Raw genomic sequence first — 45,709 nt, forward strand, 5'->3', positions numbered from 1 at the left:
CGCGCACCTGCCGCCGCGGGCCGACCGCCGCGCCGCCGACCGGGCAGGCCTGCCTCGGGCTCACGGCCCTCAGGCGGCCGTCCGCGGCGGCAGCGGGGTACGGCCGGGCCGACGCGTACCGCACGCCCCCCGCGCGTCGTGCGGCCCACGCGGGGGTCGGCACCGTCCCCCGGCCAAATCTGGTTCGCGTCTGTTCCGTTCGACGACGTGGCCGAGGCCAAGGACCGCCCGTGCCTCGTGGTCGGCACCGGCCCGCGCGGTGTCGACATCCTGAAGATCACCAGCCAGGACAAGTCGGGCCGCCCGGGGTACATCCGCATGCCGGTCGCGGGCTGGGACAAGTCGGCGACCCACGACAGCTGGCTCGAACTGGACCGTCCCCGCCGGATAGCCCGCTCGGCGTTCCGCCGCCCCCTCGGCATCTGCGACGAGGCCGTCTGGCGCCAGGTAAGCCGCCACCACAACGACCGCTAGCCGCCAGGCGTACGGCAGGATGGCAGGCGTGATCGTGAAGTATCCCTGTGTGTGCTGCGGCCGGTTGACGATGCACGAACAGCCCGGGTCGCACGAGATCTGTCCGGTCTGCTTCTGGGAGGACGACGCGGTGCAACTGCGCTGGCCCAACCGCGCGGCGGGCGCGAACCGAACCGCACTGACCCAAGCCCAGCGGAACTTCCAGAACGTCGTCGGACTGCCCGTCCCTGTCAGGGTTTCGCGGCGGCTAGGGCTATGAGGTCCTGGGTGAGGTCGGCGTCTTGGTCCTCCAGGTCCCATTTGCCTTCCCGGATGGCGGTGTTGGTGGCCCAGAAGACCATCGTGTGGTCGGACGGGCGGATCGCGAATCGGGCGAAGGACCAGTCGTTGCCGCCGTCGTGAGTGATCAGCGGGCCCTTGTCGGTCGGGAACACGGTCAATCCGTAGCCGTACGAGCTGGGCAGGCCGTCGCCCTCGGGGACGTGCGGGGTGAACATCTTGGCCTTGGCCGCCCCGTTCAAAATCGTGTCCCCCTCCAGGGCGCGGTACCAGCGGAACATGTCACTCGCGGTCGACAGCAGGCCGCCGTTGCCGCGCAGGTTCCAGTACGGGCCGTCCGGCGCCCACGGATGCTCGAACGGCCGCCCCTGGGAAGCACCTTGCTCGTCGTACTCGACGGCGACGTCGCCGCGGCCCGGATCGGGCAGCACGTAGCCGGTGCGGGTCATGCCCGCGGGGCCGAAGAGGTTGCGGGCGAGGAAGTCGCCGTACGACATCCCGGACACCTTCTCGACGACGGCGGCAAGCACCGAATATCCGGTGTTGGAGTACGCGAACTCCTCGCCCGGTGCGGCCTCGAGCGGTGTGGCGAGGGCACGGCCCAGCATCGCGTCCCTGGACAAAGGCTCGTAGTCCTCGCCGATGCCTTCCGGGAGCCCCGAGGTGTGGGTGAGGAGCTGATGGATGGTGATCGCGCGCTTGTCGGCCGGAACCGCGCCCAGGTGGACGCCGATGCTGTCGGTGACCCGCAGCGCTCCGTTCATCTCCAGCTTCAGAACCGCCGCGGCGGTGAAGGACTTCGTGATCGAGCCGATGTCGTAGACGGTGTCGCAGCCCGCCGCCCGGCCCGCGGCCTCGTCGGAGCGGCCCAGTCCTTGGCAGCTCACCAACTCGCCGTTCCGCGCGGTGACCACGGAGCCACCGGCCCCCTCCGGCCAGTTCTCGCCAAGGAACTTCGCGACCGCATCGGCCTGTTCGGAGGACGGGAGAGGCATCGGGAGGGATGTGGTCCCGCCCGGCGACGGCGGTTGCGAGCCGCCGGACGCCGCAACCGAGGGCGCCCCCGTCGGAGTTCCGGTCGGAGTACCTGACGGCGAATCGGCGGTCTTGTCGTCCGTGCCGGAGCAGGCGGACAGTGCGACCGTCAGCGAAGCCACCGTGATTGCCACGTACTTGAGCGCACGCTGACGCGCTTCGTTCTTCATGTTCGGCATGGGATCCCCGAGTTGCCGACGCGGCCTCTCCGCGTCCCCTCCGAAACGCTATGAAGATCGGACGCCGGGGTCGTCACGCATGCGAGCGAACCGCCCCCTCCCCGGTACGGGGGAGCCTCGCCCGGGCGACTCCCTGGCAAGGGGCACCGGCAGCACCCGGCCAGGGGATGCGGAAGCCCGTCCGGGACAAACCACGGGGTCTCCAGGCGGCACGCGGCAAGGTGCCCGGACATGGTGAAGGCCCGCCTCGTGTGCGAGTGTTCCGAGGCGGGCCCGACACCGTCACCAAGGGCGCAGATTCCTTGGAGATGATGTCTGTGACTCTATGCGGCCGCACTGACAACGCGGCCGCACTGACAACACGGCTCGGCGGCGGGCTACTTGCCGCTGTCCTCGGCGAGGGTGTGGGCCACGAGGGCGTTGGCGTGACCGTGGCCGAGGCCGTGCTCGCTCTTGAGCCAGCCCACCAACTCCATGTGCTTGGTCAGCGGCGACGAGCGGATCAGGCCCTGCCACTCCGAAATGGGTCGGCCGTACTTCTTCTCGATCGAGGGAAAGTACGACGCGGGGCCCTTCACCGTCTCAGCCATGTCCGTGGTCCTCTCGGGTGCGGGTGCGGTCCGTCGCGCCCCGCCCTGTGCGGTGCGCCTGTCCCCTTATGACCGTCGTCGCCGTCGAAACTCATCGCTCACGCGAACGTGATCCGCACCACCCGGCACCTCCCCCGCCCCCACGGCGTCCGTCATGCCACGCCGGCCGCGCGGAGGATGTCGGCGTCGGTCAGCGTCGCGGGGGCGAGGCGGTGGCGGGCGTGGTGGTTGGCGAGGCGCTGCACCGCGGCGTTCACCGGGGTCGGCACGCCGTGGAGGCGGCCGAGGCGGGCGATCTCGCCGTTGAGGTAGTCGGCCTCGATGCCGCCGGTGCCGCGCAGCAGGCTCTGGTACGACGAGCCGCCGGCACGGTCGGCGCCGCGTACCGGGAGGTCGACGATGAAGCCGCGGCGCGGGGAGTCGCCCGGTTCGAGGAGGGGTTCGATGCCCGCGGCGGCGTAACAGGCGTCCGTCTCGCCGCGCAGATGGGTGGCGACGGGGCCGACGCGGACGCTCGGACCGCAGAGCGCCTCGGCGGCGTTGGCCAGGTTGTAGAGGAGCTTGCCGTACTTCCACCGCATGATGTCGTCGCGGGCTTCGGAGGGGAACGTGGCCGACGAGAGCGCCGCCGCGATCTTGCGCGCGGTGTCGTCGGAGCCGCTCGGGTAGCGGCCGAGGTCGAGCGTGCCGGCGACCGGGGTGGAGTGCAGCTGCACGATCCCGGGCTCGGTGTACAGGGCCGGGCACATGACGTTCATGCCGTACACGTTGTCGAACGACCGCAGGGCCATGTCCTCGTTGGCGACGCCGTTCTGCGCGCAGACCACCGGGGTCGACGCCGGAGCCGCCTCGGCGAGGTCGCGGAGCGCGGCGGGGGTGTCCTGCGTCTTCACGCTCAGGAGCACGACGTCTTCCGGCGCGAACGTGATCTCCTGCGGGTGCTCGGCCACCGGTACGTTCACCACCTGCTCGCCCTCGGGGTCCAGGATGCGGAGCCCCTTCCCGCGGATCGCCGCGGCGTGCGCCGACCGCGCGATGAGCACCACGTCGTGGCCCGCCGCCGCCAGCCTGCCCCCGACCGCTCCGCCGATCGCCCCCGCGCCCAACACGATGAACCGCATCAACTGCCTCCCGCCGACCGAAGATCGCTTGCCGTCAGCGGCCCACGATAGAAGTTGACGGTCGTCGAGTGGGTCAAGGCCCGTGCCAGGGGCCCGGCGTCAGTGCGCGGGCGAGACGTGTACGGGGAATCCGTTCAGCACCGCCGTGCCCGACAGGGGGTCGAGCCGTGAGCCGTCCAGCAGCTGGTTCACGTTGACCCCGGGGCGTTCCGCGGCGACCGAGAGCCGGGTGCCGGGGCGGTCGTGCCCCCACCCGTGCGGCAGGCTCACAACACCTGGGCGCATTCCCTCGGTGATCTCGACCTCGGCCTCCAACTCGCCGCCCTCCCCCTTGATCCGGGCCGCCGCGCCGCCGACGAGGCCGAGCCGTGCCGCGTCGTCCGGGTGGACCTGGAGGGTGCAGCGGTTGGAACCGCCGGTCAGCGCCGGGATGTTGTGCATCCAGCTGTTGTTGGAGCGCAGGTGGCGGCGGCCGACCAGCTGGAGTGTGTCGGCGGCCGGAACGGCGTCGAGCGCGGCGCGCAACCGGGGCATGTCGGCTTCGACGGGCGCGGGGAACAGCTCGATGCGCCCGCTGCGCGTCTTGAGGACGCCGGGCAGCCGCGGCTCCAGCGGGCCGAGGTCGATGCCGTGCGGAGCGGCGCGCAGGGCGTCCAGCGTGAGCCCGTACGAACCGAGGCGCAGCATCATGTCCAGGCGGCGTTCGGGCCCGGTGTCGCCGATCAGCTCGGCGGTCACCTCCTTCGGGTCCCGTCCGTGTACGGGCGACTGCTCGTCCGCCACGGCCTTCGCGAGGGTCGTGGCGACGGCGAGGTCGTCGACCGCCGAGGGCGGGGCGCCGTGCATGCCGGAGACGGCCAGGATCAGCCGGGCGTGGATCTCGCACTCGTCCATGCGGCCCGGACCGAGCGGGAGGACGGCCGGCGAGTACCGGGCCTGGTTCCGCACCGCGAACTGGTTGAACACGAAGTCGAAGTGCGGGCTCTGGGACGGCGGAGGCGGCGGCAGCACGACGTCCGCATGGCGGGTGGTCTCGTTGAGGTACGGGTCGACCGACACCATGAAGTCGAGCGTGTCGAGCGCCGCGTCGAGGCGCCGTCCGTCGGGTGCGGACAGGACGGGGTTCGCGGCGATGGTGACGACCGCGCGGACGCGTCCTTCGCCCGGGGTCTCGATCTCCTCGGCGAGGGCGGTGAGCGGCAGTTCCCCCTTGGCCTCGGGGTGGCCGGACACCCGGCTGGCCCAGCGTCCGAGCGCAAACCCCTTGCCGGGTCCGGCCTTTCGAGGTGCCGGTGCGGTCGCCCCGTGCGGGAAGAGCGCGCCGCCGGGCCGGTCGAGGTTCCCGGTGAGCACGTTGAGGACGTCGACGAGCCAGTTCCCGAGCGTGCCGTATTCGACGGTCGAGGAGCCGACCCGCCCGTACACGGCCGCGGTGGGCGCGGCGGCCAGCTCGCGGGCCGTGGCGCGGATGACGTCGGCGTCCAGGTCGCAGGCGACGGCAACCGTGTCGGGGGTGAACTCCTTGACGGCCTCCCGCAGTTCGGATACGCCGTCGACGTGCTCGGCAAGGTCTCCGAGCCTGACGAGGTCCTCGGCGAACAGGGTGTGCACGAGTGCCGCGAGGAACAGCGCGTCGGCGCCCGGCCGGATGGCGAGGTGCCGGTCGGCCAGGCGGGCGGTGCGGGTACGGCGGGGGTCGACGACGGTGAACGTTCCACCCCGCGCCTGCAGTGCCTTGAGCTTGCCCGGGAAATCGGGGGCCGTGCACAGGCTGCCGTTGGAGTCGAGTGGATTGGCCCCGAGCATCAGCAGGTGGTCGGTCCGGTCGAGGTCGGGCACCGGGATGGCGAACGGGTCGCCGAAGAGCAGCCCGCTGGACACGTGCTTCGGCATCTGGTCGACCGTGGACGCCGAGTAGTAGTTGCGCGTGCCGAGGGCGCGCAGCAGCAACGGCGGGTAGAGCGCCCCGGCGACGGTGTGCACGTTGGGGTTGCCGAGGATCAGGGCCACGGCGTTCTTCCCGTGTTCCTCGACCAGCGGCCGGACCCGGGCGGCGATGAGGTCGAAAGCCTCGTCCCAGGTCGCTTCGCGCAGAGCCCCGTTCTCGCGTACGAGGGGCCCGGTGAGCCGGTCCGGATCGCCGTCGACCTCGGGGAACGCGGCGCCCTTGGGGCAGATGAAGCCCCGGCTGAAGATGTCGTCCCGGTCGCCGCGGGCGGCCGTGACCCGTCCTGCGTCGATCGTGAGCGTCAGCCCGCAGGTTGCTTCGCACAACGGGCAGATGCGCAGGGCCTTCGACATGGCGATCTCCCAGGGGCGGGGCAATGGCGGTGGCTCACGGGCACCCGCGAGCATACCGACGGGTAGCCGGGCCTGACAGCTTTCGGTCCGCCGCCTGTGGCCCGTCACATCGGTGGAGTCACGGGGTCGGTGCGCCAGCCGCGTTCGACGGACCGGCCGCACTGCGCGGGGTCGTCGCCGGCCGCGACGTACAGACCGGTCAGCATGGGGATCGCGTACGTCAGGGCGCCCTCCGGCAGCGGTCCGGCGGTGGCGAGCGAGGCGAGTCCGTGGCCGATCACCCAGCTCTGGGTTGCCAGTTCGAGCGGATCGACGTCGCCGCGGAACCGGCCGGAGTCTTTCGCCCGGCCGACGTTGCGTACGAGACTGTCCAGCGTGTCGTCGGCCGCCTGAGGGTCCTCGAGTTCGAAGTCCGCGTCGAACATGACGCGGTAGAGGTCGGGCGCGTCCAACGCATTGGCCACGTACGCGGCCCCCTGCGCCGCCAGGTCCCGCACCGGATCCGCACTCGGTGCGACGGCGGCGAGCCGGGCCGCCAGGAGGGTGAACCCCTCCTGGCGCAGCGCGCTCCAGAGTCCGTCCATGCCGCCGAAGTAGGTGTAGACCGCCATCGTCGAGACGCCGGTGCCGGCCACGAGGGAACGGAGCGTCACCGGTTCGCGTGCCCGCAGCATCTGCGCCGCTCGCCGCAGGAGCAGGGCGCGTACCGCCGGGTCCTTGGTTCTTGCCACGGCACCACAATACATAGCACTGCTATGTTATTCCGAAGCACACCGACAGCCAGGAGGACCGACATGGCCGTGCAGCTCATGAACCCGGACGGTCTGCCCAAGCCCGAGGTCTACCGCCAGCTCTCCGTCGCGACCGGGTCCCGCCTCGTCTTCCTCGCCGGGCAGGTCGCCCGCGACGCCGACGGCGGGAAGGTGGGCGAGGGCGACCTCGCCGCGCAGGTGGAGCAGGTGTACCTCAACATCGCCACCGCCCTCGCGGCCGTGGGCGGGTCGTTCGACGACGTGGCCAAGCTGGCCGCGTACGTCGTCGACTGGACTCCCGACAAGATGCCGCAGCTCGGCGAGGGCGTCGGGCGCGCGGCCGCCAAACTCGGCGTCGACCCGACCAAGCCCGTCACGCTCATCGGCGTCGCCGCCCTGGCGGAACCGGACCTGCTGGTGGAGATCGAGGCCACCGCCGTCCTGGACTGACGACTCGCGCTCGGGGCCGGCACCCGGCCCCTGACGCCCGACCCTGACGCCTTGAGGCGCCGGGGCGCGGCCCGGAGGGGCGGGGCTGTCGGTCGCATCACCTGCGAGGTAGCTTCGCGGGGTGTTGCTTCACGAGATCTTGCGGGCCGCGGCGGACCGTGCGGCGGATGACATCGCGCTCATCTGCCCCGAGGACGGCGTCGAGCTGACATTCGGTCAGCTCGACGCGCAGTGTGAGTCGTTGGCGGCGGCGGTGGCCGAGCGCGTCTCCCCCGGCGGCCGGGTGGCGATAGTCGCGCACAACCGGGCCGAGTACGTGGTGGCCTGCTACGCCGTACCGCGTGCGGGACGCGTCCTCGTGCCGCTGAACCCGCGCCTCCACCGCAACGAGTGGGTCGACCTGCTGAACCGCTCGGGTACGGAGCTGGTGCTCGCGGACCCTGCGCTCGCGCCCGAGCTCGCCGGCCGGGAGCGCCCGGTCGTGACCTTCGACGAGTGGGACGCCCTCCTGGCGGAGGGTCGCGCTGCCGCGGCCTCGGCGCCGACCGCCCCGACCGGCCCGAGCGACGATCGGGCGCTCGCGTGGCTGCTGTTCACCTCCGGCTCGACCGGCCGCCCCAAGGGCGTACGCCTGACGCATCGCAGCCTCACCGCCGGCATGCGCACGACACTCGCGCGGCGCCCGGTGCTCGCCGACACGGTGTTCCTCACGCCGTTCCCGTTGTGCCACGTGGCCGGCGCGTACCAGGTGCCCATGCACCACATGCGCGCTCGCCCCGTCGTGTTGGTGCGCAAGTACGACCCCGCGGCGCTGCCCGTCCTCGTGGCGCGGCACGGCGTCACCAACATGTCGCTCGCGCCGACGATGATCGACGCGCTGTTGGCGCAGGACGGCGTCGCGCGGTTGCGCGGCCGCCTGCGCGGCATCGGGTACGGCGCCTCGCCCATCTCCCCCGAACTGCTCCGCCGTACCGCCGATGTCCTCGGCTGCGACCTCGGACAGGGCTACGGCTCCACCGAACTGTCCGGCAACGCGGTGTTCCTGACACCGGAGGAACACCGCCCGGAGCTGCTGTCGGCGGCCGGTCGGCCCGGTCCCGGCGTGGAGCTGCGCATCATCGACGACGCGTGGGCGGACGTGCCGACCGGGCAGGTCGGCGAGATCGCCGTCCGCGCCGAGCAGGTGTGCGACGGGTACTGGGAGGATCCGGAGGCCACCGACGAGGCGTTCCGGGACGCGTGGTTCCGCACCGGCGACCTCGGGCGCCTCGACGACGCCGGCTATCTCTACGTCGCGGACCGCAAGAAGGACATCGTCATCTCCGGCGGAGAGAACGTCAGCGCGCGCGAGGTGGAAAGTGTCCTGCGCACCCATCCGGGGGTACGCGACGTCGCGGTCATCGGCATTCCGGACGCCCGGTGGGGTGAACGCGTATGCGCGGTGGTCGTACCTGCCGACGCACGACCGTCCGAAGCCGAGCTGGAAGACGAGCTGGTGGCGCTGTGCCGTGCACGCCTCGCGGGCTTCAAGATCCCGCGTGTGGTCCACTTCGTCGACGAGCTGCCCGCGACCGGGACGGGGAAGGTCAGCAAGCCCGCCCTGCGGCGGCGCTTCGCGACGGCAGCGGGCTGACCGCGCCCACCCCGGCCCGGCGCCGCCGGCCTCGCACCCTCATGTCGCAGCCCTGTGACAGCGTGCCTGTCATGATCGCCCCCACCTCGCTCCCGGCCCTCGACCGCGCCTTCCGCACCGCATGGGCGGCGGACACGTGCTCGCCCGACGACGCCGCGCGCGAGCCGTGGCGCCCGGACAATCCGGCGTGGGGGCACTGCGACATCACCGCCCTGGTGGTGCACGACCTCTTCGGCGGCGACCTGATGCTCGCGGGCGTCGAACTGGACGGCGCCGATGTCGGCTACCACTGGTGGAACCGGCTGCCCAGCGGCCTGGCGCTCGACCTGACGTACGAGCAGTTCCGGCTGGGACAACAAATCCTCGATCCGCGCACGGTCGTACGGCCGACCGGCCCTCTCAGGCGCCGCGCGCCCGAGTACCACCTGCTGCGCGAGCGCTTTGCCACGGCTCTGGGCCGGGAACTGCCGCCGGCCGGCAACTGAGCGTCGCCGATGACTGGCCGCGCGTCGGGCGAGAGGCCGAGGCCTTGTAGGTGTGCGGCCGCGTCCCAGCGGACAAATGCCCATATGACGCGAAGATCAAGTTCGCACGGAGGAGCGCACGCGGCGCGGCACACACGCCGAGGGCGCACACACAGCAGACCGTAGGGAGCCCCGGGCATGGCCAAGCAGACCGTCGCGGAACAGTACGTCGACCTCCTCGCCCGCGCGGGAGTCCGGCGCGTGTTCGGGGTCGTGGGCGACAGCCTGAACCCGGTCGTGGACGCCATCCGGCGCAACAGCGCCGTCGAATGGGTGCAGGTGCGCCACGAAGAGGCGGCGGCGTTCGCGGCGAGTGCGGAGGCGCAGCTCACCGGCCGTCTCGCGGCGTGCGCCGGGTCGTGCGGGCCGGGCAACCTCCACCTGATCAACGGGCTCTTCGACGCGCATCGTTCGATGGCCCCCGTGCTCGCGCTGGCGTCGCACATCCCGAGCGCGCAGATCGGCCTCGGGTACTTCCAGGAGACGCACCCGGAGCGGCTGTTCGAAGAGTGCAGCCACTACTCCGAGATGATCTCGACGCCGGAGCAGATGCCGCGCGTCGTGCAGACCGCGATCCAGCACGCGGTCGGGCGGCGCGGCGTGTCCGTCGTGACGCTGCCCGGCGACATCGCGAGCCTCGCCGCCCCGGAGGGGTCGGTCGAGTTGGCGATGGCCTCGGAGCGTCCCACGATCCGGCCGGGCGACGGCGAGGTGGACCGACTGGCCCGGCTCGTCGACGAGGCCGACAAGGTGACGCTGTTCTGCGGGCGCGGCGTCGCCGGGGCGCACGCCGAGGTCATGGAACTGGCGGAGAAGGTCAAGTCGCCGGTCGGGCACGCGCTGCGCGGCAAGGAGCACATCCAGTACGACAACCCCTACGACGTCGGAATGTCCGGCCTGCTGGGCTACGGCGCGGCGTACGAGGCGATGCACGAGTGCGACCTGTTGATCCTGCTGGGCACGGACTTCCCATACAGCGACTTCCTGCCGCGCGACGTGCGGACCGTGCAGATCGACATGCAGCCGGAGCGGCTGGGACGGCGTACCTCGCTGGACCTGGCAGTGTGGGGCGACGTACGCGAGACGCTGCGCTGCCTGACGCCGCGCATCCGGGCCAAGTCGTCGCGCGCCTTCCTGGACCGGATGCTGAAGAAGCACCTGGACTCATTGGAGGGCGTCGTCGGGGCGTACACCAAGAACGTCGAGAAGCACGTGCCGATCCACCCGGAGTACGTCGCGTCGATCCTCGACGAAGAGGCCGCCGAGGACGCGGTCTTCACCGTCGACACCGGCATGTGCAACGTGTGGGCGGCGCGGTACCTCACGCCCAACGGGAAGCGCCGCGTGGTGGGTTCCTTCGTGCACGGGTCGATGGCGAACGCGATGCCGCAGGCGATCGGCGCGCAACTGATCGACCGCAAGCGGCAGATCGTGTCCATGTCCGGCGACGGCGGGTTCTCGATGCTGATGGGCGACTTCCTGACGCTCGTGCAGTACGACCTGCCGGTCAAGGTCGTGCTGTTCAACAACTCGTCGCTGGGCATGGTCGACCTGGAGATGATGGTCGACGGGCTGGCGCCGCACGGTACGCGCTACCCGCACACCGACTACGCGGCCATCGCCACCGCCGCGGGCGCGCGCGGCATCCGGGTCGAGAAGCCGCGCAAGGTACGCGCCGCGCTGCGCGAGGCCTTCTCGCACGACGGCCCCGTGCTCGTCGACATCGTCACGGACCCGGACGCGCTGTCCATCCCGCCCAAGATCACCTCGGCGCAGATCAGCGGCTTCGCGCTGTCCGCCAGCCGGATGGTCCTCAACGGCGGTGTGGGCCGGATGGTCCAGATGGCCAGGTCGAACCTGCGGAACATCCCGCGGCCGTAGCGCGCGTTCGGCGCCACGGCCAGGGGTGGGCGGCGTGTCGGGACCGCGACCGGGTCCCGACATGCCGCCCACCACACGGCGTCAACTCGGCAGGCCGCCGATCGGCACCCCGACGGATGCCGAACCCGACCACCGGACCGACCCCGAGCCGACCACCGGACCGACCCCGAGCCGACCACCGAGCCGACCACCGACCCGAGCACCGAACCCGAGCGCCGAATCCGCCCTCCGAAGCCGGATCCCGGGCGTTGCCCCCCGGCTAGCCGTTCACCTCCAGTGCCGCGCGCACCGCGGACTCCAGCGAACCTTCGATCCAGGCGTGCTTGAGCGAGGTGTGCTCACCCGCGAAGTGCACGGGGCCCTCGGGCGTGGTGACGGCCGGATGCAGGGCGGTCCACTGGCCCGGGGTGAACACGGCCGCCTCGCCGCAGGCGTAGCGGTTGCGCAGCCAGCTCTGGGTCGCGCCGTGGCCGGTGAAGAAGACCTCGACGCGCCGGCCGTACACCTCTTGCAAGCCGCGCAGGGCGTACGCGTAGCGCTCGTCGTCGTCGAGCGAGTCCCAGCGCAGCGCGTCGTCGGCCCAGGTGTAGCTGGCCAGGACGACACCGCCGGCGCTGCCGCCCGCGGTCGGGTGCGACGGGTGGTAGATGAACCGGTTGGCGTTGTCGGTGACCGAGCCGCCGCCCACGGCCTGTACGGCGGGCGGCTGGTCCCCGGCGGCGGTCTGCGGCGCCGAGGCGTACCGGGAGCGCAGCCCAGGGGCGATGTCGGCGCGGTTGACGGAGTAGTGCGCGCCCAGCAGTTCGGCGTCCTTGCCGGCGCGGCCGGTCCGGTACAGCTCGTACAGGCCCGGGCGGATCGACTCAAGTTCCTTCCGCCACTGGTCCTCGTCGAACTCCCACCAGCGGCGCGAGAATTCGAGCAGGACCTTGGTGGCCGCGTCGTAGTGCAGCTCGGTGATCGCGCGGCGCTTGGGGTAGGAGAAGGCCGGTTCGACCTGCACGTGGCGCAGGGCCGCGAACGGGATGGTCACGATCGCCACGTCCGCCTCGAAGATCTCCCCGCCGGGCAGTTCGGTGCCGGAGTCCTGGTCGTTGCCGCCCGCCTCCCGCACGGTGTGCACCCACACCGAGCTGCGGCCGGGCTCCGCCAGGTGGGTGGTCCTGGCGGCCGGGTCCGCGGGGTCGCGGTACTCGAGCCGCGTGACGCGGCGGTTCATCACGATGTCGTTCTCGAGCTCGGGCAGCAGCGCGTACGGCAGTTCGGCGGTGCCGCCGGCGATCTCCCAGTAGGTGGCCGACGGGTTGATGTCGGTGTGGCCGAGGAAGCTGTGCAGGAAGGACAGCGGCAGGCGCGAGGTCAGGTTCTCCAGCGTGCCGAGTGCCTCGATGGTCGCGTTGTCGAACCCGGCGACCTCGGACATGAACCGGCGCAGCGAGAACTCGTCGTAGTCGTAGATGAGTTGCGCCCAGCCTTCGATGCGCTGCGGCAGCGGCAGCGGTTCCCGGGTGCCGTCCGGCCGGGTCGTGGTGATCTTCGCGTACGCCGGGGCGAGTGCGTTGGCCCAGCGCTCCCCCATCGTGCCGCCGCCCGCGGGCAGCCCGAAGCCGCCGTGCATGATGTCGGGGGACTTGGCGTATTCGTTCTTGCGCTGCCGCACGCCGTTGGCGCGGATCCAGGTGTTGTTGAGCTTGTCGGGTGCCTTGAAGTCGCTTTGCGCGGGCCCGAAGCGCCATGTCTCGCCGGTGAACGCCTTGTACTCGACCGCGGGCGGCTGCCCTGCCGGGTTGCCGGTGCCGGGAACGATGTCGACGAGGTGGAACGGGCGCCGCTCGAGCCCGAGCTTGTCGATCAGCGCGAGGGTCATCGGGTGGAAGCTGGGCAGCCGCATCGCGCCGGCCTCGGCGGTGGCCTTGGGGTCGGCGAACGGGCGGGCGGAGTCCTGGCCGCCGGGGGCGGAGCGGAAGGTCTTGATGCGGCCGCCGATGCGGTTCGCGTTGGCCTCCAGGATGGTGACGCGGTGCCCGGCGCGCTTGAGCAGGGTGCCGGCGACCAGACCGGCGATGCCCGCTCCGATGATCATGACGTGCTTGGGAGCGGTGGTCTTGGGCAGGCCGTCCTCGATCAGGATCTTGAGGTACTTCAGCTTGAGGTCCTCGTCGCGCTCCCCCACCAGCAGGAGTTGGCGTGCCACCGCCACGCAGGTGTTCCAGCGGGCCGGGTCGACGTCGCGCTGCCGCGGGACGCCGACGGCGGTCCCCGGCGCCAACAGCGCGCCGGCCGCGGGGATCACCGCGGTCGTGCCCGCGGCGGTGAGGAACGCCCGGCGGGACGGGGCCGTTCGGCCGCCACCCTCGCTGGGCGATTCGGGTGACTCGTCACTCTTGGAGTTGCTCTTGAAGGCCATGGAGACAGACTGGTTGCCCGAACGGCCCGCATCCGAATGGCCGCACCGTATCGGGTGAAAGGTTCACCCGAACGCTTGAACATCCAGACACTTGGGGGGTGTTCGGCCGCGACCCGTGATGCGGGCTCAGGCGGCGAGGAGTCCGCCGGTCGCCACCGCGCGAAGGGCACGGCCCACAGCCTCGTCGGCGGAGCGTACGGACGACTCGCCCGCGGCCCAGCGCTCCATGGCGATGCGCACGGCGGTGTTGACGGTCCCGGCGGCCAGTTGCACGTCGAGGTCGTCGGGGGACGCTCCGACGCGCGCGGCGATCGCGGGGCGCAGGCTGTCCTCGGTGTCGCGGTAGACGTTCAGCCACACGGCGCGCAGCGCGGAGTGTCCGCCGACCAGGCGTAGGAGGGCGCGGAGTTGGTCCTCGTCGAGGCCGTCGGGGGTACGCGCGTGGCGCACCGACGCGCGGTACGAGGTCAGGAGCGCGTCGACGAGGCCCAGGGACGCGTCCGCGTCGGCGAGCCGGTCCACCCAGTCGCGCGTACCCGCCGCGAGCAGCGGGGCGATCGTCTCCTCCTTCGCCCGGAAGTAGCGGTAGAAGGTGCGCAGGGCCATGCCCGAGGCGGCGGCGATGTCCTCGACGGTCGTCGCGTCGTAGCCGCGGTCGGTGAACAGCCGGGCGGCGACGCGGGACACCTCGGTGCGGGTGTCCTCCTTGCGCCGCTCGGTCAGCGACGGTCGGCCCGGGCCCCGGCGCGTGCTCGTGGTCATGCACACAGCCTAGCGTCCGCCCGAGGAATTATTGGCATGACATGTATGTTTGACATGACGTGCCAACAACAAGGACCGGTGGGAGGCGAGGGCCGAGCGCCGGACCAGCACCAGACGGAAGGCTCCTCATGAACCGCTTCGACAACCGCCGCATCCTGGTCACCGGCGCCGGCTCCGGCATCGGCCAGGCCACCGCGCTGCGCCTGCTCGCCGAGGGCGGCACCGTCGTCGCCGCCGACGTCGCCGCGGACGGGCTCAAGGCCACCGAGACCCGCGCCGCCGAGGCCGGACTCGACACGTCCCGTCTGCGCACACTGGTCCTGGACATCTCCGACGAGGCGAATGTCGTCGCGGGCGTCGCCACGACCGTCGACGACCTCGGCGGCCTCGACGTGCTGGTGAACGCGGCGGGGATCCTGCGTGCGGCACACACGCACGAGACGTCGCTCGACCTGTGGAACCGCATCATCGGCGTCAACCTGACCGGCACGTTCCTCGTCACGCGCGAGGCGCTGCCCGCCCTCCTGGCGACCGGCCGCGGCGTGGTGGTGAACTTCAGCTCGACCTCCGCCGCGTTCGCGCACCCCTACATGGCGGCGTACGCGGCCAGCAAGGGCGGCGTGCAGTCGTTCACCCACGCGCTCGCGCTCGAGTACGGCAAGCAGGGCCTGCGCGCGGTGAACGTCGCACCCGGCAGCATCAAGTCCGGCATCACCGACGCGACCGGCGGCTACCTCCCCGAGGACACCGACTGGTCGCTGTTCGCGAAGCTGAGCCCGATCCTCGACACCGACGTGGAGTCCGCGAGCGGAGCTCCGATGGCCGGACCCGAGACGGTCGCCGGAGTGATCGCCATGCTGGCGTCGGACGACGGGGCGTTCATCACCGGCACCGAGATCCGCATCGACGGCGGCACGCACGCCTGAGGATCCGGCGCGGCCCGGTCCGACCAGACCCGACCCGCGCGCCCGCGGCACCGCGCTCATAGGGTGATCAGTCCCGTCGTACGACACGGCGGGGCACGATCCTCGGGAGCACACCATGGCCAGGCCGGCACGTATCGCGCTGTTCTCGATCTCGGGACTGCTCTTGGCGGGCATGGTCGGCTCCGCGGGGTTCACCGGCCTGGTCCTGCTGTCCAGCCACGACGTCGCGGCCTCCACGCAGTTCGACCTGCCCGGCGAGACGCTGACGATCGAGAGCGACGACGGCGGCCTCCACCTGGTGCCGGGCGAGCCGGGCCAGGTACGGGTGGACCGCAAGACCACCGAAAGCATCCGCGGCGCCGACCCCGAGTGGTCGCTCAGCGAGGGCACGTTGCGCCTGACGACAAACTGCCCGTCCTTCTTCACGGTCGACTGCGACGGCGACTACACGGTCGCCGTTCCGCCGACCGTGAAGGCCGTCAAGGTACGCAGCGGAGACGGCTCGATCTCGGTCCGCGGCCTGGCCGCCGACATCGACCTGCACAGCGGCGACGGCTCGATGAAGATCCGCGACGTCCGCGCCGGCACCCTCAAGCTGTCCACGTCCGACGGCTCGGTCTCGGTGGCGGGCACCGCGGCGACCGACCTGACCGTCTCCTCCGGCGACGGCGGCGTGGGCCTGACCCTGACCGAGCCGCCGATGCACGTGAAGGCGTCGACGGGCGACGGGAGCCTGCGCCTCACGCTGCCGCGCACCGAGGACGCGTACCGCACATCCGTCAAGGTCGGCGACGGCAGCCAGACCATCCAGATCAAGCAGGACCCCGACTCCCCGCGCACCATCGAACTGAACACAGGAGACGGTTCCGTCACCGCCACCTACCCGCGCTGACCCGCACCCACCGTCAACTCCCCACCCCCGCAGCCGAACTCCACCCCACGTCCCGGACCCGCACAGATGCCCGGGACGCGGCGTCTTCGCACTCCCCCGCACCGTCGGTGATCCCGCACAGCCACGGGCTCCTCGCACGCATTGGACGGCTCAGCCGTTTCTGCCGGCTGTCCGCGGGGTCGGGTTGCCGGGTTTTGGGCGGGGTAGCGGGTAGCTTTCGCATCGGATACCTGGTTCATCCGGATACGTGGGTTCCCTTGACGCGGTCGTGTCGGGTCGCGCGGGGATTCGCGGTTGCGCCGGGGGCGATGTGGATCGGCTGACCCTCCCTCAGGAGCACCGCAGGAGCACGGCATGAGCCACGAGGCACCGGAACCCGGCGAACCGCAGGCGACCGAGACGGCAGGCGGCGCGGACAGCGGCGGCGGGGAGAACCTGCGTACCGTCGTCGTCGCGGTCGCGGCCAACCTGGCCATCGCGATCGCGAAGGCGGTGGCCGCGATGGTCACCGGGTCGGCGTCGCTGTGGGCCGAGACCGCGCACTCGTTCGCCGACACCGGCAACGAGGTGCTGCTGTTCGTCGGTCTGCGGCGCAGCGACCGGCCCGCCGACCGGCGCCACCCCTTCGGGTACGGCCAGGAGCGCTGGTTCTGGGCGTTCCTGGCCGCGATGGGCATCTTCGTCGTCGGCGGTGTGCTGGCGATCCAGGAGGGCATCCGGTCGCTGCTCGACCCCGAGCCGCTGGAATCGGTGTGGGTGGGCGTCGGGGTGCTGCTGGTCTCCGCGGTCCTGGAGGGCGTCTCGTGGCGCCAGGCGCACAAGCAGTTGAAGGCCGAGGCGGCGGCGAACGACCGTACGCTCACCGCGCAGTTGCGGCGTGGCTCGGACCCCACGGCCGCGACGGTGTTCTTGGAGGACTCCGCCGCGCTCGTCGGCCTCGCGCTGGCCCTCGCGGCACTGGGCCTGCACGCGTGGACCGGCTCGGCGTTGTGGGACGCGGCCTCCAGCATCATGATCGGCCTCCTCCTGGTGGCTGTCGCCTGGCAGCTCGCCCGCCGCAACAAGGCGCTGCTCATCGACGAATCCGCGCCCGACAACGTCGTCGACCAGCTGCGCGAACGCGTCACCTCGCGCCCGTGGGTCGCCGAAACCGCCGAGGTGACGGCTGTGTTCGTCGGACCGCGTCAGTTGTTCGTGTCGGTACGCGTGGTTCCGGTGCCGACGGTGGCGGTCGGCCCCGCCGACCGGCTCCTGGCCGAAGTCGCCCGGTTGACGGCGGCGTTGGAGGCGGAGCCGACGATCACGCGGGCCGATGTGGTCGTGGTGGCGGCCGATTCCGCGGCATGAGCGGCCGTGGCCGTGTCTGCGGCGACGGCTACGAGGGCGTGGGCCCGCCGAGCGGGAGGGGGACGGCGTAGCGCCAGAACCCGTCCGGAGCGCGCCGTACGACGTCCGTGGCGGAGCCGCCCCGCCGTGCGTCGCCGCCGGGTGCCCACTCGAGGACGAGGATGCCGATATCGCCCGCCACGTGGTTGTGCCGCAGGCGCACGCTCAACTCCAGGGCCCCCGCCGACAGGTCGAGCCGCGCGACGACCGTCGCGCGAACGGCGTCGAACGCCGCCTCCAGCGCCTCCGCCTGCCCGCCCGCGCCGCGGGTCAGGCCGAGCTCGACCGTGCCGGTCGCCCGGTGCAAGGTCATGCGGACGACCGGGTCCGCGGGCTCGGGCACCATGAGGCGGAAGCCCGTGAGCCCCCAGGAGGGCGCGGAGGATCGGTCCGTCGGCGGCCGGTGCGGCGGCGGGGTCGAGGACGACGCGGGCAGGCTCATGCCGGCTCTCCTGGGTTGCGGCGGACGGTCGGGGCCGTTCGGTCGATCGGTACGCGTCCACTGTCGACCGGGGCGCTGACCGTTCCCTGACCACCGCCTGACCGACCACCCGGCCAACCGCGCAGCCGACCGACTGCCCGACAACCCGCCTACCGCCTACCGCCTACCGCCGCGTGCCTCTTCGTCCCGCACCCACTCCCCTACGCCACCCCGGAATCGGCCCCGGCCCGCACGAAGCCTCGCCCGGCGCACGCCGCTTCGCGCGTACGGACCGTCCCCCTCCTGTGTGGCGTTCAGCCCTCATTCATCCGTCCGAGACCCTTACCTGGTATGCACATCGGGTGACCTCCCCCGATGTGCCCTTCCCAGCCCCCGCACCGTCCGCCCGGCCCGCCGCTCTCGCGCGCCGTCTGGGCACCGGCGACGCCGTGATGGTCGGTCTCGGTTCGATGATCGGCGCGGGGGTCTTCGCCGCCGTCGGCCCTGCCGCCCGCGCGGCGGGGTCGGGCCTGCTGGTGGGCCTCGGCATCGCGGCGGCGGTGGCCTACTGCAACGCCACCTCGTCGGCCCGGCTCGCGGCGCGGCATCCGGAGTCAGGGGGCACGTACGTCTACGGCCGCGAACGCCTCGGCCCCTTCTGGGGGTACCTCGCGGGCTGGGCGTTCGTGGTAGGCAAGACGGCGTCGTGTGCGGCGATGGCAATGACGGCCGGGGCGTACATCTGGCCGGAGTACACACGGGCGACCGGCGTGGGCGCGGTCGCCCTGCTGACGCTGCTGAACCTGCACGGTGTGCAGAAGGCCGTGTGGCTGACGCGCGCGATCGTCGCCATCACGTTGACCGTGCTCGCCTTCGTCGTCGCGGCCTGCCTCACGTCTGCCGACGCCGCGCGCCTCGAACCGTTCCCGGACGCGAGCCTGTATGGCGTCCTCCAGTCCGCCGGACTGCTCTTCTTCGCGTTCGCCGGGTACGCGCGGATCGCGACCCTCGGCGAGGAGGTCCGTGACCCCGCCCGGACGATCCCGCGCGCGATTCCGATCGCCCTCGGCATCGCCCTCGTCGTGTACGTCGCCGTGGCCGTGGCCGCGCTCCTCGCCGTCGGAGCCGACCAACTCGGCTCCGCCACCGCGCCGTTGGACACCGCGGTGGCGGCGACCGACCTCGACGGCGGAACGACGGCGGTACGCGTCGGCGCGGCGGTCGCGGCGCTGGGCGCACTGCTCGGCCTCCTGCTCGGCGTCTCGCGCACCGCCCTCGCGATGGCCCGCGACGGCCACATGCCGCGTGTGCTGGCCGCCGTCGACACGACACACCAGGTCCCCCGCCACGCCGTCATCGCGGTCGGCGCCGCGGTGGTGCTCCTGGTCGGCCTGGTGGATCTGCGCGGCGCGATCGGGTTCTCCTCCTTCGGCGTACTGGCCTACTACGCGGTGGCCAACGCCTCCGCCCTGAAGCTGCGTTCCGACGAAAACCCGCCGCCTCGCGCCCTCCCCGTCCTCGGCCTCCTCGGCTGCGTCGTCCTGGCCGCAACCCTCCCCTGGCGGTCGGTCGCCTGGGGCGCGGCCGTGCTGGCGACGGGCGCGGTCATCTGGTTCGTCCGCACCTCCCGCGGCGCACCGGACCGCGCAGCACCGTGAAAAGCCGCTCGCCCGGCGCGCCGCCCGTCGGCATAGTGCGGGCCATGATCTACCGAATCGAGTCCCACCCCGCCCGGTGAGCCCCCAGCACGAGCGCAACCCGCTCGACGGCACACCTGCCTTGTACGACCTGGCCCGGCACACGCTGCGCGACAGCCGCGAGGCCCTCGCCTCCCGGGCCCGCATCACCACCCGGCTCCCGCCCGCCCCTCACGACGATTCGCCCTCGCCCTGACGAGATCACGCCCAGAATCTCAGTAGGTGCGGGGTACTGCGGCGATGCAGGTGGGGGTGCCGGTGGTGAGGGCTTCGGCCGGGGGTGCGAGGAGGCCGGTGGCCGGGTCGCGGCGCAGGGCGGTGACGGTGTCGGAGCGTTCGCCGGCGATGTAGAGGTGGTCGCCGATCAGTGTCGCGTCGCGGGGCCAGGTGACGCCGGTGTCGATTTCGGCGACGACGCGGGGCGTACCGCCGTCGAGGGCGAGGACGGTGACCGTGTCGGGGCCGCGGTTGGCGACGTAGAGGTGGCGGCCGTCCGGGGAGGCGACGATCGCGGAGGGGTGGTTGCGCGTCGGGCCCGCCGTGGCCAGGCCGGTTGCCGGGCCGTTGGGCAACGCACGGACCGCGGGGACCAGTTCGCCGACGACCCAGGCACGGTCCGGCGCCGTGTGCACGAGGTGGCGCGGGCCGAAGCCGGGCGGGGTGGGAACGGGCGCTTCCGCGACGAGTGTTCCGTCCGGGCGGAGGCGGTACCGCCAGACGCGGTCGGAGCCGAGGTCGCAGACCAGGACCGTGTCGCCGTCGAAGGCCACCTGGTGGGCGTGTGGTCCGGCCTGGCGGTCGCGGTCCGGGCCGTCGCCGTGCAGTTCGACGACGGTGGTGTGCGGGCCGGCGGCGCCGTTCGGGGCGAGGGGGTGGACGGAGACGCGGCCGTCGCCGTAGTTCGCGGTGAGCGCGTACGCACCCGTGGGGTCCACCGCGACGTGGCAGGGCGCGCTTCCGCCGCTGGGGACGCTGCCGAGCGGGGTGAGCGAGCCGTCATCGGCGATGGCGAACGCGCTGAGGGTGCCCTGCGGTTCGAGCTCGTTGACCGCGTAGAGCGTACGTCCGTCGGGGTGCGCGGCGAGGAACGACGGGGACGGGGTCGCGGTCGGCTCGCCCAGCGGCGTCAGCACGCCGGTGGCCGGGTCCTGGGCGCATACCGTGATGCCGGATCCGCGACCGCCGGTGGCGGGGGTGTAGCTGCCGATGCAGACGAGCGGCTGGGCCATGGCGGGGCGTACTCCTGATCCTCGTGCGGTCGGACGGGAACGGGCATTGGTCTGGTCCAATGCCCGTTCCGGTCCGACGGTACGGCAAGCGGGGTCAGCCGCGTGCGCCGACCTCCACCCGCTCCGCGTCGTCCTCGCCTGGTGCGGCGGCCTCCTCCGCGGTGTCGGCCGCGAACTCGGCGACCGGCCGCGTGTCGGTCTTGGCGGTGCGCTTGAAGGTGAGCGCCGCCACCGCGCCGAGCAGCAGCGCCGCGGCCACGAGGTAGAGCGTGCCCTGCTGACCGTCGGCGACGGCGTGCTCCAGTTGGGTGCCGGTCAGTCCGTCGGTGTCGGCGTTGGCGATCGCCACGAAGATCGCGAGGCCGACGGCGGCACCGACCTGGGACGCGGTCGAGGCCATGCCGGAGGCGACTCCCTGCTCGCTCGCGTCGACGCCGGACGCGGCGGCGATCCACATCGCGGTCCACGCGATGCCCTGGCCGACGCCCATGACGACGAGGCCGGGGACGAGCACGCCGTACGAGCCGTCCGCGGTGACGCCCATCGCCAGCACCGCGGTGCCGATCGCGCCGAGCACGAATCCGCTGAGCAGCGCCGGGCGCAGGCCCGCACGGGTGGTCATGCGCTCGCCGATCTGGGTGCCCGCGAAGATCGCCACGGCCGGGACCAGGAACGCGAAGCCGGTCTGCAGCGCGCTGAGGCCCTGGACCTCCTGCCACAGGATGGTCAGGAAGTACGGGATCGCCCCGAAGGTCCCCATGAACACGAAGGTGATCATGGTTGCGGCGGCGAGGCTGCGGTTGCGGAACAGGCGCAGCGGCATCAGCGGGTCGGCGGTGCGGGACTCGATGAAGGCGAAGCCGGCCAGCAGCACGACGGCGAGGGCGGCGGAGACGAGGATCGTCGCAGACGTCCAGCCTGCCGCCGGTGCCTCGACGAGGACGTACACCAGGAGGGTGATGCCGGCGGTCGCGGTGAGCGCGCCGGGCAGGTCGAAGCTGCGGCGCGGGCCGGACATGCGGTCGCGCGGGATGAAGGCGAAGGCTCCGGCGATCACCAGTGCGGCCAGCGGCACGTTGACGAAGAAGACCGAGGCCCAGCCGAACCAGCTGGTCAGCACGCCGCCGAAGAGCGCGCCGAGGGAGAGCCCGCTCGCGCCGGCGCCGCCCCAGACGGCGAGGGCGCGGTTGCGCTCCGGGCCTTCCGCGAACAGCGTGTTGACGAGCGACAGGGTGGCGGGGAACAGGAGTGCGCCGCCTATGCCCTGGACTGCTCGGGCGCCGACCATCATGCCGGGGTTGACCGCGAGCCCGCCGAGGACGGAGGCGCCCGCGTAGAGGCCGAGTGCTGTGATCAGGACCGAGCGACGGCCGAAGAGGTCCGCCGTACGGCCGCCGAGCAGCAGGAAGCCGCCGAAGGCGACCGCGTAGCCGCTGATCACCCATTGCAGGGACTGTTCGGAGAAGCCGAGTTCGGTGCCGATCTCGGGAAGGGCCACGAAGACGATGTTGTAGTCGACGGCGATGATCAGCTGGGCGAACGCCAGGACGGCGAGCGCCCACCCGAGGTGCCGCGGGCGGGCGGCGGGGACGGTTGTGGGCATGGCGGAGAGACCCCTTGCTGGTGGGACTTGGTGCCGGGTGGGCCGTGCGGGGGGACCGTGACACTGTCGAGCGACTGTGGGAATGTACGTGGACTTGCGTACTGAACGACTGTACGAGGATCTTCGTACAGTCTCACGACGGCCGTCAAGCCGACTCCGCAGAATTGTTCGTACGTTCACGAACGGTCGTAATCGCGCTATCGTGGGCCCATGACGCTGTTCCACCCCGCCCCCGAGCAGTTCCAGGTGGAGAACGTGCTGACCGCGCTGGGCAACCCCACCCGGCTGGAGGTCGTACGCAAGCTCGCCCACGACTGCGAGTACGGCCACCCCTGCGGCACCCTCATCACCGGGGTCGCCAAGTCGACGCTCACCCACCACTGGCGCGTGCTGCGCGAGGCGGGCGTCATCCGGCAGGAGCCGGCCGGGCGCGAGCTGCTCATCAAGCTGCGGCGCCAGGAGATGGACAGCCGCTTCCCCGGGCTGCTCGACGCGGTTCTGCTGGCCGCAGCCCAGGCCGCGGACTCGGCAGAGACCGACGCCGACGCCGAGGCCTCAATCGCCTGACGGCTCCGGCGAGCCCGGCCCGCCCGGTGCGTACACGGCCATGACCGCGCGCGCCGTCGCCTCGACGTCCGCGCGCAGCTCCGGCGGCGCCAGCACCTCGACGTCCGACCCGAAGCGCAGCAGTTCCAACGCGCCGAAGCGCATCGTCTCCAGCGGCAGCACCGCCTTGACCCAGCCCTCCGCGTCCGGCGCGCTCTCCGTCTCCGCGACGACGCGCTCGCGCTGCGGCCCGAACAGGCCCGCGACGGCCGCCCTTGCGCGCGGTGACAGGCGTACGACGGCGGGGACCTGGTAGAGATTGCGCTCGAAGTCCTCCGACCACACGGTCCAATAGTCCGCCAGCGAGAAGCCCGGGTCCCTCTCGAACTCCTCGCCAAGCGTGGTCAGTTCGAGGATCCTACCGACCCGGTACGTCCGGTCCTTACGTGACCGCCCGCCCTCCTCGCCCTCGGCCGGCCGCGCCACGAGGTACCAGACGCCCGCCTTGAGCACGAGGCCGTACGGGTCGAGCACCCGCGGCGCGACCGCCCCACCCCACCGGCGGTAGCTGATCCGGATGCGCCGCCCGTGCCAGACGGCGTTCGCCGCCTCGGCCAGGTACGGCGACTTCTCGGCCTCCGCATACCAGCCCACCGTGTCCAGATGGAACCGCTCCCCAGTGCGCGTCGCCCGCTCTCGCAGCTCCGGCGCGAGACCCGCCATCAGCTTCAGCTGCGCGGACGCCACCACGGCGCCGAGCCCCAGCTCGGCGGCGGGCCCGGGCAGTCCGGCCAGCATCAGCGAATCGGCCTCGTCGGCGGTCAGACCGTTGATCTTGGTGCGGAACCCGTCGAGCAGGCGGTAGCCGCCGGCCGGGCCGCGCTCGGCGTACACCGGGATCCCGGCGGCGCTCAGCGACTCGATGTCCCGGTAGACCGTGCGCACCGACACCTCGAGTTCGTCGGCCAACTCCTGCGCGGTGACGTGGCCGCGCGTCTGGAGGGTCAGCAGGACGGACAGCAGTCGACTCGCACGCATGCCCCCAGTCTGCCCTGGATCCTGACAGAGGGTGTCAGGTATGGCAGGCATGATCGTCCGAGCGGACCGCGCTGCAGAATGCACGGCTGCGGAAAATCACTGCGATGCGAGGAGCGACGGCATGACCCGCGAAGTCGGCAAGACCCAGGACGTCGGCTACGAGATCGGCGTCTCCAAGACCCTCCCTTACCCGGCGTCCGTGGTCTGGGAGTTCCTGACCGACGACGACGGCCTCGCGGTGTGGCTGGGCCCCGGCGCCGAACTCGGGCGCGAGAAGGGGACGCCGTACCGCACCGACGACGGCACCGAAGGCGAGTTGCGCAGTTGGCGGGAGATGGACCGGGTGCGGCTCACCTGGCGGCCGGCCGGCTGGGACCACGACACGACCGTGCAGGTGGCGATCCGCGCTTCCGGCGAGAAGACGATGCTGCGCTTTCACCAGGAGTGGCTGGCGGACGGCCGCGAGCGGGAGCGGCAGCGCGAGCACTGGAAGGCCGTCATGGACGCCGTCGTCGCGGCCTTGCGCGAGGAGCCGTCGGACGACTGACCCGCGGCCGGAAATTCATATAACCGGAACGTTGCCTTCCGTGATCAGCGGGTACCAGATGTGCGTTGAGGCTTGACGGCACGAGGAAAGGCGGCGTCATGAGCGGGTTCCTGGACAAGGCGAAGGAAAAGGCCAAGGAAACCATGGCCACCGGCAAGCAGAAGGCCGACGAGTTCCAGGCCAACCGTGCGCAGGGCGACCTCTACAAGCAGCTCGGCGCCGCCTACTACGCCGAGCAACGCCAGGGCGCTTCGCACGACGAGGTGTCGCGGCTGCTTGCGGCCCTCGACGCCCACGAGCGCGAGCACGGACCGTCGACCGGCGACAGCCCCTCTGACGGCCCGGGCCCGGTCGGCCTGGCCTGACAGACCGAGTGGCCCGACGGAACCGAGCGGCACGACAGGGCCGCGTGACCCGACAAGACCTGACCCGGCCGATCGGCGCCCTACCAACCCCTGCCGAGCCCCTGCCGGACGTCCTGAATGCCGGACGTCCCGAACCCCCACCGGACTTCCGGCCCCTCCCCGGGCGCGCCCGCTCGCGCGTCCGGGTGTTCGGCACTCCGGCGCTGTTCTAGGGGTTCGGGCCGTCCGGAACCGTCGAGGCGTCCGCCCCCTGCGTCCCTTCCGCCGTCCCCGGTCCGAACTTCACCACCGTGATCGACGGGCGCCGGTTGCGCACCACCGGGATCAGGTGTGCGTGCGGCGCGACCCGGGTGTAGAAGAATCCCCGCCCGGGGACCAGCGCTAGGTCGCTGATCTCCACGATGTTCGGGTGCGCGCCGTGCAGCTTCCAGCGCTCGGAAGCGTCCATGCCCCAGGGCATCGGCGGCGCGACGTACCCCTCGCGCGTCTTCACCCGGCCCTTGACCGTCTGGGCGCTGAACCAGCGCGGCACCGCGTCCAGGATCAGCGAGCCGTTCGGGAACCGCTCGGCGCAGCGGGCGATGAGCGCGCGTACGTCGGACGGTTGCAGGTACATCAGCAGGCCTTGCGCGGTGACGATCACGCCGCGCGCCGGGTCCACCTGGTCCATCCACGCCTCGTCGAGCGCCGAGCCGGCGATGGGATGCACGCGGGTCTCCTGCGGGAGCAGGCGCGCCCGCAGCTCGACTATTTCGGGGAGGTCGACCGACAGCCAGGTGAGGAGGCCGTTGTCGACGCGCCAGAACTGCGTCTCCAGCCCTTCGCCGAGGGCGACCACCGTGCCGTCCGGGTGTCTGCCGAGGAACTCGCGGATCTGCTCGTCGAAGGTGCGCGCCCGGAGTGCCTGGCCCTGCGCGCTGCCCATGTCGGCCTTGCCGAACCGCCGTTCGAAGGGATAGTCGATACCGTCCAGCAATTCGACGCCCATCGGGTCGTCGAGCACCGCGTCGGGACGCCGCGCCTCCATCGCCCGGTGGTACAGGGTCCACAGCAGCGTCTCCGGAACCCCGTCGAGCGCAACGCGGGTTTTCGGGCCGTTCGTGGTCGCAGTCGCCATGCCGAGACCTCCTCCCGTGCCCCACGCTAGTCCCACGCCCGGGAAAATACCTGGTGACGGGCAAGCGATTCCGCCTACTGTGAGGCACGTGAACAACGCACCTCCCGGTGCGAAGGGTCCGGATACTTCCTTCCACGAAAATCTCCGGTCCCGCTTTTGATCTCGGGAGGACAGGCGTGGGGTGCCCGGTGCGCAGGCATCGGTTACTTCGACTCATAATCGCGAGGTTCCGGGTTCGAGTCCCGGTCGCCGGCGCAAGCTCGGCGGTAGCTCAATTGGTAGAGCACGTGTGCCGAAGCCGCTTCGATCTCGGGCACCCCCTCACGCCTCCTCCTCCCAATCCACGGTCCCACGGGGGGATTTCGGCATGTCCAAGTTCAACAGCCGTACACAGAGCGCCGTCGCGGTCGGTCCGGTCCGCACCACTACGCACACGCCGACCACCACGACGTTCGAGGGCGGCGCCGCATACGTGCGCGAGCCGCGCGGCGAGCTCCTGCTGTTCGCACTCACCAACATGGTCGGCGAGGCCGCGTTCTACGAGTCCGCCGACGCCCGCGACCGCCGGTTCCGCGACCTCGTACACGACGTGGCCGCCGAGGACCCGGCGTGGATGCGCGGCTTCATCGGCTGGCTGCGGGACGCCGCCGGCATGCGCTCGGCATCGCTGGTCGCGGCCGCCGAGGCGGTGTTCGCGCGCCTGACGCTCGGCCTGCACGGCGAGAACCGGGCGATCGTCGACGCGGCGCTGCGGCGCCCGGACGAGCCCGGCGAGATGCTGGCGTACTGGACCGCGACGCACGGCCGTTCGCTGCCGAAGCCGGTCAAGCGCGGCGTCGCGGACGCGGCCGCCCGGCTGTTCACCGAGCGTGCGCTGCTGAAGTACGACACCGCGGGCAAGGGCTTCCGCTTCGCCGACGTGCTGGAGTTGACGCACGCCTCGCCGGCGGCCGACAAGCCGTGGCAGGGCGAGCTGTTCAGGCACGCGATCGACCGGCGCCACGGGCGCGACGAGAACGTTCCGGAGCGTCTGCGCGTCGTCGCGGCGAACCGGGCGCTGCGCGCGGAGGCGGCCGAGGACCCGTCGGTCCTGTTGGCCGCCGACCGCCTGCGGGCGGCCGGGATGACCTGGGAGGACGTACTCTCGCTGGCCGGCTCGCGGCTCGACAAGGCGCGGCTGTGGGAGGCGATCGTGCCGTCGATGGGCGTCATGGCGCTGATCCGCAACCTGCGCAACTTCGACGAGGCGGGGCTGTCGGACGAGGTCGCGCAGGAGGTGGCGCGGCGGATCGCGGACCCGGCGACCATCGCGTCGTCGCGGCTGTTCCCCTACCGGTTCCTGTCGGCGTACCGTGCGGCGCCGTCGCTGCGGTGGGGGCACGCGCTGGACCAGGCGCTGGCCGCGTCGACGGCGAACGTGCCCGCCCTGCCCGGCCGTACGCTCGTGCTCGTCGACACCTCGGGCAGCATGTCGTCGTACGTCTCGGCGAAGTCGAAGGTCACGCACGCGGACATCGGTGCGCTGTTCGGCGTCGCGCTGGCCCACCGCGGGGCCGAGGTGGACCTCGTCGGTTTCGCGGACCGGCACTTCACGCACCGGATCACGCGCGGCGGTTCGGCGCTGCGCGACATCGAGGCGTTCTGCGGGCGGAACGGTGAGGTCGGCCACGGCACCGAGACCGTCGCGGCGCTGAAGGCGACGTACAAGGGGCACGACCGCGTCGTGCTGGTGTCGGACATGCAGGCGTTCCGGTACGCGGGCTCGGGTGCGGCCGGTGTGTCGGTGTCCGACGCGATCCCGGCGAACGTACCGATGTTCGGCGTCAACACGACCGGCTACGCACCCGCGGTGATCGCGAGCGGCACGCGCAACCGGTACGAGATCGGCGGCTTCAGCGACAAGCTCTTCACGCTGATGGAGGTCCTGAGCAAGGGCGGCGACGCCGGTTGGCCGTGGGAGTGAGCGGCCCGGGACGGCCCGCGATCACGCGTGCCGTCCCGGTTCGCGGGCCCTCGTTGGCTCTCGGGCCGTCACGTCCCGCCGGGTCCCGGACGGGGTGGACGACCCGGTCCCGGGCTCAGCGCGTGATCCCGAGCGCGCCCGCGATGAGGTCGCTCAGCCCGGTCCGGGTCCCGGCGAGGAAACCGCCGTCGACGGCGATGGCCTGCCCGGTCACGAACGACGCGTCGTCGGACGCCAGGAACAGCGCCGCCGCGGCGATCTCGTCGGGGCGGCCGAAGCGGCCGAGCATGTGCAGTTCGCGGTACTCCTCGCGGTACCGCGTCATGTTGCCCGACCCCATCACGGCCTGGAACATCGGTGTGTCGATGAACCCCGGGCAGATCGCGTTGACCCGGATGCCCGCACGGCCGTAGTCGATGGCCATGTTGCGGGTCAGGGTCACCACGCCGCCCTTCGAGGCGTTGTAGGCGCTGCCGCCCTCGGTGCCCTGGAGTCCCTCGACGCTGGCGATGTTGATGATGCTGCCGGACTGCTGCCCGATCATCAGGCGCAGCGCGTGCTTGGCGACCAGGAACGTGCCCTTGAGGTTGACGTCGACGATGCGGTCCCACTCGGCCGCGTCCAGGGCGTGCACCACTCCCCCGCCGGAGACCCCGGCCGAGTTGACGAGGATGTCCAGACGCCCGTGCTCGGCCTCGACCGCGGCGACGGCCGCGGCGACCGCCTCCTCGTCGCGTACGTCCGCCGCCACCAGGCCGCCCTTGCCCGGGAATTCCCCGTCGGGCGTGCCGAGGTCGAGGCCGACCACCGTGGCACCCTCGGCGGTGAACCGCTCGACGCAGGCCAGGCCGAGACCGGACGCGCCGCCGGTCACCAGCGCGACCCTGCCGTGCAGCCTGCCGACCTGCCCGCTGTTGGTGCTCATCGAGGCCTCCCGTACGCGTGGAATCGTGGCACCGGCCGATGAGTCCGGCCGGTGGATCCGGCCGAGGGAACCTAGACCAACCGGGTACGCGCGGCAAGCGAAACGCCTGTGCAGTTCCCGCGCGCTGTCCGGGTGCGGGCGTAGCGTGGATGGCCACGGAGAGGTCGGTCGTGGCGGAAGGACGAGGATCGCGGCATGGCGCGTTGGGCCGATGTGGTCGAGAACGAGGCGGAGTTCGCGGACGAGGTCCGCAAGGCGTTCGACGCCTACACGCACAAGACGCTCGCGACGCTGCGCAAGGACGGTTCGCCGCGCATCAGCGGCAGCGAGGCCGGGTTCGTCGACGGCGACCTGTGGTTCGGCAGCATGCCCGGCGCGCTGAAGGCGCTCGACCTGCTGCGTGACCCGCGGTTCGCGTTGCACGCGGGCACCGGGGACGCCGACAGCGACTCCTGGCGCGGCGACGCGAAGCTGTCCGGGCGGGCCGTGGAGGTCACCGACCCCGAGGCAGTCGCGGCGGTCTACCGGGCGTGGACCGGCGAAGCGCCGGAAGGGCCGTCGCACCTGTTCCGGGCCGAGCTGACGGACGTGGTCCTGACGACGCTGAACCAGGCCCGCGACGGCCTGGCCATCCGTCTGTGGACCCCGGACGGCGGGTTGCGGACGTTCGCCCGCAAGTGAGCGCCGGCGCGCGGTGCGGGCCGTAAGCAGGGCGACCTCGACCGCCGGTTCCTCAGTCGGCGGTCGGCCCGGTGAAAGGGTCCGCGAGTGCCTGCGTCTCGGCGTAGCTCGGCACCCCCGCGGCGGCCCGCCCCGCGTCGTACGTGTCCTCGGCGATGGACCACGCCAGCTCCACCGCGCTGTGCAGCGCCGTGCGGAACAGCAGCGACCCGCAACTGATGCGGGCGACGCCGAGGTCTGCGAGGCGACCGTACGTATGGCGGGCCGGGTTGAAAAGCACGTTCACAGGCGCGGCGACCTCGCCCACCACCGCGCTGATCACCGCGTCGTCCTCCAGGCCCGGGACGAACACCCCGTCCGCGCCTGCCTCGACGTACGCGGCGCACCGGCGCAGGGTCTCGTCGAGCGGCTTGCCGTCCGGCGTGCCGAGCCAGAACGCGTCGGTACGCGCGTTGACAAACATGTCGGGCACGGCCGCCTTGACCGCGCTGATCGCCGCACGCTGGAAGCCGAGGTCGGCAAGGGTGCCGTCCGACCGGCCGTCCTCCAGGTTCATGCCGACCACGCCGGCGGCCGCGAGTTCGGCGGCGAGCGCGGCCACCTCGTCGGGGTCGTCGCTGAAGCCGCCTTCCGCATCGACGGTGACCAGAGCGGCCAATCGGGTGATCCGGCGGGCCAGCGCGACGGTGTCGTCCCGCATGCCACCGCCCTGGCCGTCGGGCTTGCCGAGGGCGGAGGCCACGCCGAGGCTGGTGGTGGCGATGGCGGTGAATCCCCGGGCGACGAGTGCCGACGCCGACGCGTGGTCCCACGCGTTGGGCAGCAGCAGCGGCCGTGAGCCGCGGTGCAGGGCACGGAACGCCTCGTAGCGGTCGCCGCGTTCGGTGGTCTCGGGGGTCGGCATCGCGTGATCCTGTCTCTCGTGGGTGACGTTCTGCGCTGGGGCGGACGGCTCAGCGGGGCTCGACGAACAGACTCGCCGGAATCCGCAGCACCGGGTGGGCTTCGTACGCGACCGGCGTGTCGACCCGGCGCCTGCCGTCGGCCGACAGCGCTTCGAGGACGCCGCAGGCGATGGCCAGGGCATGATCGCGGCCCGGACACGCGTGCAGGCCGTGGCCGAAGGTGAGGTGCGCGGTGTGGCCGCGCGCCGGGTCGAAGGTGTCGGGGTCGGGGAAAACGTCCGGGTCGCGGTTCGCTCCCGCGAAGTCGAGGAAGACCGAGGCCCCTTCCGGCAGGCCGAGTTCCGGCACGGGTGCGGTGGTGCGGCGCCGGGTGCCGCGTACCGGCGGGTCGAGGCGCAGGGTCTCGTGCACGAGCGCGGCGACCGGGATGCCCGGGTACCCGGGGTGCTCCGGGCGTTCGGCGCTCTTCGCGCCCTCCGTGCTCTTCGCGTCGGCAACCCGCGGCCCGGCGGGCAGCGCCGCGACGGCCGTGTTCCCGATGAGGCCGGCGGTCGCGTCGCAGGTCTGCACGAGGATGGCGACGAGGTTGGCAGTGCGCTCGTCGTCGCCGGTGCCATTGCGTGTGCCTGGGCCTGGGCGCAGGATCGCGGCCACCCGGGCGACGCCTTCGTCGGCGCGGCGCACCGCATGGTCCGGCGCGCCCGGCTGGTAGGCGGGGGCGATGCTCAGAATCGCGGCCACCAAGCTGTCCAGGTCGGATTCCCCGGCGCCCAGCGCCGCACCGACCACGCGCACCGGAACGCGGCGGGCGAGTTCGGCCATGACGTCGACGGGTTCGGCGCGTCGCCCGAGGATCGCCGCGGTGGTCGTACGGGCAGCGGCACCCAGGGCGTCCGGCGCGACGCCGGCCAGGCAGTTGGCCACCAACGCGCGGCGGCGGGTGTGGGGCTCGCCGTCGGCGAAGCGGGCGGCCTCGGCACGCAGCCATGCGGTCGTGCGGTGCTCTCGGTCGGCGGCGGTGGCGGGTCCGACGGGTGGCACCGCGAGGCGTGGGTCGGCGAGGGCGGCGCGTACCGCGGCGTGGCCGGTGACCAGGGTGTCTCCGATTGCGGCTGCCTGAGTACTCGTCATGCCGCCGACGCTAGGCGCGGATCGTTTCGGCGCACGCCGAACTTTGCCTGCGGCATGCTGGGGGCCATGACCCGCACAGATCATTCCGCGTCACGGCTCTCCGCCCTGACGGCGCTGCTCGCGGACGAGACGCGCGCGACGATGTGCCTCGCGTTGCTCGACGGGCGGGCCTGGACCGGCGGCGAACTGGCCCGGCACGCGGGTGTGGCCCCGTCGACCGCCAGCGAGCACCTGTCGCAGCTGGTCGCGGGCGGGTTGCTCGCCGAGGAGCGGCAGGGGCGCCACCGGTACCTGCGGATCGCGGACCCCGCGACCGCGCAACTGATCGAGGACCTGGCGGCCTTCGCGGGGCCGCCGGCCGGCACCGCGTCGTCGCTGCGGGCCCGCTCCGCGAGCACCGCCCTCGCGCGGGCGCGCACGTGCTACGACCATCTCGCGGGACGCCTCGGCATCGCCATCACGGACGCGCTGACCAAGCGCGGGCTGCTCGCCCAGGAGACCGGGTTCGCGCTCACCGACCAGGGGCTGCGGTGGTTCGCCGAGCTGGGCGTGGACCTCGCGGGTGCGCCGCGCGGTCGCCGCCCGCTGGCCCGGCCGTGCCTCGACTGGACCGAACGCAGGCCGCACCTGTCCGGCATCTCCGGCGCGGCGTTGTGCGCGCACGCGTTCCAGGCGGGCTGGTGCACGCGCATCGGGACGCAGCGCGCACTCGCGGTGACGGACCTCGGGCTGCGGGAGCTGCGTGCGCGGCTGGGGATCGAGCCGGACGCCTTGTCCGTCTGAAGTCGCGGTCTGAGCCGAAAACCGACCGGGGGCGCGCGCCGTGGCGCCGCCCCCGGATCACCGGTCCTCGCGAAGGTCCGCGTCAGAAGTCCGGGTCAGGAATCCTCGTCACAAATCCTCGTCACAAATCCTTGTCAGCAATCCTCGTCAGAAGTCCTCGTCGAAGGAGACCGTGCCGGTGACGGCGACCTGGTACGCGGACACGCGCCGCTCGAAGAAGTTCGCCAGCTCCTGCACGTCCTGGAGTTCCATGAACGCGAACGGGTTCGCGGCGCCGTACATCGGCTCCATCCCGAGCTGCGCGAGCCTGCGGTCCGCGACGTGCCGGAGGTACGTGCGCATGTCCGCGACCGTCATGCCCGCGACTCCCCCGCCCAGCAGGTCCTCCGCGAACGCCGTCTCCGCCTCGACCGCCTCGGCGAGCATCCGGCGTACGTCGTCGGCGAGTTCGTCGTCGAACAGGTCCGGTTCCTCGTCGCGGACGGTCTCGACCACCTGGAACGCGAAGTCCATGTGCGCGGACTCGTCGCGGAAGACCCAGTTGGTGCCCGAGGCAAGGCCGTTGAGCAGGCCGCGCGAGCGCAGGAAGTAGACGTACGCGAAGGCGCCGTAGAAGAACAGTCCCTCGATGCACGCCGCGAAGCAGATCAGGTTGAGCAGGAACTGCCGGCGCTCGTCGCGGTTCGTCAGCCGTTGGAGCCCCATCGCGGAGTCGATCCAGCGGAAGCAGAACTCCGCCTTCCGGCGGATCGACGGGATGTGTTCGACGGCCGCGAACGCCTTGGCCCGCTCGTCCGGATCGGGCAGGTACGTGTCCAGCAGCGTCAGGTAGAACTGGACGTGCACGGCCTCCTCGAACAGCTGGCGCGACAGGTACAGCCGCGCCTCGGGGGCGTTGATGTGCCGGTACAGGTTGAGCACCAGGTTGTTCGCCACGATCGTGTCGCCGGTGGCGAAGAAGGCCACGAGGCGCTGGACGAGGTGGCGTTCGGCCGGTCCCAGCTTGGCCAGGTCGGCCAGGTCGGAGTGGAGGTCGACCTCCTCGACGGTCCAGGTGTTGCGGATCGCCGCCCGGTACTTCTCGTAGAAGTCCGGGTAGCGCATCGGCCGCAGGGTGAGGCTCATACCGGCGTCGAGCAGCCGCGCCCGGTCGGGGGCGGGCCCCGCCTGCGCGGCGTGCGCGCCCAAGGCGGGCGAGGCGGTCGGCGCAGCCGGGGCGGGCAGGTCGGCCGACGCCGCTCGCGCGGCCTCGGGCTCGTGGACGGTCGTCACTGGCATGCCTCGCAAGCCTCGGGGTTCTCCAGGGAGCAGGCGATGACCTCTTCGTCCGCGACGGCGGGGGCGGCGGTCGCGACGGTCGCCTGCTGGATGCGCGTCGCGGGGCGCGAGCGCAGGTAGTACGTCGTCTTCAGGCCGGTCGACCAGGCGTACCGGTACATCGACGAGAGCTTGCCGATGGTCGGGTCGGCCATGAACAGGTTCAGCGACTGCGACTGGTCGATGTACGGCGAGCGCGCCGCCGCCAGGTCGATCAGCGCGCGCTGCGGCAGCTCCCACGAGGTGCGGTACAGCAGGCGTACGTCGTCCGGGAGTTCCGTCAGGTCCTGGACCGACCCCTCGGCGCGCTTGATGCGCTCGCGGATGGCCGCGGTCCACAGCCCGCGGCGCTTGAGCTCTCGCACCAGGTAGGTGTTGACCTGGAGGAACTCGCCCGACAGCGTCTCGCGCTTGAAGAGGTTGGAGACCTGGGGCTCGATGCACTCGTACGCGCCGGCGATCGAGGCAATGGTGGCGGTCGGCGCGATCGCGATCAGGAGGGAGTTGCGCAGGCCGTGGGACGCGACGCGGTCGCGCAAAGTGTCCCAGCGCTTGGTCTGCGTCGGGGTGACGCCGTCCCACAGGTCGGGCTGCAGGCGGCCGCGAGCCGCGTGCGTCTCCTGGTAGGCGGGGTGCGGTCCGGCCTCCTCGGCCAGGTCGCAGGAGGCTTCCAGGGCCGTCAGGTAGATCTCTTCGGCGATCCGGGTGGACAGTTCGCGGGCCTCGGCCGAGTCGAAGGGCAGGCGCAGCGTGAAGAAGACGTCCTGGAGCCCCATGACGCCCAGGCCGACGGGACGCCAGCGCGGGTTCGAGGCGGCGGCCTGGCCGGTCGGGTAGTAGTTGATGTCGATGACGCGGTCGAGGAAGGTGACGGCGGTGCGCACGGTGGCCCGCAACTTGTCCCAGTCGATGCCGGCGTCGGTCACGTGCGCGCCGAGCTGCACGGAGCCGAGGTTGCAGACCGCGGTCTCGCCGTCGCTGGTGACCTCGAGGATCTCGGTGCACAGGTTGGAGAGGTGGACGACGTTTCCGGGCTCGGCGGCCTGGTTGCAGGTGCGGTTGGACGCGTCCTTGAAGGTCATCCAGCCGTTGCCGGTCTGCGCGAGGGTGCGCATCATGCGGGCGTACAGCTCGCGGGCCGGCATCTGGCGTACGAACCGCCCGTCGCGTTCGGCCTGTTCGTAGGCCGCGTCGAACTCCGCGCCCCACAGGTCGGGCAGCTCGGGCACCTCGTCGGGGTCGAACAGCGACCACACCCCGTCGGCATCGACGCGCCGCATGAACAGGTCGGGGATCCAGTTCGCGAGGTTGAGGTTGTGCGTGCGCCGCGCGTCCTCGCCGGTGTTGTCGCGCAGTTCCAGGAACTCCAGGACGTCCGGGTGCCACGGCTCCAGGTACACACACGCCGCGCCGCGGCGCTTGCCGCCCTGGTTGACCGCCTGGACGGAGGCGTCGAGCGTGTTGAGCCACGGGACGATGCCGTTGGAGTGGCCGTTGGTGCCGCGGATGAGGGCGCCGCGCGAGCGTACGCGCGACCAGGCGACGCCGATGCCCCCGGCGAACTTGGAGAGGCGGGCGATACGGCCGTACATGTCGTAGATGGACTCGATGTTGTCCTGCGGCGAGTCGAGCAGGTAGCAGGAGGACATCTGGGTGTGCCGCGTACCGGAGTTGAAGAGCGTCGGCGAGCTGGGCAGGTACGCGAGGGAGGACATGAGGCGGTAGAAGCCGACGGCCTCGGGCGCGGTCTTGGAAAGGCCGCAGGCGACGCGCAGCAGGAAGTGCTGGGGTGTTTCGACGACCGCGCGGTTGACCGGGTGACGGAGCAAGTAGCGGTCGTAGACGGTGCGCAGGCCGAAGTACTCGAACCGCCGGTCGGCGGCGGGGTTGACCGCGGCGTCGAGTTCGGCGGCGTGCGCGGCGACGAATGCGGCCGTCTCGTCGCCGACGAGGCCTTCCGCGTGGCCGAGTGCGATGCCGGAGCTGAAGCCGGTGATCCCGTGGGTGCCGACCTCGGTGTCGATGGTGCGGGCCAGCAGGCGGGCGGCGAGCCGGGAGTACTCGGGCTCCTCCGCGATGAGTTCGGCGGCGGTGCGCACCACGAGCGCGTCGCGTTCGATGTCCGTGGCGCCGGCGTGGAGTCCGGCGAGGGCCCGGGTGGCGACGCGTTCGGGGTCGACGTCGGGGAGGTCGTCGGCGAGGGCCCGGATGACGGCGGCGATCGCCTCGGGGCTGTCGGCCGCGGTGTTCGCAGGGGTCCCCGCGGACGTATCCGCCGGGTTTCCTGCGGAAATGCCCGCGGGAGTGCCCTCGACGGTGTTGGCCTCAGATGGGGACATACCGGCGGAAACCGGCTTGTTATGGGCGCGCGAAATCGCGCTGTCCATGACGGTCACGGGCTCTCTCCTCGCGAGCTCGAAATGCGGTGACCACCGTGCGCCGCCTGACAGGGGGGCGGACACGGGCAACCGGCAGGTCTTCGGACTCGCGGGCATGCCGGGCACCGGCACGCTGGGGCGTGCCGGACCGCGGAGTTCCTAGTGGCCGTCGCTTCCCCCGGCCGGAGGCCGGAGTGCTTGGTGACGGCGGTCGTTCCCGCTCACCGCTGCGGGGGCAGTCCCGGCTCGACGTACACGCGCCGCGACATGTCGCGGGTGCGCGCACCCGGGTTCCCTCTTCAAAGGACCAATGCCACCTGACGGGACATCAGCACCTTTTCGCCACTTGCTCCGACAGCGCGGAGCAGGTGAACCAGCTGCGATCAGGAGCATATATCTAGTGGGTACCCCCGACGCGAACCACCAGTGGTTGTGTTCGGCGTGTCGCACGGCACGTGTCGTGACACGGGGGGTTCCGTCCCCCTCGCTCTCCGGGTATGTTACCCCCGGTAACACCTTCTGCCCGGGCCCTCCGTCCGGCGGATCGCGCGCTTCGCGCTCCGTTCCCGCACGGTTCACCTCTCCGAAAGGCGGTCGGCATGGCGACCCCGCTTACGGACGCATCCACCGGATCGACCGATGTGACCGGAGTAGCTGATATGCCTGATATAGCCGACAAGTTCGGTTTGCCGGGGGCATCCGGCGAAGTCGGCGCGGCCGGCCTGACCGGTGCGGACCTCGACGGCTTCCGCGCGGCGCAACGCCTGGCCTACGACTGCGCCGAGGCCGTCGCGGCGCACCTGCGCCCCGGCACGACCGAGCGCGAGGCCACGGCGATGATGCGGCAGTGGCTCGTGGCGCGCGGCGTACGCGACTGGCTGCACCTGCCGTTCGCCTGGTTCGGCGACCGCACCGCGTTCACCGGCTTCAAGGTGCCGCACCAGTTCTTCGCGACCGACCGCAGGCTGACCGAGGGCATGCCGTTCATCCTCGACGTCGCCCCGGTGTACGACGGGTACACCGCCGACATCGGCTACACGACCTCGCTCGGGCCGAACCGCGTCGTGGACCGTTTGCTCGACGACCTCGCGGCGCACCGCGCGTTCATTCTGGAGGCCGTGCAGGCCGGTCGGACGCTGCGTCAGATCTACCTGGACGTCGATGCCTTGATGGCCCGTCAGGGATACGAGAACCGGCATCGCGCGTATCCGTTCGGGGTGATCGCGCACCGCGTCGACAAAGTGGCCGACGCCCGGCTGCGGCCGCACGCGTTCGGCTTCGGAATGCGCGCGCTGCGGGGGCTGCTGCACGACGGTCTGCGCGGCCACCGCGAGGGCTGGTCGCCGCTGTGGAGCCACCGCAAGATGTCCGACCACCCGGCGACACCCGGGCTGTGGGCGGTCGAGCCGCACGTCGGATTCCGGGGCGTGGGCGCGAAGTTCGAGGAGCTTCTCGTCGTCGAGGACGACGGGCACGCGTACTGGCTCGACGACGACCTGCCGCACGTGCACCGCTGGGCGGACCGCGGATTGGCGGGGACCGCGGCCACCGGGACCGCGCCGGGGTTTGCCTCGGCCTTCAGTTCGGCCGCGGGGTCGGTGTCGGCCCCGGATTCGGCTCTGGGCCCGGATTCGGCTCTGGGCCCGGCATCGGGCGCGGCATCGAAGGAGTCGGTGTGACCTCGCTGTACGACCTGCCGGGAGCCCGCCGCTTCGAGGTCACGTCGCCGGAGGGCGTACGCCTCGCCGCCGTCGAGGCCGGAGCCGCCGAGGGCCCGACCGTTGTTCTCGTGCACGGGTACCCGGACACCAAAGAGGTGTGGTCCCACGTCGCGGCGCGTCTCGCCGACCGGTACCGGGTGGTGGCGTACGACGTACGCGGGGCCGGCGAGTCCAGCCGCCCCGACGCGACGTCCGCGTACGCACTCCACCATCTCACCGACGACTTCGAGCGCGTCCTCGACGCCGTCGCGCCGGAGGGCCGCGTGCACCTGGTGGGGCACGACTGGGGGTCGGTGCAGAGCTGGGAGTTCGTCACGACGCCGCGCGTCGCGCGTCGCGTCGCCTCGTTCACGACGATCTCCGGGCCGAGCCTCGACCACCTGGGCCTGGTGACCCGGGAGGGGCTGACCCGCCCGACACCCGGGCGGGTTTCGCGGAACATCGAGCAGGGGTTCCGGTCCTGGTACGTGTACGCGCTGCACGTGCCGGTCGCCCCCGACCTCGCGTGGCGTGGTCTGCTGGGCAAGCGCTGGCCCTCGATCATGGCCAGGGCCGAGAAGACGCTCGGCGCCCCCGAGCCGTCGTTGTCCGAGGACGGGGTGTTCGGCGCCAAGCTGTACCGCGCGAACGTCCGGCGGCGCATGGCGAGTCCGCGCCGGGACGCGATCGCCCGGATGCCGGTGCAGTTGGTCGTGCCCGACCGGGAGCGGTACCTCGCAAAGCGGATCTACGACGAACTCGACCGCTTCGCACCGGACCTGACGCGCCGCCAGGTGTCGGGCGGGCACTGGGTCCCGCGTACGAGGCCGGACCTTTTGGCGCGCTGGATCGGGGAGTTCGTGGACGGTGTGGAGCGCGCGGGTGGTGTGACTGACGGCCGGGCCGCGGGGATGACGGAGGCGGGCATGCCGGTTGCCGGAGTGGACTCATCCGCGGCGTCGGCGTCCGGGTCCCGCCCGCGGGGGCGCAGGGCGCGTCGGGCCGAGGACAACCGCCGTCGCTTCGCCGGCCAGCTCGCGGTGATCACGGGCGCGGGGAGCGGCATCGGCCGGGCGACCGCGCTGTCCCTCGCCGAGGCCGGCGCACGGCTGGTGCTCGTCGACCGCGACGGTGCCGCCGTGGCGCGCACCGCCGATCTGGCCGAAGTGCTGGGCGCTGCCGAGGCGATCGCGGAGACCGTGGACGTCTCGGATGCGGCGGCGATGGAGCAGTTGGCGGGCAAGGTCCAGGCCTCGCACGGGGTTCCCGACCTGGTCGTCAACAACGCCGGTATCGGCATCGCGGGTTCGTTCCTGGAGACCACCCCCGAGGACTGGAAGCGCACGCTCGACGTCAATCTGTGGGGCGTCATCCACGGCTGCCGCTTGTTCGGGGCGATGATGGTCGAGCGCGGGCAGGGCGGGCACATCGTGAACACGGCGTCCGCCGCGGCGTTCCAGCCCTCGAAGTCACTGCCCGCGTACTCGACTTCCAAGGCCGCCGTGCTGATGCTCAGCGAGTGCCTGCGGGCGGAGTTCGCCGCGTACGGCATCGGCGTCACCGCGGTCTGCCCGGGGTTCGTGGCGACCGGGATCACGGGGGCCACCCGGTTCGTGGGCACGAGCGCCGAGCAGGAGCGGACACTGCGCGAGAAGACCACGAAGGCGTACAAGCGCCGCGGCTACCCGCCCGAGAAGGTGGCCGACGCGATCCTGCGTGCGGTCGCCGAGAACACCGCCGTACGGCCGGTCACGCCCGAGGCCCGTGCCGCCCGGGCCGCGTCGCGCTTCACACCGCGCGTGCTGCGTGCGCTGGCCCGCATCGACCTGCCCAAATGACCGGCCGACTCGCAAGCGGCAGTGAGGAGCCAGCACAGATGAACACGATTCCTTCGGACGGCCTCAGCGCCTCCCCTCCTCCCGTGGGTCTGGTGGGTCCGGACCGGTCGGCGGGGTCCGTGGGTGCGGCGACGACGGCAATCTCGGCTACTGACACGCCGATTCGGCCGCGCCGGGTGGCGTTCGACTGGGAGCACACGCCGGTGCACTGGATCCCGGGCGATGCGCCGACCACCCACCTGATCAACGTGCTGCACCTGCTTCTGCCCGCGGGCGAGAAGTGGTTCGTCCAGGTCTACAAGGAGGCACTGCCGCTCGTCACGGACGACAAACTCCGGGAGGACGTACGGGGGTTCATGGGCCAGGAGTCGGTGCACTCGTACTCGCACGCGGCCGTCCTGGACCACCTGCGGACGCAGGGCATCGACACGTCCGGCTACACACGGAAGTTGGACTGGTTCTTCTTCGACTTCCTCGGCGACAAGCCGTACATCCCGATGCCCGAGGCCGAGTGGCTGCGCTTCCGTCTGTCGCTCATCGCCGCGATCGAGCACTTCACCGCGCTGCTGGGCAAATGGGTGCTGGAGGCCGAGGAACTCGACCACGTCGGTGCGGACCCGGTGATGCTGGACCTGCTGCGTTGGCACGGGGCCGAAGAGGTCGAACACCGGTCGGTGGCCTTCGACCTGTACCAGCACCTGGGGGGCACATGGGGGCGGTATCCACGGCGCGTGGAAGGGATGCTCTTCACCGCCCCGACCATCTTGTGGCTGTGGCACGTGGGTGCGAGCTATCTGATGCGGCACGACCCGACCATCCCGGACCGCCGCTACCGGCTCCGCGACATGACGCGCGCGGCCCGGCAGGGACGGGCGCCGAGTTTCGTCGACTTGGTGTTCTCGATCCCGCGCTACCTGAAGCCGTCGTACCACCCGGAGGGCGAGGCGTCGACGCAGAAGGCGATCGACTACCTGGCGACGTCGCCCGCCGCGCGGGAGGCCGAGCGGCGGGCCGCGGAACGACGGGCTCGCTTGGCGGGGTGAGGTGTGCGCCCGGCGGTCCGAGGTCCGGGCCCAAGCCTGGCCTGGAGTCCGGACCCCAGGCCAGGCTTGGGGTCCGGGGCTGGGACCGGCTCCGGACGGGCTCTAGACTCCGGCGGATGGACCATGCTTCGGGAAATGTCGTGCGGGTGGGCGGCGCGACGTACGAGTTCCGGGACGAGACGCCGTCGGTGGAGACGTACCGGATGCTCCGGCCGGGCTCCGGGCTGAGCGCCAAGACGCGGGAGGCGTCCGAACTCGGGCTGCCCAACTCGTGGTACGCGGTGACGGTCTTCCACGACGGCGCACCGATCGGCATGGGGCGCGTGATCGGGGACGGCGGGCTCTTCTTCCTCGTCGTGGACATCTGTGTGCTTCCCGACCACCAGGGGCGCGGCCTCGGCAAGCGCATCATGCAGGCGATCAGTGACGAACTGGGCCGCCGCGCACCGCAGTCCGCGCACGTCGCGCTGATCGCGGACGGCGACGCGAAGTACCTCTACGAGAAGTTCGGCTTCGTCGAGACCGCCCCCGGCGGCGTCGGTATGGCCTACGTCGTCGGCGGCACCCGCGACGACATCTGAACCCCGGTCACACCACGGGTTCGTCGGCGAGGTAGGGCGGGGCGGGCTCGTACTGGATGTAGCGGCGTACGGTCCGGGCGTGGTCGCGCCCGTGCAGGCGTCCGATGAGCCACAGCGCCATGTCGATGCCTGCCGACACACCCTGCGAGGTCACCAGGGTGCCGTCGACCACGTAGCGCGCGTCGCGCACCACGGTGATGTCACCGCGGGCCTCAAGGGTGTCCTCGAAGCTCCAGTGCGTGGCGACCCGGCGGCCCTTTGCCGGGCCGGCCTCGTGCAGGAGCAGGGAGCCGGTGCAGACGCCGGTCGTCCATTCGGCCGCGGCGGAGGTCTTGGCGATCCAGTCGAGGAGGGAGCGGTTCTCGACCTCGCGCCGGGTGCCCTGGCCGCCGGGGACGAGCAGGACGTCGAGCGGCGGGTGGTCGGCCGTCGTGGCGTCGGGGAGGATGCGCAGGCCCTTGGCGGCGCGGACCGGGTCGAGGGACTCGGCGACGGCGACGACGCGGTCCTGCGTGGCGGGTTCCTGGTTCGCGCGCAGCATGGCGGAGACCGTGAAGACCTCCCAGGGGCCGACGAAGTCCAGTTCCTCGGCACCTTCGAACAGCAGCAGTCCGTACGTGGTCATGGTCGGCCTTTCGTACTCCGGAATCGGTCGCGGTAGTCGGACGGCGATACGCCGACGCGGCGGTGGAAGGTACGGCGCAGGGTCTCGGCGGTGCCGAAGCCGCAGCGCCGTGCGACGGCGTCGACGGGATCGTCGCCTTCCGCGAGGGCGCGGCGGGCGGCTTCGACGCGGACCTGTTCGACGTACACGGTCGGCGGGACGCCGCACTCGGCGGTGAAGCGCCGTTGGAAGTGGCGGGTGCTGAGCCCGGCGCGCTCGGCGAGTGTGTCGACCGTGTGGCGGGCGGCCGGGTCGGTGGTGACCGCCTCGGTGGCGGCGCGGATGGGGTCGGTGGCGGGGCGCACCGCCCACAGGGGTGCGCTGAACTGCGACTGGCTGCCGGGCCTGCGCAGGTAGAGCACAAGGTGCTGGGCGACGCGGTGGGCGAGTGCCCGGCCGAGGTCGTCCTCGACCAGCGCGAGCGCGAGGTCCATGCCGGATGTGACGCCCGCGGACGTCCAGACGGGCCCGTCGTGGATGAAGATCGGGTCGGGATCGAGTGCGATGTCCGGGTGGTCCTGCCGGAACTGCGCGACGCGGCTCCAGTGCGTCGTGACGGTGCGTCCGGTCAGCACGCCGGCCGCGGCCAGCAGGAAGACGCCGCTGCACACGGATGTGGTCCGTCGCGCGTGCCCGGCGACCTGGCGTACCCACGCCACGAGTTCCGGGTCGCGGCTCGCCGCGTCGACGCCTCCGCCGCCGACCACGACGAGCGTGTCGACGTCGGCCGGGTCGATGTCGTCGATGCCGTACGCCGCGTGGATCGGCAGCCCGCTCTCCGACACGACCGGGCCCGCGTGCCGTGCGGCGACCAGGCAGCGGTACTCCGGGATATGGGCCATCACCTCGAAGGGACCGGCCAGGTCCAGGGACTGGAGGCCGGAGTAGGTCAGGAAGACGACAGTGCGTTGGGCCACGTGCCCAGCTTTGCGCGTGTGCCTGGCGTCGTCCACGTCGCCGACCCCACAGATTGCGCCATCGGGGGTAGCAGGCGGGAGCGCTGATGATCACTCATTGAGAAGGCGGCCCATCCCGCCTACGCTCCGCTGACAGACCGTCAGATTCAGGTGCCGGGGCGCTCGTGGGCCGTTGTGCGTGGGCCCGGGCCACCGTGGGCGAGGAGGAGCGATGGGCGTAAGGCTGTCCGACGACGAGGCGTGGGACGTCCTCGCGTCGTCGCACACGGGGGTGTTCACGTCGCTGCGGGCGGACGGCTTCCCGGTGTCGCTGCCGGTGTGGTTCGTGGTCGACGGGCGCGAGGTGTGGATCGCGGGGGCGGCCTCGACGTACAAGTTCCGCCGGGCGCGGCGCGACGACCGGGTGTCGTTCCTGGTCGAGTCCGGGCTGAAGTGGTCGGAGCTGCGGGCGGTGCAGTTCACCGGGCGGGCGGTCCTGGAGCCGGCGCCGGACTGGGCGCGGGTCGACGCCCTGTTCGACGCGAAGTACCGGGACTTCCGTACGCCGCGCCCCGACATGCCCGAGAGCGCCCGCGCCCGGTACGACGCGGCCCGCGCACTCCTCCGGATCCGCCCCGACGGCGGCCTGCTGAGCTGGGACAACGCACGGCTGGACGGTGGCCGGTGACCGGCACGGGCGGGAGCGACGGCGACCTCCTCCGCACCGATCTCGACGACGGCGTCCTGACCCTCACGATCGCGCGCCCCGAGGCGAAGAACGCGCTCACGCTGGCGATGCGGCAGCAGATCGAACGGGTGTGCGCGCAGGTGGACGCGGACGACGACGTGGCGGTCGTGGTCCTGGCCGCCGTCGACCCCGTCTTCTGCGCCGGGGCGGACATCAAGGAGATCGCGGCTCTCGGTGCCGCACTGCCCCCGACCAACCCGGGCGCCGCCCTGCGGGCCGTCCGCAAGCCGGTGATCGGCGCGGTCAACGGCGCGTGCGTGTCGGGTGGCCTGGAACTGGCGCTCAGCTGCGACTGGATCATCGCGTCAGAGCAGGCGTTCTTCGCCGACACGCACGCCCGGCTCGGCGTGCTGCCGCGTTGGGGGCTGTCGGCGCTGCTGCCGCGCGCGGTGGGCGTACGCCTGGCCAAGGAGATGACCGCGACAGGACGCCGCGTCCCGGCCGCCGAGGCACTGCGTGCGGGCCTGGTCACCCACGTCGTCCCGCACACCGAACTCGCGGACCGGGTAAGGCAGTCCGCCCGCGCAGCCGCCAACACCGACCGCGCCGCGCTCGCGGCGTCACTCGCCCTCTACGACGCCGGCGACGGCACGGAGGAAGCCCTGCTCCGCGAACGCGAGCGCGCCCTCGCCTGGGCACCTCCACCGACCTTCGGCTGACACGAGAAGCCGCAAGCCCGAACACCCGCCCACTCCCGGGCCAAGACCTGAACGCCAGGGCAGACCGACCACCCCGAGGGTGGCTTCCCCGTTCCGGCAACACCGGCGACGCCGGCAGCACCGGTTCGCACCGCGGCCCCGCCCTCGGCGCGAACCTGTATCGCGAGGAAGTTGGTGACGCCCAGTCAGGCTCCTCACCCGTACGGCTTTCTCCCGTTGCCGATGCCTCGGCGCGCGGTGACCATGGGCCAGGGGGCCGACTCGTTACGGCCTCCGGTCTGGAGGACACAGTGCGCGCGGTTGCCGTCGCGAAGCCCGCGGGCGAGCCCCAGCTCATGCGGCTGCCCGTTCCCGAGCCCGGGCCGGGCGAGGTGCTCATCAAGGTGGTCGCGGCGGGGCTGAACCCGCTCGACTGGAAGCTCGCGGACCGGGCACGGCGCGGCGAGACGGCCGACGAGGCGGTGTATCCGCTGATCTACGGCGTCGACTTCGCCGGCAAGGTCGCGGCGCTCGGGCCGGGGGTGACGCGGTTCGCCGAGGGCGACCCGGTGTTCGGGCAGCCCAAGCGCGTGCCGGTGGGGGCATACGGCACCTACGCCGAGTACGTCATCGCCGCCGAGGACGGTGTGCTGGCGGCCGCGCCCGAATCGCTGCCCCTCCCACTGGCCGCCGCGCTCCCGACCGCCGGACTGACCGCCATGTCCATGCTGGACGCGGCCGGGCTCGTCGCGGGGCAGACTTTGCTCCTGGTCGGCGCGGCCGGCGGGGTCGGGTCGTTCGTGACGCAGCTTGCCGCGGCGCACGACGTACGCGTGGTCGCGGTCACGCGCGGCGTGGGCGAGCACGAGATGGGCGAACTGGGCGCGGCGGACACCGTCGACGCGCGGAGCGGGCTGCCGGTCGACGAACTGCGCGAGGCGTATCCCGAGGGGGTCGACGCACTGATCGACCTGGCGTCCGATCCCGAGCGGTTCGCGGCGTACGCGGAACTCGTGGCCGACGGCGGCGTGGCGGTCAGCACGATCGGTGCGGCCGATCCCGATGCCTTGGCACGGCGCGGGGTCGAGGGGGTCAACTTCGTCGTGTCGCCGTCCGCGGAGTTGTTGGCGCGGCTGGCGGCCGAGGTGGACGCCGGGCGCGCGACCGTACGGCTCGGCGCGCAGGTGCCGCTCGCGGACGCGCCCGACGCGGTGGCGCGCAGCCGGGCGGGCAAGGCGCGGGGCAAAACGGTGATCCTCGTGTGACGAGCGCGCTGGTCGGTCCGGGCCGCCGGGCGGCGGTCGGGGTCCCGTCCGCGGCCGAGGAAGCGGATCGAAGGCGTGTTCCGGCGCGTCCGGTGGCC

General features: G+C 72.0%; 42 protein-coding genes, 1 tRNA gene, 1 pseudogene and 1 riboswitch. Of the genes and pseudogenes, 25 read left to right on the top strand and 19 right to left on the bottom strand.

The window, feature by feature from the left end:
- The first annotated feature begins 138 nt into the window (after positions 1 to 138).
- Together AB0C36_RS25155 and AB0C36_RS25160 are read left to right on the top strand one after the other, a co-directional pair.
- The gene (locus tag AB0C36_RS25155; protein WP_358357722.1) at positions 139 to 474 is read left to right on the top strand and encodes a type II toxin-antitoxin system PemK/MazF family toxin; all 336 of its coding nucleotides are present in this window, start codon (positions 139 to 141) and stop codon (positions 472 to 474) included.
- 19 nt (positions 475 to 493) lie between these two features.
- Positions 494 to 733 (top strand): CPCC family cysteine-rich protein, encoded by a 240-nt coding sequence (locus AB0C36_RS25160; protein ID WP_358357725.1) that lies wholly within the window; start codon positions 494 to 496, stop codon positions 731 to 733.
- On the opposite strand, the gene AB0C36_RS25165 is transcribed toward AB0C36_RS25160, so the two are convergent.
- From AB0C36_RS25165 to AB0C36_RS25185, 5 genes are all read right to left on the bottom strand, one after another.
- Positions 705 to 1,958 carry a serine hydrolase domain-containing protein gene (locus tag AB0C36_RS25165; protein WP_358357727.1) on the bottom strand — a complete coding sequence of 418 codons (1,254 nt, stop codon included), beginning with the start codon at positions 1,956 to 1,958 and terminating at the stop codon, positions 705 to 707. The two genes, AB0C36_RS25160 and AB0C36_RS25165, sit on opposite strands and share 29 nt — an antisense overlap.
- A 386-nt stretch (positions 1,959 to 2,344) precedes the next feature.
- Positions 2,345 to 2,557, bottom strand: coding sequence for a DUF4287 domain-containing protein (locus tag AB0C36_RS25170; RefSeq protein WP_358357730.1), 213 nt, complete (start codon positions 2,555 to 2,557; stop codon positions 2,345 to 2,347).
- A 152-nt stretch (positions 2,558 to 2,709) separates the two neighbouring features.
- The gene (locus AB0C36_RS25175; protein ID WP_358357732.1) at positions 2,710 to 3,678 is read right to left on the bottom strand and encodes a ketopantoate reductase family protein; all 969 of its coding nucleotides are present in this window, start codon (positions 3,676 to 3,678) and stop codon (positions 2,710 to 2,712) included.
- A gap of 99 nt (positions 3,679 to 3,777) precedes the next feature.
- Positions 3,778 to 5,979: a molybdopterin oxidoreductase family protein gene (locus tag AB0C36_RS25180; protein WP_358357734.1), complete on the bottom strand. Its 2,202-nt coding sequence runs from the start codon at positions 5,977 to 5,979 to the stop codon at positions 3,778 to 3,780.
- Positions 5,980 to 6,083: 104 nt separating this feature from the next.
- Positions 6,084 to 6,710: a TetR/AcrR family transcriptional regulator gene (locus AB0C36_RS25185; protein WP_358357736.1), complete on the bottom strand. Its 627-nt coding sequence runs from the start codon at positions 6,708 to 6,710 to the stop codon at positions 6,084 to 6,086.
- A 63-nt stretch (positions 6,711 to 6,773) separates the two neighbouring features.
- On the opposite strand from AB0C36_RS25185, the gene AB0C36_RS25190 reads away from it, so the two are divergent.
- From AB0C36_RS25190 to AB0C36_RS25205, 4 genes are all read left to right on the top strand, one after another.
- Entirely contained in the window at positions 6,774 to 7,181 is a 408-nt protein-coding gene (locus AB0C36_RS25190) for a RidA family protein (protein ID WP_358357739.1), read from the top strand.
- 121 nt (positions 7,182 to 7,302) lie between these two features.
- A complete protein-coding gene (locus tag AB0C36_RS25195; protein WP_358357741.1) occupies positions 7,303 to 8,814 on the top strand; it encodes a class I adenylate-forming enzyme family protein in 1,512 nt (503 codons plus the stop codon).
- 71 nt (positions 8,815 to 8,885) lie between these two features.
- Entirely contained in the window at positions 8,886 to 9,299 is a 414-nt protein-coding gene (locus tag AB0C36_RS25200) for a YunG family protein (protein ID WP_435839110.1), read from the top strand.
- 177 nt (positions 9,300 to 9,476) lie between these two features.
- A complete protein-coding gene (locus AB0C36_RS25205; protein WP_358357744.1) occupies positions 9,477 to 11,219 on the top strand; it encodes a pyruvate dehydrogenase in 1,743 nt (580 codons plus the stop codon).
- A gap of 259 nt (positions 11,220 to 11,478) precedes the next feature.
- Here the strand turns inward: AB0C36_RS25205 and AB0C36_RS25210 are convergent, their stop codons facing one another.
- Positions 11,479 to 13,626: an FAD-dependent oxidoreductase gene (locus tag AB0C36_RS25210; protein WP_358357747.1), complete on the bottom strand. Its 2,148-nt coding sequence runs from the start codon at positions 13,624 to 13,626 to the stop codon at positions 11,479 to 11,481.
- A gap of 126 nt (positions 13,627 to 13,752) precedes the next feature.
- On the bottom strand, positions 13,753 to 14,388 hold the full coding sequence (locus tag AB0C36_RS25215; protein WP_358357750.1) for a TetR family transcriptional regulator: 636 nt from the start codon (positions 14,386 to 14,388) through the stop codon (positions 13,753 to 13,755).
- A gap of 128 nt (positions 14,389 to 14,516) precedes the next feature.
- Between AB0C36_RS25215 and AB0C36_RS25220 the strand changes: the two genes are divergently transcribed.
- The 3 genes from AB0C36_RS25220 (at position 14,517) to AB0C36_RS25230 (ending at position 17,553) form a co-directional block, all read left to right on the top strand.
- Complete coding sequence (locus tag AB0C36_RS25220; protein WP_358357753.1) at positions 14,517 to 15,314, top strand: SDR family NAD(P)-dependent oxidoreductase; 798 nt, start codon at positions 14,517 to 14,519, stop codon at positions 15,312 to 15,314.
- Positions 15,315 to 15,429: 115 nt separating this feature from the next.
- Complete coding sequence (locus tag AB0C36_RS25225; protein WP_358357756.1) at positions 15,430 to 16,206, top strand: DUF4097 family beta strand repeat-containing protein; 777 nt, start codon at positions 15,430 to 15,432, stop codon at positions 16,204 to 16,206.
- A 354-nt stretch (positions 16,207 to 16,560) separates the two neighbouring features.
- Entirely contained in the window at positions 16,561 to 17,553 is a 993-nt protein-coding gene (locus AB0C36_RS25230; RefSeq protein WP_358357759.1) for a cation diffusion facilitator family transporter, read from the top strand.
- A gap of 28 nt (positions 17,554 to 17,581) precedes the next feature.
- On the opposite strand, the gene AB0C36_RS25235 is transcribed toward AB0C36_RS25230, so the two are convergent.
- Entirely contained in the window at positions 17,582 to 18,034 is a 453-nt protein-coding gene (locus AB0C36_RS25235) for a hypothetical protein (protein WP_358357762.1), read from the bottom strand.
- 341 nt (positions 18,035 to 18,375) lie between these two features.
- Here AB0C36_RS25235 and AB0C36_RS25240 point away from each other — a divergent pair, with 341 nt between their 5' ends.
- Both AB0C36_RS25240 and AB0C36_RS25245 read left to right on the top strand, forming a co-directional pair.
- Positions 18,376 to 19,671 (top strand): APC family permease, encoded by a 1,296-nt coding sequence (locus tag AB0C36_RS25240; RefSeq protein ID WP_435839111.1) that lies wholly within the window; start codon positions 18,376 to 18,378, stop codon positions 19,669 to 19,671.
- A 76-nt stretch (positions 19,672 to 19,747) separates the two neighbouring features.
- Positions 19,748 to 19,906, top strand: coding sequence for a hypothetical protein (locus AB0C36_RS25245; protein WP_358357763.1), 159 nt, complete (start codon positions 19,748 to 19,750; stop codon positions 19,904 to 19,906).
- A 19-nt stretch (positions 19,907 to 19,925) separates the two neighbouring features.
- Here AB0C36_RS25245 and AB0C36_RS25250 read toward each other — a convergent pair whose 3' ends face one another.
- Together AB0C36_RS25250 and AB0C36_RS25255 are read right to left on the bottom strand one after the other, a co-directional pair.
- Positions 19,926 to 20,939: a lactonase family protein gene (locus AB0C36_RS25250; protein WP_358357765.1), complete on the bottom strand. Its 1,014-nt coding sequence runs from the start codon at positions 20,937 to 20,939 to the stop codon at positions 19,926 to 19,928.
- 94 nt (positions 20,940 to 21,033) lie between these two features.
- On the bottom strand, positions 21,034 to 22,542 hold the full coding sequence (locus AB0C36_RS25255; protein WP_358357767.1) for an MFS transporter: 1,509 nt from the start codon (positions 22,540 to 22,542) through the stop codon (positions 21,034 to 21,036).
- 210 nt (positions 22,543 to 22,752) lie between these two features.
- Between AB0C36_RS25255 and AB0C36_RS25260 the strand changes: the two genes are divergently transcribed.
- Positions 22,753 to 23,109 carry an ArsR/SmtB family transcription factor gene (locus AB0C36_RS25260; protein ID WP_358357769.1) on the top strand — a complete coding sequence of 119 codons (357 nt, stop codon included), beginning with the start codon at positions 22,753 to 22,755 and terminating at the stop codon, positions 23,107 to 23,109.
- Here the strand turns inward: AB0C36_RS25260 and AB0C36_RS25265 are convergent.
- Positions 23,098 to 24,126, bottom strand: coding sequence for a helix-turn-helix transcriptional regulator (locus AB0C36_RS25265; protein ID WP_358357772.1), 1,029 nt, complete (start codon positions 24,124 to 24,126; stop codon positions 23,098 to 23,100). The genes AB0C36_RS25260 and AB0C36_RS25265 overlap by 12 nt on opposite strands.
- A gap of 121 nt (positions 24,127 to 24,247) precedes the next feature.
- Here AB0C36_RS25265 and AB0C36_RS25270 point away from each other — a divergent pair, with 121 nt between their 5' ends.
- Both AB0C36_RS25270 and AB0C36_RS25275 read left to right on the top strand, forming a co-directional pair.
- On the top strand, positions 24,248 to 24,673 hold the full coding sequence (locus tag AB0C36_RS25270) for an SRPBCC family protein (RefSeq protein WP_358357774.1): 426 nt from the start codon (positions 24,248 to 24,250) through the stop codon (positions 24,671 to 24,673).
- 98 nt (positions 24,674 to 24,771) lie between these two features.
- Positions 24,772 to 25,038: a hypothetical protein gene (locus AB0C36_RS25275; protein WP_358357776.1), complete on the top strand. Its 267-nt coding sequence runs from the start codon at positions 24,772 to 24,774 to the stop codon at positions 25,036 to 25,038.
- A gap of 208 nt (positions 25,039 to 25,246) precedes the next feature.
- On the opposite strand, the gene AB0C36_RS25280 is transcribed toward AB0C36_RS25275, so the two are convergent.
- A complete protein-coding gene (locus AB0C36_RS25280; protein ID WP_358357777.1) occupies positions 25,247 to 26,155 on the bottom strand; it encodes a class I SAM-dependent methyltransferase in 909 nt (302 codons plus the stop codon).
- Between the two features lie 183 nt (positions 26,156 to 26,338).
- Here AB0C36_RS25280 and AB0C36_RS25285 point away from each other — a divergent pair.
- Both AB0C36_RS25285 and AB0C36_RS25290 read left to right on the top strand, forming a co-directional pair.
- Positions 26,339 to 26,410 (top strand) — tRNA-Ser (locus tag AB0C36_RS25285).
- 112 nt (positions 26,411 to 26,522) lie between these two features.
- Complete coding sequence (locus AB0C36_RS25290; protein WP_358357779.1) at positions 26,523 to 28,118, top strand: TROVE domain-containing protein; 1,596 nt, start codon at positions 26,523 to 26,525, stop codon at positions 28,116 to 28,118.
- Positions 28,119 to 28,233: 115 nt separating this feature from the next.
- Here AB0C36_RS25290 and AB0C36_RS25295 read toward each other — a convergent pair whose 3' ends face one another.
- The gene (locus AB0C36_RS25295) at positions 28,234 to 29,043 is read right to left on the bottom strand and encodes an SDR family NAD(P)-dependent oxidoreductase (RefSeq protein ID WP_358357782.1); all 810 of its coding nucleotides are present in this window, start codon (positions 29,041 to 29,043) and stop codon (positions 28,234 to 28,236) included.
- A 195-nt stretch (positions 29,044 to 29,238) separates the two neighbouring features.
- Between AB0C36_RS25295 and AB0C36_RS25300 the strand changes: the two genes are divergently transcribed.
- Positions 29,239 to 29,724: a pyridoxamine 5'-phosphate oxidase family protein gene (locus tag AB0C36_RS25300; protein ID WP_358357784.1), complete on the top strand. Its 486-nt coding sequence runs from the start codon at positions 29,239 to 29,241 to the stop codon at positions 29,722 to 29,724.
- Between the two features lie 52 nt (positions 29,725 to 29,776).
- Here AB0C36_RS25300 and AB0C36_RS25305 read toward each other — a convergent pair whose 3' ends face one another.
- Both AB0C36_RS25305 and AB0C36_RS25310 read right to left on the bottom strand, forming a co-directional pair.
- A complete protein-coding gene (locus AB0C36_RS25305; protein WP_358357787.1) occupies positions 29,777 to 30,628 on the bottom strand; it encodes an isocitrate lyase/PEP mutase family protein in 852 nt (283 codons plus the stop codon).
- A 49-nt stretch (positions 30,629 to 30,677) separates the two neighbouring features.
- Complete coding sequence (locus AB0C36_RS25310) at positions 30,678 to 31,760, bottom strand: cytochrome P450 (RefSeq protein ID WP_358357790.1); 1,083 nt, start codon at positions 31,758 to 31,760, stop codon at positions 30,678 to 30,680.
- Between the two features lie 66 nt (positions 31,761 to 31,826).
- Here AB0C36_RS25310 and AB0C36_RS25315 point away from each other — a divergent pair, with 66 nt between their 5' ends.
- A complete protein-coding gene (locus tag AB0C36_RS25315) occupies positions 31,827 to 32,543 on the top strand; it encodes an ArsR/SmtB family transcription factor (protein ID WP_358357793.1) in 717 nt (238 codons plus the stop codon).
- Positions 32,544 to 32,690: 147 nt separating this feature from the next.
- Here the strand turns inward: AB0C36_RS25315 and AB0C36_RS25320 are convergent, their stop codons facing one another.
- Positions 32,691 to 33,668 carry a ribonucleotide-diphosphate reductase subunit beta gene (locus AB0C36_RS25320; RefSeq protein ID WP_358357813.1) on the bottom strand — a complete coding sequence of 326 codons (978 nt, stop codon included), beginning with the start codon at positions 33,666 to 33,668 and terminating at the stop codon, positions 32,691 to 32,693.
- Between the two features lie 143 nt (positions 33,669 to 33,811).
- Positions 33,812 to 36,199 carry a ribonucleoside-diphosphate reductase subunit alpha gene (locus AB0C36_RS25325; protein ID WP_358357815.1) on the bottom strand — a complete coding sequence of 796 codons (2,388 nt, stop codon included), beginning with the start codon at positions 36,197 to 36,199 and terminating at the stop codon, positions 33,812 to 33,814.
- 114 nt (positions 36,200 to 36,313) lie between these two features.
- Positions 36,314 to 36,579: riboswitch (cobalamin riboswitch) on the bottom strand.
- 318 nt (positions 36,580 to 36,897) lie between these two features.
- Between AB0C36_RS25325 and AB0C36_RS25330 the strand changes: the two are divergent.
- From AB0C36_RS25330 to AB0C36_RS25345, 4 genes and pseudogenes are all read left to right on the top strand, one after another.
- A pseudogene (locus AB0C36_RS25330) lies at positions 36,898 to 37,767 on the top strand (M24 family metallopeptidase); the annotation flags it as partial.
- Between the two features lie 146 nt (positions 37,768 to 37,913).
- Positions 37,914 to 39,776 carry an SDR family oxidoreductase gene (locus AB0C36_RS25335; protein ID WP_358357796.1) on the top strand — a complete coding sequence of 621 codons (1,863 nt, stop codon included), beginning with the start codon at positions 37,914 to 37,916 and terminating at the stop codon, positions 39,774 to 39,776.
- A 38-nt stretch (positions 39,777 to 39,814) separates the two neighbouring features.
- Complete coding sequence (locus AB0C36_RS25340) at positions 39,815 to 40,819, top strand: metal-dependent hydrolase (RefSeq protein WP_358357798.1); 1,005 nt, start codon at positions 39,815 to 39,817, stop codon at positions 40,817 to 40,819.
- Between the two features lie 116 nt (positions 40,820 to 40,935).
- The gene (locus AB0C36_RS25345) at positions 40,936 to 41,400 is read left to right on the top strand and encodes a GNAT family N-acetyltransferase (RefSeq protein ID WP_435839112.1); all 465 of its coding nucleotides are present in this window, start codon (positions 40,936 to 40,938) and stop codon (positions 41,398 to 41,400) included.
- Positions 41,401 to 41,407: 7 nt separating this feature from the next.
- Here AB0C36_RS25345 and AB0C36_RS25350 read toward each other — a convergent pair whose 3' ends face one another.
- Positions 41,408 to 42,025, bottom strand: a complete 618-nt coding sequence (locus AB0C36_RS25350; RefSeq protein ID WP_358357801.1) for a DJ-1/PfpI family protein — start codon at positions 42,023 to 42,025, stop codon at positions 41,408 to 41,410.
- On the bottom strand, positions 42,022 to 42,981 hold the full coding sequence (locus AB0C36_RS25355; RefSeq protein WP_358357803.1) for a GlxA family transcriptional regulator: 960 nt from the start codon (positions 42,979 to 42,981) through the stop codon (positions 42,022 to 42,024). Before AB0C36_RS25355 ends, AB0C36_RS25350 begins: the two co-directional genes overlap by 4 nt.
- 211 nt (positions 42,982 to 43,192) lie before the next feature.
- On the opposite strand from AB0C36_RS25355, the gene AB0C36_RS25360 reads away from it, so the two are divergent.
- From AB0C36_RS25360 to AB0C36_RS25370, 3 genes are all read left to right on the top strand, one after another.
- On the top strand, positions 43,193 to 43,648 hold the full coding sequence (locus tag AB0C36_RS25360; protein WP_358357805.1) for a pyridoxamine 5'-phosphate oxidase family protein: 456 nt from the start codon (positions 43,193 to 43,195) through the stop codon (positions 43,646 to 43,648).
- Positions 43,645 to 44,367: an enoyl-CoA hydratase-related protein gene (locus AB0C36_RS25365; protein WP_358357807.1), complete on the top strand. Its 723-nt coding sequence runs from the start codon at positions 43,645 to 43,647 to the stop codon at positions 44,365 to 44,367. The genes AB0C36_RS25360 and AB0C36_RS25365 overlap by 4 nt, the downstream gene beginning before the upstream one ends.
- A 290-nt stretch (positions 44,368 to 44,657) precedes the next feature.
- Complete coding sequence (locus AB0C36_RS25370; RefSeq protein ID WP_358357808.1) at positions 44,658 to 45,611, top strand: NADP-dependent oxidoreductase; 954 nt, start codon at positions 44,658 to 44,660, stop codon at positions 45,609 to 45,611.
- The last annotated feature ends 98 nt before the right edge of the window (positions 45,612 to 45,709 follow it).

The sequence above is a fragment of the Streptodolium elevatio genome (assembly GCF_040649515.1).
Classification (GTDB): domain Bacteria; phylum Actinomycetota; class Actinomycetes; order Streptomycetales; family Streptomycetaceae; genus Yinghuangia; species Yinghuangia elevatio.

Coding starts and splice junctions, on each gene's coding strand:
- AB0C36_RS25345 (WP_435839112.1), top strand. CDS start 40,936: ATGGACCATGCTTCGGGAAATGTCGTGCGGGTGGGCGGCGCGACGTAC.
- AB0C36_RS25200 (WP_435839110.1), top strand. CDS start 8,886: ATGATCGCCCCCACCTCGCTCCCGGCCCTCGACCGCGCCTTCCGCACC.
- AB0C36_RS25225 (WP_358357756.1), top strand. CDS start 15,430: ATGGCCAGGCCGGCACGTATCGCGCTGTTCTCGATCTCGGGACTGCTC.
- AB0C36_RS25310 (WP_358357790.1), bottom strand. CDS start 31,760: ATGACGAGTACTCAGGCAGCCGCAATCGGAGACACCCTGGTCACCGGC.
- AB0C36_RS25170 (WP_358357730.1), bottom strand. CDS start 2,557: ATGGCTGAGACGGTGAAGGGCCCCGCGTCGTACTTTCCCTCGATCGAG.
- AB0C36_RS25305 (WP_358357787.1), bottom strand. CDS start 30,628: ATGCCGACCCCCGAGACCACCGAACGCGGCGACCGCTACGAGGCGTTC.
- AB0C36_RS25360 (WP_358357805.1), top strand. CDS start 43,193: ATGGGCGTAAGGCTGTCCGACGACGAGGCGTGGGACGTCCTCGCGTCG.
- AB0C36_RS25350 (WP_358357801.1), bottom strand. CDS start 42,025: ATGACCACGTACGGACTGCTGCTGTTCGAAGGTGCCGAGGAACTGGAC.
- AB0C36_RS25340 (WP_358357798.1), top strand. CDS start 39,815: ATGAACACGATTCCTTCGGACGGCCTCAGCGCCTCCCCTCCTCCCGTG.
- AB0C36_RS25210 (WP_358357747.1), bottom strand. CDS start 13,626: ATGGCCTTCAAGAGCAACTCCAAGAGTGACGAGTCACCCGAATCGCCC.
- AB0C36_RS25325 (WP_358357815.1), bottom strand. CDS start 36,199: ATGTCCCCATCTGAGGCCAACACCGTCGAGGGCACTCCCGCGGGCATT.
- AB0C36_RS25280 (WP_358357777.1), bottom strand. CDS start 26,155: ATGGCGACTGCGACCACGAACGGCCCGAAAACCCGCGTTGCGCTCGAC.
- AB0C36_RS25270 (WP_358357774.1), top strand. CDS start 24,248: ATGACCCGCGAAGTCGGCAAGACCCAGGACGTCGGCTACGAGATCGGC.
- AB0C36_RS25205 (WP_358357744.1), top strand. CDS start 9,477: ATGGCCAAGCAGACCGTCGCGGAACAGTACGTCGACCTCCTCGCCCGC.
- AB0C36_RS25180 (WP_358357734.1), bottom strand. CDS start 5,979: ATGTCGAAGGCCCTGCGCATCTGCCCGTTGTGCGAAGCAACCTGCGGG.
- AB0C36_RS25265 (WP_358357772.1), bottom strand. CDS start 24,126: ATGCGTGCGAGTCGACTGCTGTCCGTCCTGCTGACCCTCCAGACGCGC.
- AB0C36_RS25250 (WP_358357765.1), bottom strand. CDS start 20,939: ATGGCCCAGCCGCTCGTCTGCATCGGCAGCTACACCCCCGCCACCGGC.
- AB0C36_RS25220 (WP_358357753.1), top strand. CDS start 14,517: ATGAACCGCTTCGACAACCGCCGCATCCTGGTCACCGGCGCCGGCTCC.
- AB0C36_RS25230 (WP_358357759.1), top strand. CDS start 16,561: ATGAGCCACGAGGCACCGGAACCCGGCGAACCGCAGGCGACCGAGACG.
- AB0C36_RS25165 (WP_358357727.1), bottom strand. CDS start 1,958: ATGAAGAACGAAGCGCGTCAGCGTGCGCTCAAGTACGTGGCAATCACG.
- AB0C36_RS25255 (WP_358357767.1), bottom strand. CDS start 22,542: ATGCCCACAACCGTCCCCGCCGCCCGCCCGCGGCACCTCGGGTGGGCG.
- AB0C36_RS25190 (WP_358357739.1), top strand. CDS start 6,774: ATGGCCGTGCAGCTCATGAACCCGGACGGTCTGCCCAAGCCCGAGGTC.
- AB0C36_RS25260 (WP_358357769.1), top strand. CDS start 22,753: ATGACGCTGTTCCACCCCGCCCCCGAGCAGTTCCAGGTGGAGAACGTG.
- AB0C36_RS25215 (WP_358357750.1), bottom strand. CDS start 14,388: ATGACCACGAGCACGCGCCGGGGCCCGGGCCGACCGTCGCTGACCGAG.
- AB0C36_RS25290 (WP_358357779.1), top strand. CDS start 26,523: ATGTCCAAGTTCAACAGCCGTACACAGAGCGCCGTCGCGGTCGGTCCG.
- AB0C36_RS25175 (WP_358357732.1), bottom strand. CDS start 3,678: ATGCGGTTCATCGTGTTGGGCGCGGGGGCGATCGGCGGAGCGGTCGGG.
- AB0C36_RS25295 (WP_358357782.1), bottom strand. CDS start 29,043: ATGAGCACCAACAGCGGGCAGGTCGGCAGGCTGCACGGCAGGGTCGCG.
- AB0C36_RS25160 (WP_358357725.1), top strand. CDS start 494: ATGGCAGGCGTGATCGTGAAGTATCCCTGTGTGTGCTGCGGCCGGTTG.
- AB0C36_RS25235 (WP_358357762.1), bottom strand. CDS start 18,034: ATGAGCCTGCCCGCGTCGTCCTCGACCCCGCCGCCGCACCGGCCGCCG.
- AB0C36_RS25320 (WP_358357813.1), bottom strand. CDS start 33,668: ATGAGCCTCACCCTGCGGCCGATGCGCTACCCGGACTTCTACGAGAAG.
- AB0C36_RS25315 (WP_358357793.1), top strand. CDS start 31,827: ATGACCCGCACAGATCATTCCGCGTCACGGCTCTCCGCCCTGACGGCG.
- AB0C36_RS25275 (WP_358357776.1), top strand. CDS start 24,772: ATGAGCGGGTTCCTGGACAAGGCGAAGGAAAAGGCCAAGGAAACCATG.
- AB0C36_RS25300 (WP_358357784.1), top strand. CDS start 29,239: ATGGCGCGTTGGGCCGATGTGGTCGAGAACGAGGCGGAGTTCGCGGAC.